The organism is Motilibacter peucedani (genome assembly GCF_003634695.1).
In the GTDB taxonomy this organism is placed as follows: Bacteria; Actinomycetota; Actinomycetes; order Motilibacterales; family Motilibacteraceae; genus Motilibacter; species Motilibacter peucedani.
The window spans coordinates 57,389-114,498 of record NZ_RBWV01000001.1 but is presented as its reverse complement, the minus strand read 5'-3'; the positions used below and the strand labels follow the sequence as shown (position 1 = coordinate 114,498).

Here is a 57,110-nt window from a genome sequence, read left to right as displayed (position 1 = left end):
TGCGACGGAGGGACGAGGCGCGCGCGCCCCGCGGTACCACCCTCCTTGGCCGGCCCTGGCGTGCAGCCGCCCCACTCTCGCGGCGAGTCCGGCCGGGTCTAGTGAGCCCGCTGGCGCGGGCCGTTCTTCCGGCGGCTCGGGGGTGATGGCCCCGTCAGCGCCTGCTCGTTCGCCGCTCGGGAGTCTAGTCGGTGGCGCGGCGGCTCCGCCGGGTACGGCCGCGCCCGGCACCGCGTATCCTCCTCCCTACCCGTTGTCGACCCTCGTCGTGAAGAAGGCCCGAGTGAGCAAGGCTGCCGCTGCCGAGTCCGCAAGCGCCCTGCCCGTGCGCCCGGGCGAGGACCCGTGGACCCCCGACGAGGTCGCCGCGCTGCGCGCCGAGCTCGACGCCGACGCCACGCGCCTGCGCCGCGAGCTGACCGAGACCGAGCACGAGATCGCCGACCTGCTGCGCGACTCCGGCGAGGGCGCCGGCGACGACCAGGCCGACGCCGGCACCAAGACCTTCGAGCGCGAGCACGAGCTCTCGCTGGCGAACAACTCCCGCGACATGCTCGAGCAGACCGAGCGGGCGCTCGCCCGCATCGACGCCGGCACCTACGGCCTGTGCGAGAGCTGCGGCGAGCCCATCGGCAAGGCGCGCCTCCAGGCCTTCCCGCGCGCGACCCTCGACGTCGCGTGCAAGCAGCGCGAGGAGCGACGCTGAGCGAGTCGCTGGAGCCGTCGACCGACGCCGCGCACGCCCCTGCGACGACGGCCGGCAACCGCACCCACGTCGGGCTCCTGCTCGGCGTGGCGGTCACCCTCTACGTCGTCGACCAGGTCACCAAGCACCTGGCGAACGAGCACCTCGGCCCGACGCCCACGCACCTGGTCGGTTCCCTGCTCAAGCTGGACCTCGTCCACAACCCGGGCGCCGCGTTCGGCATCGCCGGCGGTGCGACCGTGCTGTTCAGCGTCATCGCGGTCGTCGTGGTCGTGGTCATCGCGCGCACGGCCCGCACCCTGCGCAGCACCCCGTGGGCGGTGGCGCTCGGCCTGCTGGTCGGCGGTGCAATCGGCAACCTGACCGACCGCGTCTTCCGCGAGCCGGGCATCTTCCGGGGCCGGGTCGTCGACTTCCTCGAGCTGCCGCACTGGCCGGTCTTCAACGTGGCCGACATGGGCATCACCTGCGCCGCGGTGCTGATGGCGCTGCTGGCCTTCCGCGGCGTCCACCCGGACGGCGCACCGCGTGAGTGACGTGCGCTCGCTCGAGGTGCCCGAGGGCCTCGAGGGCGAGCGGCTCGACGCCGGCCTGGCGCGGCTGTTCGGCCTCTCGCGCACCCGGGCCGCCGAGCTGGTGGCCGAGGGTGCGGTGCAGGTCGACGGCGCCGAGGCGTTCAAGTCGATGCGGCTGACGGCGGGCGCGACGCTCGTCGTGGAGCTGCCTGAGCCGCCGGCGCCGCTCGAGGTCGTGCCGCTCGCGGTCGAGGGCATGGGCATCGTGTGGTCCGACGACGACGTCGTGGTCGTCGACAAGCCGGTGGGCGTCGCGGCCCACCCGTCACCGGGGTGGAGCGGGCCCACGGTCATCGGCGGGCTCGCGGGTGCCGGCTTCCGCATCTCGACCAGCGGTGCCGCCGAGCGGCAGGGCGTCGTCCACCGGCTCGACGTCGGCACCACCGGGCTGATGGTGGTCGCCAAGTCGGAGCACGCCTACACCGTGCTCAAGGACGCGTTCCGCCACCGCACGGTCGAGAAGCGCTACGCCGCGGTCGTGCAGGGCCACCCCGACCCCTCGACCGGCACGGTCGACGCGCCCATCGGCCGGCACCCCCGGGACGACTGGCGCTGGGCCGTGGTCGCCGGGGGGCGCGAGAGCGTCACGCACTACTCGACGATCGAGGCGTTCCGCGCCGCGACGCTGCTCGACATCGAGCTCGAGACCGGCCGGACGCACCAGATCCGGGTCCACATGAGCGCCCTGAAGCACCCGTGCGTCGGTGACCTGACCTACGGCGCCGACCCGACGCTGGCCGCGCGGCTGGGGCTGACCCGCCAGTGGCTGCACGCCGCCCGGCTCTCGTTCGACCACCCCGCGACCGGGGAGCGGGTGCACTTCGAGTCGCCGCCGCCGCCGGACCTCGCCCACGCGCTGGACGTGCTCCGGGCCGACGGCTCCTGACGGCTTCCCGGCTCGAAGGGGCCACCGGGCAGCAGCACTGGCCCGGCCGCGTCGTCCGCGGCCGAGCCAGTGGCCACCCCCTCCGGTGCTGAGCTGTTCGCTCAGGTCATCTGCTCGAACGCCCCCTGACCGACCTTCACCACCTGGCCCGCGTCGGGGATGCCGAGGAAGATCCCCACCGACCAGGCCGACGCGTACAGCGCGCCGTCGTGCCACACCAGGCCCGAGGGCATGGTCACCTGGGCGACGCCCATGGGCGTGCCGTCGGCGGCGAACTTGAGGATCCGGCCGACCTTCGAGGGGTCGAAGTCGGGCGGCGGCGGGCCGTCGCCCTCCGGTGCGCCGAACAGCAGGTCGGACACGTAGACCGAGCCGGCGCCGTCCACCGCGACACCGGTCGGTGCCGTGAGCCCGTCGATCATCCCGATGATGTGCCCGGCCGCGTCGACGTGGTAGATCCGCCCTGCTCCGGGCGCCTCGGCACCCAGCGTCGACACCCAGTAGGTGCCGTCGCCCGCCTTCGCGATGCCGGTGGGCACCGGGTCGCAGCCGGTGGTGCCCGGGTTGTTCTCGGCACCGGCGCAGGCGCCCGTCGTCACGACAGGCGGCAAGAACCACACAGAGGTGCGGCCGGTGCGCCGGTCGATCTTGAGCACGTCGTTGGCGCCGGCGTCGGCCACGAGGACCTTCGAGGTGTCGGCGAGCACGTAGTAGGGGTTCGACAGCGCGTCGACCGGCTGGCCGTCGACGAACTGCACCTGCCCGTCGGGGTTGTTGGCGAGCTCGTAGGCCATCAGGTCCTTGACCTGGCGGTCGTGCCCGCCCTTGACCATGACCAGGTCGGTGCCGCCGCCGCCGGGCACCGGCTCGCCGCCGGGACCGGAGGCCTCGCCCTCGGCGACGTAGAGGGCGCTGCCGCGGCTGTCGACGCCCTGCGGCGCCACCAGCCCTGTGGCGAGGACCTTCTTCTTGCCGGAGCGGCTGTCGACCGCGGTGATCTGGCCGTTGTCCGACTCGGCGACGACGAGCTTGCGCCCGCTGACGAACTGCAGCTCTCGAGGGCCGTTGAGGCCCGAGGCGATGACGGTGACGTCGGAGTCGGCTGCCTGGGCCGGGGCGGCGACGACGCCCGAGAGGCCGAGGGCCGCTGCCCCGATGACGGTGAGGAGCGATGTGGTCCTTCGCATCCGGTTGTTCCTTCCCTGGACCGGAAGTGCGCCGTCCGTGCGACGGCTGGCCGGAACGTAGCGCGGAACTCCGGTGCTGTGAAGGGACCCGAGGGCACCTTGCGTCCGAGCAACCGTCACCGCTTCGAGACTCCTACGACATATCCGCGCAATGGTGACGGTGCCTACTGGTGCGGTGAAGACAGCAGCACCGTCGCTCGACCTCCAGCCCTCGCTCTGGCGCCTGCGGGTGGAGGTCGACGACTCGCGCGGCCGGCTGGCGGCGCTCGCCATGACGCTCTCCCGGGCGCGGGCGAACATCCTCACGGTGGCGGTCCACCCGCTGCCCGCGGGCGGCGCCGTCGACGAGCTGCTGCTCGCTCTGCCCGTCGGCGCCGACCCTGCCCTGCTGCTGCGCGCCGCCGAGCTCGCGGGTGGGCGCGGTGCGTCGGTGTGGCCGGGCGACCTGCACGACTACGTCGACGAGCCGACGCGCGTGCTCCGGCTGGCCGGCCGGCTGGCCCGCGACCCCGGCTCGCTCCCGGCCGTGCTCGCCGAGCTGCTCCGCGCGCACGTGGCGACCCCGCTGGACGAGCCGGCGAGCGACGACGCCGACGGCGTCCTCGTCGACACCATGCTGGTCCGCTCCGCAGGGGCGGGGCCCCTGCTGCTGCAGCGGCCGGGTGAGCCGTTCACCCCCGCCGAGCGGTCGAGGGCGGTCGCGCTCGCCGCGCTCGCGGACGTCGAGGAGCCGGGTACGCAGGGGTGCGGTCCAGCGGTCAGCTCCCGTCCCTGAGGTCGGCGAGCCGCTCCTGCCGGAACGAGACCTGCTCGAAGCGCACGGCGCAGCCCTCGCCGGTGGGCGACTGCACCTCGAAGCCGACCCGGTGGCCCGGCGAGCCGTCGCCGAGGCGGAAGACGCGGACGAGCTGCCAGGTGGAGCCGTCGGTCGCGGCGTGGAACGCGTAGACGCGGCCGGTGCGGGAGATGCGCAGCCCGACCGTGCGCCCGGGCACGACGAAGGCGTTCGCGTCGTCGGAGACGCCCTGGGTGACGACGCTGACGACCATCGGGTCACCGGCGGGCGAGAACTCGAAGCAGAGCTTCGCCCACTCGGTCTCGTGGCCCCACACCATGAGGACGCCCGCGTCGTACTGCGAGCGGAAATCGACGGTGACGCGCGCGCTGAGCTGGAAGTCACCCTCCGGCGGCGTGCCGAGCAGAGTGGCCGCGTTGCCCATCGACGCGGCGTCGCCGGCGTCGTCGCCGCCCGGGTTGACGTAGAAGTCCGAGTGCGGCAGCGCCTGCCCGGTCAGCGACTGTGTGCCCGCATCGCGGCTCCACACCTCCGGGTGCGACGCGGTGGTCGCGAAGGGCAGCTCGGGAAGCTGGAAGGCATCGGTCACGTGCGTCACCGTAGCCCTGAGCTGCCCTCCCGCCGCCTCAGGCCCGGACGGGTGCCGCGGAGTCGAGCAGCCCGCCCATGAGCGGGTCGGTGATGCTGTCACGCCCGTTCTCCAGGTGCCCGGCGTAGACGCGCACGAAGCCGTCGTCCTGAGCAGCGATGACGGTCAACTCGTACCATCCCCCGCTGTCGTGCAGCGACCAGGAACGCGAGCGGGTCACCCGCGGCTGCACCGACAGGGTCGTCGTCTCGCCGCTGTAGCGCTCGTGCACCGTCACGTCGACCTTGGCGTCCCCGTTGTTGGTCAGCGCGAGCTGGATCCTCTGGTGGTGGTACGTCGTGGTCACGCCGACGTCGACGCACCCGGCGCTCGTGCCTCCGCGCAGGCCGCGGAAGAACCCGTTGGGACCGTGGATCTCGTAGTCGTAGACCGGCCCCGCCACGGCGATGGTGTCAGCCAGCTCATGACCTGCACCGACGGTGTAGGTGCGGGGGGCCGCGCCGGGGTCGGCGCTCCGCAGCTGGAGGACGGCCGCCGCCTCCCCGGTGTTGGCGAACGCCAGGTGCAGCCTGCTGGCCAGGACCGAGCCGTCGGCGTGCAGCTCGTAGGGCAGAGCACGGGCCGGTCGAACGCCTCGCTCCTGAGCCGGCACGTCCGCAGCGGCGGGCGCCACGAGCACCTCGTCCGGCTGCCGCGTGAGGTCCCGAGGCTTGAACGAGGCGGTGCCCGGCAACTCCGGCACAGACGACCGGTTGGGCGAGCGGAAGTCGAAGGCGCTGGTCAGATCGCCGGTGACCGCCCGCCGCCACGGCGTGATGTTGCTCTCGCGCAGCGTACCGCCGCGGCCGAACCGCCTCTCGAGGAACTGGATCAGCGACGTGTGGTCGAAGAGTTCCGAGTTCACCCAGCCGCCACGCGTCCACGGCGACACGACGATCATCGGGACGCGCATGCCGAGGCCGTAGGGACCAGCCGGGTGGTCGGTGCTACCACCGAAGACCTCGTTCGTGGTCGCCACGGTGGACAGCCCATCAGCAGCCGACGTCGGCGGAGTGGGTGGCACCATGTGGTCGAAGAAGCCGCCCTCTTCGTCGTAGGTGATGAAGAGCGCCATCTTGCTCCACACCTCGGGGTTCGAGGCCAGGATGTCGATGACCTGCGAGACGTACCACGCGCCGAAGTCGGGCGCCCAGTTCGGGTGCTCCGAGTAGGCCTCCGGCGGCACGAGCCAGGAGACCTGCGGGAGGCGCCCGGCGCGTACGTCAGCTCGGAACTGGTCGAGCAGGCGCTCGGGGTCGCGTCCCTGCGCCTTGACCTCGGTCCCCGTCTTCGCCCGGTCGGCCAACGGCGAGCCGGGTGCGGCGTCCTGGTACTGGTGGAAGTAGAGCAGCGAGTTGTCGCCGTAGTTGCCGATGAAGGGGTCGCTGGTCCAGCCCCAGAACCCGGCGGAGTCGAGCCCGTCGCCGACGTCCTGGTAGACCTTCCACGAGACGCCCGCCTGCTGCAGCCTCTCGGGATAGGTCGACCAGTCGTAGCCCGCCTCGGCGTTGGTGATGACGGGTCCGCCGCCGCTGCCGTCGTTGCCGACCCAGCCGGTCCACATGTGGTAGCGGTTCGGGTCGGTCGGGCCGAGGAGCGAGCAGCGGTAGTTGTCGCACACCGTGAACGCGTCAGCGAGCGCGTACTGCCAGGGCAGGTCCTCGCGCGTGTGGTACGTCATGGACGACACGCCCTTGTTGGGGACGAACGCGTCGTGCCGCCCGCCGTTCCAGGCGGCGTGGGTGTCGTTCCAGCCGTGCGGCGGGTCGGGCAGGAAGGTCGTGCCCAGGTCCTGCACGGGCGGACGGAACGGCAGCAGCTCGCCAGCACCGTCCGGCTGGTGCCACGCCGACCTTCCCGAAGGCAGACGAACGACCCGCGGGTCGGCGAACCCCCGCACTCCACGCAGCGTGCCGAAGTAGTGGTCGAAGGACCGGTTCTCCTGCATGAGGAAGACGACGTGCTCGACGTCCTCGATGCTGCGGGTGCGGTCGTGGGCCTTGATGGACAAGGCCTTCGACAGGTCGACGGGCAGTGCGGCCGAGAGGGCCGGCACTCCCAGCATCTTGAGGAAGGTACGGCGGTCCGTCGTGGACATGGCAGCCCTTTCGGCCTAGGCGCAGTCGATGCCGCGACGCTAGCCAGCCGGCGGATCGTCGGGGCGAACGCGAGGTGAACGTCGTGGGGACTCGGAGCAGCCCTTCCGGCGTGCCCGGGAGTCAGCCGGCGGCGACGACCTTGAGGTCGGCCAGCGTCGCGGCGATGCAGTCGGCGAGCGGGCGTGAGGTGTCGGTGACCCACTGGGCGAAGCCGAGTCGGAAGGCCAGCACGCCGGCCTCGGCCGCGAGCGTGGCGGCGGGCTCGGGCACGCCGCGCTCCCGCAGCGCCCCGGCAGAGGCCTCCACCAGCGCAGTCATCTTGAGCAGCTCGCGCTCGAGGAGGCCCGGGTTGCCGGCGATGACCGCTGAGCGCTGGCCCGCGAACTCGCGTCGCCGCTCGAGGAAGGGCGCTGTTGCTCGGAAGGCGCCGGCCACGACGTCCACGGCGGACAGGTCCGGGGCCGCCGACGCGATGGCAGCGAGGACCTCGTCCTGCAGGGCCGCGGATCCGTCGAACAGCACTTCGCGCTTGTCGGCGAAGTGGCGGAAGAAGGTGCGCTCGGTCACGCCGGCACGGTCGGCCAGCTGGGCCACGGTCGTGCTCTCGAAGCCGCCGTCGGCGAACAGCTCGAGCGCTGCCCCCACGAGGCGGCCCTTGGCGTCGGGCTCCCATCTGACCACGCCGCCATCCTAGTGATGACAGAGGCTGACATCCGGTGCTAGCGTCTCATGACAGCGACTGACATCACCGTCGGGCGCACGTCTTCAGGAGGTCTGCATGCGCGTCTTCGTCACCGGTGCGTCGGGATGGATCGGCTCTGCCGTCTCGGCCGAGCTGCAGGCCGCCGGCCACTCCGTGCTGGGCCTCGCCCGATCGGAGCAGGCGGCGCAGACGCTCCAGGACCGGGGTCTCGAGGCCCACCGCGGCAGCCTGGACGACGTCGAGAGCCTGCGTGCAGGCGCCGCCGCGGCCGACGCGGTCGTCCACCTGGGCTTCAAGCACGACTTCTCCGACATGGCCGGCGCGGCGCGTACCGAGCGGGCCGCGGTCGAGGCCTTCGGAGACGTGCTGGAGGGCACGGGGCGCCCGCTCCTGCTCGCGGCAGGCGTCGCCCTCCTGTGCCCGGGCGGCGTCGTGACCGAGGAGGACGCGTCGCCCTTCTCCGGCCCGCAGGCGCCGCGCGGCGGCGCCGAGGCGCTCGCCCTGTCGTACGCCGAGCGCGGCATCCGCCCGGTGGCCGTGCGCTTCGCCCCGACGGTGCACGGTGCCGGCGACCACGGCTTCGTCGCGCGGCTGGTCGCGGTCGCCCGGGAGCAGGGAACCTCGGCCTATGTCGGCGACGGCTCGAACCGCTGGCCGGCCGTGCACCGCGATGACGCGGCCCGGCTCGTACGCCTGGCGCTCGAGGACCCGTCGGCCCCCTCCGTCGTCCACGCCGTCGCCGAGGAGGGCGTGACCGCACGCACCATCGCCGAGGCCATCGGCCGTGGGCTCGGTCTGCCGGTCGAGAGCGTCGCCCCCGAGGCGGCCGCCGACCACTTCGGGTGGATCGGCGCCTTCTTCGCCGGCGACATGGCGGCCTCGAGCGTCCTCACCCAGCAGCGGCTCGGGTGGACGCCCTCCGGGCCGACCCTGCTCGAGGACCTCCATGCGGGCAGCTACTTCGCGACCGCAGCCGTCTGAGGTCAGGTCAGGAGATCCGGCGACTCCCGGCCAACCGGAGGCTGCGTGTCGCCATCGCTGCGGCGGCGCACACGAGGAGGGCCGCGAGGTGCAGCAGATGGACGTCCGGTCCGGTGCCCACGGTGACAAAGGCGTACAGCGGCACCACGACCATCAGCGTCAGCACACCCAGCACAGCCCACCCCGTGGTCGCCTGGCGCTGCTGGGGTGTGCGCCGCCGGCGCGCGGACGTGGGCACTGGGAGCAGGGCTGCGAGGAGCAGCACGAGGGCGGTGGGGCTGCCGAGCGCAAGCCAGGAGAGCCACGACACCGGCCCTCTGTCCAGGCGTCCGGTCCGGTCGGTCCACGACGGCCGAAGGCAGCAGCTCACCGGCCAGCTGGATCGAGCCTGCGGCGGCCGGTGCGGCAGCGAGCGTTGAGGAGTGGCCGGTGTCCGTGTCGAGGGCAGCGAGCACCGGCCGGCCCCCTTGCCACGTCCGCGTCACCAGGCTGGAGGGACTGCGCCAGGCGACGGCTTCACCGCCGTGCAGCGGTGTCACCGCTCCGGACCGCACGTCCAGCACGGCGGCGACGCCGGTGCGATCGGACTGCGGGCGGGTGAGAACGAGCCGTCGCCCGCCCGGCGACCAGCCCGACCTGGCGAGCGCCAGCCCGGGCGGGACGGGCAAGCGGTGCACCAGCGCGCCACCGCGGTAGAGGTCGACCTCCGCGCCGACCTGCACGGCCAAGTCGGACGAGCGCGAGAGCGCGGCTGTCTCGCCCGCGATGAGCGGACCGAGGGAGTCGTGGGCCATGTCGACCACACGGAGACCTCCTCCCGCGAAGACCACGAGGCGCGTCTCGTCGCCGCTCCAGTCGAGCACGTCGGCGGAACTCGAGAGCTGTGCCGCGCTGATCGTGCGGGTCTTGCCCGTGACCAGGTCGAGCACGTGCAGGAGCACCGGCCCTACGTAGGGCACGCCGTGGTCCGGCGGCTCGACGTACGCGAGGTAGCGACCGTGCGGTGAGAGCAGGCCTGGCTTCGATCTCCGAAGCGTCCTGCCGTAGGCCGAGACCAGCACCTCGTAGTCCTCCCACTCGTCGCCCGATGCGTAGGCGGCGATCGCCGGGCCGCTGGGGTGTCCGCTCACAGGTGCCGGCACGGGGAGGTGGTGGGGGAGCTCGACCGGCAGGAGCGGAATGGATGATCCTGCCGCTCCGGACCAGAGCTGGCCGCGCAGGACCAGCGCCTGCCCCGCGAGGGCGACGGCGACCATGCCGAGCAGGCACGCCAGGGCGACTCCGGCAAGCGCCCGTGGTCGCGCTGCACTCGTCGGGCGCGGAGGCCCAGTCCGCAGCGTACGAGCGCCGCGGCTTCGGCGAGATCAGGACGTCCCTGGCCGGGCCGTGCCGCGGCGAGCAGGACGCTGAGGTCCTCCTCCTCGCCGCCGTCGCGCAGGCTGGCAGGCGGGAAGCTGAGCAGCAGCAGGCGGTAGGCCCTCTCCAGGCTCATGCCGTGCCGCCGGCCGTGCGCAGCCGGCGCAGTGCCGCGCGAGCCTGCGTCTGAGCTCGGGAGGCTTCGGCGTGGAGGCGCCTCACGCCGCTGGGGGTGAGCCGGTAGTAGCGGCGTAGCCGCGAGTCGACGACCTCCTCGCGGTCCACCACGACGAGACCTTCGCCGGCGAGACGGTCCAGGGCGCCGTAGAGCGTCCCGACGCGAAGCACGACCGCCCCGCCGGACAGGTCCTCCACGTCCTTGAGGACGCCGTAGCCGTGCTGCGGGCCGGCAGCGAGCGCCGTGAGGATGAGGAACGACGGCTCCTGCAGCCTCTGCGATCCCATGTCGCGAACATACTCCGCTGGGCGGAGCATGAACAGGTCTGCGCGGGCGACTACTGGACGTAGCCCTCGACCGTCGAGGTCGACCGGGCCGCCGTCGACGCCGGGTCCTCGCCGAACTCCGTGCGCGCCCGGCGCTGCCGGAGCAGGTCCCAGCACTGGTCGAGCTCCTCCTCGACGACCCGCAGCTGCGCCTGCTCCTCCTCGCTGGTCAGCGAGCCGGCGGCGACGGCGCTGCGCAGCCGGTGCTCCTGCTCGACGAGGGTGTGCACCTGCGCGAGGATCTGCTTGTCGTCCATGGCTACACCTTCGCAGAGGTCTCGTCCGAGCGCAGCGAGATCCGGTGCCGCGCGACGGCGGCGTGCGGGAACTCCCGAAGCCGCAGGGGTAGCCGCGGCCAGACCACTCGCGCGACGCTGCCCAGCAGCCGCACCGCGAGCCGGCGACGGGGCGTCAGGTCGACGGCGTACGCAGTGGCGAGCGACGGGGGGAGCAGCGCCGCCGTGACGGCGCGCACCACCGGCCCGGCACCAGGGACCGGCGGCCAGAGCCGTGGCTGCAGCATGTCGTCGCGCACGGAGCGCGCAGGGTCGGTGACCACCAGACCGGCGACGGTGCCCTCCACGTACCTCGTGAAGTCCTCGAAGCTGCCGGGCAGCAGGTCGTCGCCGACGCCGAAGAGCCGGGCGAACGGCTTGGACTGCTGCCAGTAGTCCTCGAGCTCGTCCGTCGGCAGCGGGTGTCCCAGCACCTCGTGCACCCGCAGGGCTGTCCAGACGAGGGTCGCGTAGACCCAGAGCGCCAGCTCGGGGTCGGTGGCGTCGTACGCGGTGCCGCGCGGCAGCGGCCCCGCCGGCTCGTCGAGGGTGCCGTTGATGCTCGTGTGCCGCCGCGCGACGCGAGCCACGGCGGCGCGCGCCTGCGAGGTGTCGCCGAAGGTGACGGCGAGGGTCAGCTCGAGCGTCGCGAGCAGCCGGTGGCCCGGGCGCTCCCGGTAGTCCGAGTGCGTCACCCCGGCAGCGACGAGCGGGTGGGCGACCTGCATGAGGATCGCCGCCGGCCCACCCGTGAGCAGCAGGCGGTCGGCCCATCGACGCTGGAGCACGCCGCCCGGCTCCACGACCCCTGCGTCACCGGCGCGGCCGAGGTCCTGCGGTGGCGGGAAGCACGCGCGCAACGGGAGGCGGGCCGACATGCCGTCCAGTCTGCGGTGCCGGCAGCGTCAGGTCGCGGCAGCCCCCGCGCGGGCGACGCGGGCACCCCACGCCGCCGCCTCGTCGCGCAGCTCCTCGGGCGCCTCGATGCGGAACTCGGCCTGCAGCGAGCCGAGCGCCATCAACGGCCACTCCGCCGCATCGGCGTGCATCGTGATGCGGCAGTGCTCCCCCTCGTCGGAGGTCACCGTCGCCCACCGCCCGATCTTCGCCACCACCTCGGCAGCGGACGCGTGCACGGTGGCGACCACGGCGTACCCCGCCTGCTCTCCGCGGACGCCCGAGCGCACGAAGTCGACGGCGTCGTCCGCGGGCAGCCTGCGTGGCGCGAAGCGCTCACCCGTCACGCGGGCGCCCGAGATGCGGTCGGCGCGGAAGCTGCGCCAGGCCGAGCGGTCGTCGTCATAGGCCACGACGTACCACCGGCGACCAAGTGGGACCAGGCGGTGCGGCTCGACGTGGCGGTGCGAGCGCTGCCCGTCGGCTGCCGTGTAGTCCATCTCGACCCGCTCGGCGTCGCGGCAGGCCTGGGCGAGCGTCGTCAGGGTCGCTGGGTCGACCGCCGGGCCGACGCCCTGCCACGAGGACGTCTCGGTCGCCGCAGTCAGCGCCTCGACGCGTCGCCGCAGCCGCCGGGGCATCACCCCGACGACCTTCGCGAGAGCCCGCACCGACGACTCGGCCATGCCCTCGACGGCCGACTGGGCAGCGGCCTGGAGACCGAGGGCGAGGGCGACGGCCTCCTCGTCGTCGAGCACCAGCGGCGGGAGCGACGCCCCGGGGGCCAGCTGGTAGCCCCCGTCGACCCCGCGGCGGGCCTCGACGGGGTAGCCGAGCTCGCGCAGGCGCTCGACGTCGCGGCGCAGGGTACGGGGCGACACCTCCAGCCGGGAGGCGAGCTCGGCGCCCGCCCAGTAGCGCGAGCTCTGCAGCAGCGACATCAGCTGCAGCATCCGTGTGCCGGTAGCGCCCATGTCGGCAAGTCTGCCGCGATTGCGGTCAGAAGGTGGCCGTTGGGGTTCCTAGCGTGGTGAGTGCAGGGCGACGGTCGCCCGGCAACCACGAGGAGGCACCGCCATGAGCACCACGACCACCCAGCAGGTCAGCGTCGCCGCAGCAGCGCTCCCGCAGGAGCGGGCCGACCTGCTGGAGCTGCTGCGCACGGCGCGCGGGTTCCTCCGCTACACCGTGCGCGGGCTCGACGAGACCCAGGTGCGGCTGCGCCCCACGGCGAGCGAGCTGTGCCCCGGCGGGGTGGTCAAGCACGTGACGGCGGTGGAGCGCCAGTGGGTCGCGTTCCTCGAGGGCGGGGCCGGCGCGCTGACGACGGCGGGGGAGGACGAGTGGGCCCGCGGCTTCGCGCTGACCGAGGACGACACGATGGAGGCGCTGCTCGCCGACTACGACGCCGTCGCGGCACACACCGACGACCTCGTCGCCACGCTGCCCGACCTGGACGCCTCGCACCCGCTGCCCGAGGCGCCGTGGTTCGCGCCGGGCGCCCGCTGGTCGGCCCGGCGGGCACTGCTCCACATCGCCGCCGAGACCGCGCAGCACGCCGGTCACGCCGACATCCTGCGCGAGACGATCGACGGGCAGAAGACCATGGGGTGAGCGGGACGCCGTCGGCGCGTCGGCGAGGATGGTGCGCATGCAGGCGGCAGGCGTACGCATCGAGCAGGTCCACGGCGACGACGGGTTCGCGCTCGCGTGGGGCATCCGGTTCGAGGTGTTCGTCGAGGAGCAGCAGGTGCCCGTCGAGCTCGAGCGCGACGACCTCGACGCGGTCGCGACCCACTGGGTGGCCTTCCTCGGCGACGAGCCGATGGGCACCGTGCGCCTGGTCGCCGAGGACGGTGGCGTCGCGCACCTGGGCCGGCTGGCCGTGCGCAAGCCGGCGCGCGGCACCGGCCTGGGCCGCCAGCTCGTCGCCGTGGTCGAGGACCAGGGGCGCCGGCTCGGGCTCGAGCGCTGCGTGCTCGGCGCGCAGGTGCAGGCCATGCCGTTCTACGAGCGGCTGGGCTACGCCGCGTTCGGCGACGAGTTCGACGACGCCGGCATCCCGCACCGCTGGATGGCCAAGCCGCTGCGCTAGGTCCGCGCCCCGGACACCCGCACCGTCCGGGAGTCGTAGCCCGTGGCGCCGTCCGGGGCCGGAGCCGCGCGGCGCGCGGTCTGCACCGCACCCGTACCGTCCGTGGCGCGCACCTCCAGCTCGTGCTCGCCCTCGGTCGCGTCCCACTCCCAGCGCCACTGGCGCCAGGTGTCGGCGCTCGGCACGGGGAGCAGCTCGGCCTGCGCCCAGTCGCCGCCGTCGACGCGGACCTCGACCTTCGAGACGCCCCGGTGCTGGGCCCACGCGACGCCGCCGACCTGCACCCGGCCGGCGCTCGCCCGGCTGCGCGGGACGTCGATGCGGGACGCCGTCTTGACCGGCGCCTGCTCCGACCAGCCGCGGCTCGACCAGTAGGCGGTGGCGTCGGAGAAGCGGGTCACCTCCAGCTCGACGACCCACTTGGTCGCCGACACGTATCCGTAGAGCCCCGGCACGACCATGCGCACAGGGAACCCGCGCTCCAGCGGCAGCGGCGCGCCGTCCATGCCGACGGCCAGCAGGGCGTCGCGCCCGTCGAGCAGGGCGGCGAGCGGCGTCCCGATCGTCATGCCGTCCTTCGAGCGGCTCAGCACCATGTCGGCGCCGTCCAGCGGGCCGGCCTCCCGCAGCAGGTCGGCGAGCGGCGCCCCGAGCCAGCGGGCGGTGCCGGCGAGGTCGCCGCCCACCTCGTTCGAGACGCAGGTCAGGGTCACCCACCGCTCGACCATCGGCCGGGCGAGCAGCTGGTCGAACGTGAGGGTCAGCGGGCGCGCGACCTCGCCGGTGATGCGCAGGGTCCAGTCCTCGGCGCGCACGCGCGGCACGACCAGCGCCGTGTCGACGCGGTAGAAGTCCGACAGCGGCGTGACGAAGGGCGTCGCGCCGGGCGCGGCGGCGGCCACCGGGGCGGCAGGAGCGGGGGAGAGCGGTGTCGGCAGGCGCACCGCGGCGCGGGAGGCCGCCACGTCGACCCGCTGCGAGCCGAAGGCGCGGCCGAGACCGCCGACGACCAGGGCGCCGGCGAGGCCGGCGCCGGTGTGCCGGAGGAACGCGCGCCGGTCGTTCCCCGCTGCCTCGTCGGCGCGGGCCGCGTCGCGGGAGGGCAGCTCGCGGGCTCGGCGGGCCAGCGTGACGAGCGTCCAGCCGCCCACCGCGAGCGCGGCAACGGCGGGGAGCAGCACCCACGGCCCGGCGCCCGGGCGGTTGACCGCGGCCAGGCAGGCGGCGGCGCACAGGACGACGACGAGGGGCACCCCGCCGCGCGGACGCCGCACCTCCTGCACCCCCGCGACGGCGGCCAGCAGCAGCACGACCATGGCGACGACGCCGAGCAGCACGCTCTTGTCGGAGCTGCCGAGGTTGCGCACCGCCCAGTCCTTGAGCCAGGGCGGGGTGGCGTCGACGACGGTGGCGCCGACCGCGACGAGCGGCGAGGCGTTGTCGCCGACGAACGCCGCGACGACCTCCGCGGCGGCCAGGCCGGCGCAGCCGGCGACGACGCCGACCCACGCGGCGCGCAGCGGGCGGGCGACGGGCGTACGGTGCGGCACCCCTCCAGTTGTACGTGGCGGCGGGCTCCCGCGCCCCTCGCGGCGGGGTTACGGAGTCCTTACGCGCGGCCGGGCGGCAGCTCTCCGCGTGGTTGGCGGACTGTGTCGGTGGCGGCACCTAGGCTGTCCCCGTGCCGCCGAAGACCGAGGGTTTCGTCCACCTCCACGTCCACACCGAGTACTCCATGCTCGACGGAGCGGCCCGCCTCGACGACCTGTTCGCCGAGGCGGCGCGGATGGAGATGCCGGCCCTGGCGATGACCGACCACGGCAACGTGTTCGGCGCCTACGACTTCTACAAGAAGGCGAAGGCCGCCGGCGTCAAGCCGATCATCGGCACCGAGGCCTACCTCGCGCCGGGCACGACCTCGCGCAAGGACAAGGTCAAGGTCCGGTGGGGCAGCGGCGGCGAGGACGACGTCTCGGGCGGCGGCGCCTTCACCCACATGACGATGCTCGCGGCCACCACCGAGGGCATGCACAACCTGTTCCGGCTCTCGTCGCTGGCCAGCCTCGAGGGGCAGTACTACAAGCCGCGCATGGACCGCGAGCTGCTCAGCCGCTACGGCAAGGGCATCATCGCGACGACCGGCTGCCCGTCGGGCGAGATCCAGACCCGGCTGCGCCTGGGGCAGTACGACCTGGCCCGCCAGGCGGCGGGCGAGCTGCGCGACATCTTCGGCGCCGAGAACTTCTTCTGCGAGCTGATGGACCACGGCATCGGCATCGAGCGCCGGGCCCAGGCCGAGCTGATCCGCCTGGCCAAGGACCTCGGGCTGCCGTTCGTGGCCACCAACGACCTGCACTACACCAAGCGCGAGGACGCCACCGCCCACGAGGTGCTGCTCTGCGTCCAGTCCGGCTCGACGCTGGCCGACCCCAACCGCTTCAAGTTCGACGCCCAGGACTTCTACCTCAAGCCCGCGTCCGAGATGCGCGCGCAGTGGTCGGAGTTCCCCGAGGCCTGCGACAACACGCTGCTGATCGCCGAGCGCTGCGAGGTGGAGTTCACCGAGGGCGCCAACCTGATGCCGCGCTTCCCGGTGCCCGAGGGCGAGTCCGAGCACACCTGGTTCGTCAAGGAGGTCGAGCGCGGGCTCGCCCGCCGCTACCCCGGCGGCATCCCCGACGACGTGCGCCGCCAGGCCGACTACGAGGTCGGCGTCATCCTGCAGATGGGCTTCCCGGGCTACTTCCTCGTGGTCGCCGACTTCATCGGGTGGGCCAAGCGGCAGGGCATCCGCGTCGGCCCGGGCCGCGGCTCGGCGGCGGGCTCTCTCGCCGCCTACGCCATGGGCATCACCGACCTCGACCCGCTGCGCCACGGCCTGCTGTTCGAGCGGTTCCTCAACCCCGAGCGCGTGTCCATGCCCGACGTCGACATCGACTTCGACGAGCGCCGGCGCGGCGAGGTCATCACCTACGTCACCGAGAAGTACGGCGACGACCGCGTCTCGCAGGTCGTCACCTACGGCACGATCAAGGCCAAGCAGGCGGTCAAGGACTCCGCGCGCGTGCTCGGCCACCCGTTCTCGATGGGCGACCGCATCACCAAGGCGATGCCGCCCGCGGTCATGGGCAAGGACATCCCGCTCAAGAGCATCTTCGACAGCTCGCACAAGCGCTACAGCGAGGCGGGGGAGTTCCGCTCGCTCTACTCCACCGACGCCGAGGTGGCCAAGGTCGTCGACACCGCGATGGGGCTCGAGGGCCTCAAGCGCCAGTGGGGCGTCCACGCCTGCGCGGTGATCATGTCCAGCGAGCCGCTCATGGACCACATCCCGATCATGCGCCGGGAGCAGGACGGCGCGATCATCACGCAGTTCGACTACCCGACCTGCGAGACGCTCGGCCTGCTGAAGATGGACTTCCTCGGCCTGCGCAACCTCACGATCATCGACGACTGCCTGGCCAACATCGTCGCCAACGGCAAGGACCCCGTCGACCTCGACGCGCTCGAGCTCGACGACCCGGTGACCTACGAGCTGCTCGGTCGCGGCGACACCCTCGGCGTCTTCCAGTTCGACGGCGGGCCGATGCGCGCGCTGCTGCGATCGATGCGGCCCGACAACTTCGAGGACATCTCCGCCGTCGGCGCCCTCTACCGTCCCGGCCCGATGGGCGCCAACGCCCACAACGACTACGCCGACCGCAAGAACCGGCGCAAGCCGGTCGAGCCGATCCACCCCGACCTGGCCGAGGCGCTCGCGCCGATCCTGGGCGACACCTACGGGCTGATCGTCTACCAGGAGCAGGTCATGGCGATCGCGCAGCAGCTGGCGGGCTACTCGCTCGGCCGCGCAGACCTGCTGCGTCGCGCGATGGGCAAGAAGAAGCGCGAGGTCCTCGACAAGGAGTACGTCGGGTTCTCCAGCGGCATGAAGGAGCGCGGTTTCTCCGACGCGGCCATCAAGACCCTGTGGGACATCCTCGTCCCGTTCTCCGACTACGCGTTCAACAAGGCGCACTCCGCGGCCTACGGCCTCGTGTCCTACTGGACCGCCTACCTCAAGGCGAACTACCCGGCTGAGTACATGGCCGCCCTGCTCACCAGCGTGCGCGACGACAAGGACAAGTCGGCTCTCTACCTCAACGAGTGCCGGCGCATGGGCATCAAGGTGCTGCCGCCCGACGTCAACGAGTCCGACTCCAACTTCACCCCGCGCGGTTCGGACATCCGCTTCGGGCTCACCGCGATCCGCAACGTCGGCTCCAACGTCGTCGACGGCATCACGTCGGCCCGGGTCGAGAAGGGCCTCTACACCTCGCTCGAGGACTTCTTCTCGAAGGTCCCGCTGGTCGTCTGCAACAAGCGGGTCATCGAGTCGCTGGCCAAGGCCGGCGCCTTCGACTCGCTCGGCGTCAGCCGGCGCGGCCTGCTCGACGTGCACGAGGAGTACGTCGACCTGCACGTCGACGTGAAGCGCAACGAGGCGATCGGCCAGGACTCCCTTTTCGGCGGCGGGGGCGACGACGAGCCGGCCGCCATCAGCGGGCCGCCCGTGCCGGTCGGCGAGTGGGACAAGGCGGTGCTGCTCGCCTACGAGCGCGAGATGCTCGGGCTCTACGTCTCCGACCACCCGCTGCTGGGCGTCGAGCACGTGCTGGCCGCCAACGCCGACGTGACCATCGCCAACCTCATGAGCGACGACGACCGGCCGGACGGCGCGGTGGTGACGATCGGCGGGCTCGTCTCGGGCCTGCAGCGCAAGCTCACCAAGCAGGGCAACCCGTGGGCCATCGCGACGATCGAGGACCTCGACGGGGCGATCGAGTGCCTGTTCTTCCCGGCGACCTACCAGCTCGTGGCCACCTCGCTGGCCGAGGACGCGGTGGTGGTCGTCAAGGGCCGGCTCGACAAGCGCGAGGACGTCGCCAAGCTCATCGCGATGGACCTCACCGTGCCCGACCTCAGCGACGCGTCGAGCCGCGGGCCGGTCAAGATCAGCCTGCCGACACCGCGGTGCACCCCACCGGTGGTCGAGCGGCTCAAGGAGGTCCTGGTGGCGCACCCCGGGGTCACCGAGGTGCAGCTGGCGCTCCAGAGCGCCGGGCGCACGACCGTGCTGCGCATCGACGACGGGCTGCGCGTGACGCCGTCGCCCGCGCTGTTCGGCGACCTGAAGGCGCTGCTCGGGCCGGCCTGCCTGGGCTGAGCCCAGAGCGTCGGCCGGGCTGCGCTCAGCTGCTCGGCCGGCTGCGCTCAGTCGGCCGGTGCGCCGAAGGGGTCGGCGACGGGCGAGCCGCCGGGCGCAGGCGTACCCGTCGTGGGCACCACGAGCACCGGACGCGGCTGTTGGTGGATCAGGCGCGCAGAGACCGAGCCGTGCACCAGCCGGCGCAGCGCGCAGCGCGGGCCGCTGCCCTGGGTGCCCACCACGATCACCGCGGCGTCGTGCTCCTCGGCGAGCGAGCGCAGCCTCGCACAGGCGTCGCCCGCCGTGACGGCCAGCGACCAGCGCACCGCGCACGCGTCGAGCAGGGCGCTCAGCCGCACCACCAGGTCGAGCTCGACGTCGGTGGCCAGCCGCGCCAGCGCCTCCGCCCCGGCGGCGGGGCCGCTGGGGACTTGGACGACGTGCGCGACGAGCAGCGGCAGGTAGAGCCGGCGAGAGAGCCCGACCGCCGCGCGCAGCACGACCGGGTCCGAGTCGTCGCCCCGGATGCCCGCGAGGACGCTGCCGGCCACGGCGTGCTCCCTCAGACGCCCGCGGTCTGCGGCTGCTGGGCGCCGGCCTCGGCCAGCTCGGTGCCCGTCTGCGTGCGCAGGGGCACCTCGCGGATCGCCAGGACGCACAGCAGGGCGAGCAGCACCAGCGGGGTCGAGACCAGGAAGACCTCACCCACGGCGTCGCCGTAGGCGTGCTCGACGATCGAGGCGACCGGCTTCGGCAGCGTGCTGACGTCGGGGATCGCGCCGTCCGAGCTGCCCATGGCCGAGGCCGGGACGCCCAGGTGGGCGAGGCCCGAGGCGATGGAGTCGGCGACCCGGGTGCCGAGCACCGCGCCGAGCACCGAGACGCCGATCGCGCCGCCGAGCGAGCGGAAGAACGACACCGTGGCGGTGGCCGCACCGAGCTGGCTGCCCGCGACCGAGTTCTGCACCGAGAGCACCAGGTTCTGCATCACCATGCCGAGCCCGATGCCGACCAGGGCCATGTAGACCGCGACCAGGACGAAGCTGGTCTCCGCCGACAGCGTGGCCAGCAGCGCGAAGCCGACGGTGGCGATCGCCGAGCCGGCGACCAGGTAGCGCTTCCACCGCCCGGTGCCCGAGACCAGGCGGCCGACGACGAGCGAGGAGACGGCCAGTCCGAGGATCATCGGCATCGTGCGCAGGCCGCTCGCGGTCGGGCTCTCGCCGCGGGAGATCTGGAAGTACTGCGACAGGAAGATCGTGGCGCCGTACATCGCGACCCCGACGAACAGGCCGGCCGAGGTGGCGAGCGCGACGGTCCGCTCGCGGAAGATCGCCAGCGGGATGATCGGCTCGGTCGCGCGCAGCTCGACGACGACGGCCAGGGCGAGGAGTGCGAGCCCGCCCGCGACGAGCGCTGCCGTCGTGGCCGACAGCCAGTCGAACTGCTGGCCCGCGAGCGAGACCCACACCAGCAGGACGCTGACGCCACCGGTGATGAGCGCGGCGCCGAGGTAGTCGACCGAGACCTCACGGCGCACCGTCACCAGGTGCAGCGTGCGCTGCAGGGTGACGAGCGCGGCGAGAGCGAACGGCACGCCGACGTAGAAGCACCAGCGCCAGCCGAGCCAGGACGTGTCGACGATCACGCCGCCGATCAGCGGGCCGGCGATCGTCGCGACGGCGAAGGTCGCGCCGAGGTAGCCGCTGTAGCGCCCGCGCTCGCGGGGCGACACCATCGCGGCCATGATGACCTGCGTCATCGCGAGGATGCCGCCGGCGCCGATGCCCTGCACCGCGCGGCAGGTGATGAGCATGCCCACCGACTCGGAGAGCCCGGCGACGATCGAGCCGGCCGCGTAGACGACGATCGCGACCTGCATGAGCAGCTTCTTGCTCACCAGGTCGGCCATCTTGCCCCAGATCGGGGTCGACGCCGTCGTCGTCAGGAGCGTCGCTGTGACGACCCAGGTGTAGGCCGACTGGCCGCCGTGCAGCTCGTGCAGGATGCGCGGCAGCGCGTTGCTCACCACCGTCGAGCTCAGCATCGCGACGAACATGCTGAGCATCAGCCCGGTCATGGCCTCGAGGATCTGGCGGTGGGTCATGCCTGACGAGCCGACGCGCTGCGCCGGCCCGGTCGTCGCGGTCGTGCTCACAGGTGGTCCTTCCAGAGGCGGCGTCTCACCGTACGGTCTACTGGTTGCTCATAGCAACCACCGCGGTGGGCTCTATTCCCCGTCCGACCCTCACTCCAACAGCGCGTTGAACCGCTCGAGCAGCGCGGCGAAGCGCTCGACGTCACGGTGCGGCCAGGCACCCAGCCCGGCGCGTACGTCTGCGGCCCGGTCCGCGCGCAGCTCCTCCCACCGCGCCCGGCACTCGGGCGTCGCCACCAGCACCTGCGCCCGCCCGTCGTCCGGGTCGGCGACGCGCGTGATGAGCCCCAGCCGCTCGAGCCCGGCGACCTGTCGGCTCACCGGGCCCTTGTTGAGGCTGAAGTGCTCGGCGACGTCGGCCGCCCGGACCCGCTCGCGGGTCAGCACGAGCAGCAGCGTGGAGTAGGCGGAGGCCTCCAGGTCGGGGTGCAGCTCGGCCGCCAGCGAGGCGAGGTAGGCGCGCGCCCGTCGCAGCAGCACCGAGAGCTCCTGCTCCACGTGCAGCGTGGCGGCGTCCGGAGCGGGGTGCCGTCCCGGCGACGCGTCGGAGCCGCTCAGCGTGCCGTGGCGAGGTAGGTGCTGGTCGAGCGCCCGCCGGCGTAGACCCAGCGGCTGCCGTCGACAGGACCCGCCACCCCGGAGAGCCGGCCGGCCGGCAGCGGGGGCAGCGAGCTCCAGCGCCGGGTCACCGGGTCGTAGGCCGAGACCTCCGCCGTCGGCACCAGCTCGTGCACGTCGGCGCGCTCGCCGCCCGCCACGACGAGCCGGCCGTCCATGACGAAGGTGGCCGAGACGATGTGCGAGCGCGGCGTCGGCAGCGGCGTGCTGCCGCGCACCTCCCAGCTGTCGGTGGCCGGGTCGTAGACCTGCAGCGTCCCCATGACGTGCGCCGTGTCGTCGAAGCCGGTCTGGCCGCCGACCGCGTAGATGCGTCCGCCGATCACGCCGTAGCCGAAGTGGTTGACCGCCTGCGGCATGGGAGCGCGCGGCTGCCAGCCGGCCGCCGGGTCCGACAGGTCGAGCGCCCAGTGGGCAGCCGTGTCGACGCGCTGCTGGTAGGTGTGGCCGCCGAAGTAGTGCAGCACGCCGCCGACGTAGGCGAGCTGGCCCGCCGCGACCTTCGTCGGCAGGCGCCACGACGGCTCCGACCAGGTGCCCGTCACGGTGTCGTACTGCCAGACGCGGTCGGTGCCGAACACCTGCCCGGTGCCGGCGCTGTCGCTGGTGTAGCCGCCGGCCAGCCAGATCCGCCGGCCGTCGGTGGCCACGCCCGCGTGGGTGACGCCGCCCCGCAGCGTCCCGGTCGGCGTTCCCATGTCGGGCATGGGCGCGAGCGCCCGCCACGTGCCGCTCGACACCGAGTAGCGGTAGGTGCGCGGCGAGGGGACGCAGCAGGTCTTCCGGGAGTCGAAGCTCCCGAAGACGTAGACGGAGTCGCCGAGGGCGACGCCCTGCGCCTCGGTCACGCGCTCGGGCACCGGGGTCGCCGTGCGCCACGACCACGCGTCGGACGGGGTCGGGCCGGAGACGGTGAAGCTCGTGCTCGTGACGACGGTGCCGGCGCCGCCGGTCACCTCCGCGGTCAGCGTGTGGACGCCCTGCCCCAGGGCGGCCGTGTCGACGGGCTCGGCGAAGCGGGTGTCGGTGCTCGTGCCGCCGAGGTCCCACGGTGCGGAACCCTCGACGCGCGCCGGGGTGCGGCCGCGGTGGGGGTCGTCGACGAAGAACCGCACGCGCCGCACCGACTGGCCCGGCGCGGCGGCGAGGAACGCGTAGAGCGGGCCGCGCACGACGTCGTCGGCCACCGCCACCGCGCCCGCCCGGTCGCGGCCCGCGCTGTGCACCAGCGAGACGACCGGCCCGCGGCCGACGCTGAACCGGGCGACGAGGACGCTGAGCTGTCCCGTGCCCAGCCGCACGTCGGCGGTCAGCACGTGCACGCCCGTGCCGAGCGAGGCGGCGTCGAGCGGGCGCGCCGGCTCGCCGGCGCCGGACGTGCTGCCCACGAGGTCGAACGGCGCGGCGGAGTCGGTGCGCAGCGGCGTACGCGTGCGTCCCGTGTCGTCGACGCGGAACGCCACCTGCGCCGGACCGGCGACGCCGGAGACGGTGACGTAGACCAGTCCCCACAGCGACGCACCGGCGAGGGGCAGTGCGCCGCTGCGCGTCGGGCTCGTGCTCACCTCGAGGCGCGGCTCGGCGGTGACGGCGCCGCTGTGCTGCGGCACCACGAGCACGCCCGCCGCAGCCAGGGCGAGGGCGGCGGTCGCGAGCGCGGTGCGGCGGGCGCTCGACCGCGGGAGAGTGCTCGAAGGCGTCCTCGTGGTCGTCGTCGCAGGGGTCGTCATGGTCGGCCTCGTCTTCGTCAGCGTCCGGACCGCGGGGGCGCGGGCGTCCGGCGACACGCTAGCCGCGGGGTCCGACGAGGTGCCAGGGTCCGCGCCCGGCACGGGGTGGCAGGGCCGGACGGGCGAGTCGCTCCCGAGCCGCTCGCCAAGCCGGTCGGCGCGCCGTAGGGTGACGGCTCGTGGCTGACGCAACGGCGACGTACGCGCACCGGCAGCCGCGTCCACGCGTCGCTCTGCTGCTCGACGCCGTGCGCCGCGGCGGCACCGGTGGTCGCGGGTCCTCCGTGCCCACCGCCCTCGGCGCCGCTGCGGGCAGCGCGCTCGTAGGAGTGGCCGCCGCCTTCGCCTGGAACCAGCTCGCGCCCCACCTCGAGGGCACGGTCGCGGGCCCGCGCGCCGTCAACGGCACGTTCGAGTCGACCGGCGCCTACTTCGGCGCCGAGGCGTGGTTCATGGGCATCACGGTGGTGAGCGGCGTGCTCTGCGCCCTCGTCACCTTCGCCGTGGCGGGCACCCGCCGCGCCGGCGGGCTCGACGGGCTGGCCGGTCTCGTGGTGGGCGGGCTGCTCGGCTCCCTCGTCGCGTGGCGGGTCGGCTACCTGCTCGGGCCCCACCGCTTCAGCGCCGACGACGTCGGCCACCACGTGCGCGTCGGCCTCGACGTCCACTCCCACGGCGCGCTGCTGCTCTGGGCGATCGCCGCGACCGTGGTCCAGGTCGCCCTCACCGTCGGCCTCGGCGTCGACGACCACGAGTCCCCGCCTCCGGACGCGCCCTAGGGCCGGCCGACGGGCGCGGTGGTCGCGCCCGTCAGGCGCACCAGGTCGGCGGGGGAGAGCTCGACGTCGAGACCGCGCCGGCCGCCCGAGACGAGCACGGTGTCGTGCTCCAGCGCGCTGGCGTCGACGACGGTGCGCAGCCGCTTGCGCTGGCCCAGCGGGCTGATGCCGCCGACGACGTAGCCCGTCGTGCGCTCCGCGAGGGCGGGATCGGCCATCGCGGCCCGCTTGCCGCCGACCGCCGAGGCGAGTGCCTTGAGGTCGAGCGTGCCGCTGACCGGCACCACGGCCACGACCAGCGCGCCGTCGACGTCGGCGACCAGCGTCTTGAGCACCCGCTCAGGCGCGACGCCCAGCGCGGTGGCGGCCTCCGTGCCGAACGACTCGGCGGCGGGGTCGTGGGTGTAGGGGTGGGCGGTCCAGTCGACGCCGGCTGCGCTGAGCGCCACGGTCGCGGGCGTGCCGGCGGAGGGGGTCGCGCGCTTGGCCACGGGCGGGAGGCTACCGAGCGCCGACACGGCGGCGCCCCTCAGTTCACCGACAGCGGCTCGCCGGCGAGGTCGGCCCGCGACACGGGCAGGCTCGGCAGCCCGCCGGTGAGCAGCGCGTGCTCGCGGCGCAGCAGTCGCCGGGCGAGGCGCAGGCGCGCCGCGGCGTCGGGCGCCTCGAGCAGGGCCTGCCGCTCGTGGACGGCGAGGACGACGGCGCGCGCCACCGCGTACGACACCCCCACGGCGTCGAGCGCGACGCCCGCCTCCGGCAGGTCGAGCCCGCCGGCGATGCTTCCCGGCAGCGCGGCGACGTAGCGGGCGAGCAGCTGGGCGACCGGCACGGCGAGCTCGTCGGCGTCGTCGCCCGGCTCGTCGGCCAGCCAGCGCACGCTGCCCTGCGCCCAGCGGGCGCCGCTGCGCGGGCCGCGTGGCTCGCCCTCGCCCGGCTCGATGGCGTGGAGGACGAAGCGGCGGGTCGCCAGGGCGGAGAGCTCGAAGCGCCCGTCGGGCAGCGCCACGGCCTCCTGCAGGTGGGCCGCGCAGCCGACGACGTGCACCGCGCCGAGGTCGTCGGCGACGTCGTCGCCCACCTCGCCGCCGCCGCGCAGCGCGACCACCCCGAAGTCGCGGCGCGGCTCCGGCGCCGCGAGCAGGTGCTCGACGAAGCGGCGGTAGCGCGGCTCGAAGACGTGCAGCTCGAGCGAGCTGCCCGGCACCAGCGGCGTGCCGAGCGGGAAGAGCGGGAGCCGCTCGTGCGCCTGGTCGTCCACAGGCCGCAGCCTACGGCCCGGTCGCAGTCCTGCTCCTCCGTAGACTGTGCCCGTGACAGCGACCGAGCCCGAGGACCGCCTGCTCGCCCGCGTCGACCTGCGCGGCCGCGCAGGCGACCCGCGCGCGGTCGACGAGGTGCTCCCGCGCGCCGCCCTCGACGTCGGCGCGGCGGTCGAGCTGGTCCGGCCCATGGTCGACGACGTCCGCGCCCGCGGCCTCCCGGCGGTGCTCGAGGCCACTGCCCGGCTCGACGGCGTCGAGCTGACCTCGACCCGCGTGCCGGCCGCCGAGCTGGCGCGCGCGCTCGACGAGCTCGAGCCGGCCGTGCGCGCGGCGCTCGAGGAGTCGGTGCGCCGGGCCCGCCTGGTCCACCAGGCCCAGCTGCGTCCCGACGAGACGGTCGAGCTCGCGCCGGGCGGCACGGTCACCGAGCGGTGGGTCGCGGTCCGGCGCGTGGGCCTCTACGCGCCGGGCGGCCTGGTCGCCTACCCCTCCTCGGTCGTCATGAACGTCGTCCCGGCGCAGGTCGCCGGCGTCCGCGAGCTGGCGGTCGCCAGCCCGCCCCAGCGCGACAACGGCGGCCTGCCGCACCCCAGCGTGCTCGCCGCCTGCGCGCTGCTCGGCGTGGAGGAGGTGCACGCGGTCGGCGGCGCCCAGGCGGTCGCGATGTTCGCCTACGGCACCAGCGAGTGCGCGCCGGTCGACCTGGTGACCGGTCCGGGCAACGTCTACGTCGCCGCGGCCAAGCGGCTGGTCCGCGGGCGCGTCGGCATCGACTCCGAGGCCGGGCCCACCGAGATCGGCGTGCTCGCCGACGACAGCGCCGACCCCGCCTTCGTCGCCGCCGACCTGATCTCGCAGGCCGAGCACGACCCCAACGCGTCCTGCCTGCTGGTCAGCCCGAGCGAGGCGCTGCTCGACGCGGTGGACGAGGAGCTGGTGCGCCAGTTCGCGCTGACCAAGCACGTCGACCGCGTCGGCCCGGCGCTGCGCGGGCAGTCGGCGGCGATCCTGGTCGACGACCTCGACGCCGGGCTCGCCGTCGTCGACGCCTGGGCGGCCGAGCACCTCGAGGTCATCACCCGCGACGCCGCAGCCGTGGCCGCGCGCGTCACCAACGCCGGAGCGGTGTTCGTCGGCGCCTGGTCGCCGGTGAGCCTGGGCGACTACCTCGCCGGCTCGAACCACGTCCTCCCGACAGGGGGCACCGCCCGCTTCAACCCCGGCCTGTCGGTCCAGACCTTCCTGCGCGGCATCCACGTCGTCGACTACTCCCGCGAGGCCCTCGCCGAGGTCGCCGACCACATCGATGCCCTCGGCGGCGCGGAGGACCTCGTGGCCCACGTCGCCGCCGTGCGCGTGCGCGTGCCCAAGGAGCAGCCGTGAGCGGCGGGCTCGACGAGCTGCTGCGCGCCGACCTGCGCGGCCGAAGCCCCTACGGCGCGCCCCAGGCCGACGTGCCCGTGCGCCTGAACACCAACGAGAACCCCCACCCGCCGAGCGCGGCGCTGGTCGACGACCTGGCCCGTTCGGTCGCTGCCGCGGCAGCGTCCATGAACCGCTACCCGGACCGCGACGCGGAGGCGCTGCGCGACGACCTCGCGGCCTACCTCGGGCGGGCCACCGGCGTGGCGCTGACCCGGGCGCAGGTCTGGGCGGCCAACGGCTCCAACGAGGTGCTCCAGCAGCTGCTGCAGGCGTTCGGCGGCCCGGGCCGCACGGCGCTCGGCTTCGGCCCCACCTACTCGATGTACCCCCTGCTCTGCGTAGGCACGGGCACCACGTGGCTCGACGCGCGCGTGCGCGACGAGCGGTTCGGGCTCGACCTCGACCGCGCCGAGGCCGCCGTGCGCGAGGCCGACCCGGCCCTGGTGCTGCTGTGCTCGCCCAACAACCCGACCGGGACCGCCGTCCCGCCCGACGCGGTGGCCCGCCTCTACGACGCGACCCGCGGCCTGCTCGTGGTCGACGAGGCCTACGCCGAGTTCGGGCGCGCCCGCTCGGCGGTCGGCCTGCTCGAGGGCCGGCCCCGGCTGGTCGTCTCGCGCACCATGTCGAAGGCGTTCGCGTTCGCCGGGGGGCGGCTCGGCTACCTCGCCGCGGCGCCGGAGGTGGTCGACGCGCTCCAGCTCGTACGCCTGCCCTACCACCTCTCGGTCGTGGGCCAGGAGGCCGCGCGAGCGGCGCTGCGCCACGCCGACGACACGCTCGCCTCGGTCGACGACGTGCGCCGCCAGCGCGAGCGCATCGTCGCCACCCTGCGCGAGCGCGGGCTCGACGTCGTCGACTCCGACTCCAACTTCGTGCTGTTCGGACGCTTCGCCGACTCGGCCAAGGTCTGGCAGGCCGTGCTCGAGCGCGGCGTGCTGGTGCGCGACGTCGGCCTGCCGGGCTGGCTGCGCGTGACGGCCGGGACCGCGGAGGAGACCACCGCCTTCCTCGACGCGCTCGAGGCGGCACTCGACCTGCTGGGAGACAGCGCGTGACCACAGCACCCCGCCCGAGCGGCGCCCCCCGCGTGGGCCGCGTCGAGCGCACCACCAAGGAGTCCTCGGTGCTCGTCGAGGTCGACCTCGACGGCAGCGGCACCGTCGACGTCTCCACCGGCGTGGGCTTCTACGACCACATGCTCGGCCAGCTGGGCAAGCACGGACTGCTCGACCTCACGGTCAAGACCACCGGCGACACCCACATCGACGCCCACCACACCGTCGAGGACACCGCGATCGCGCTCGGCGAGGCGCTGCGCCTGGCCCTGGGCGACAAGTCGGGCATCCGCCGCTTCGGCGACGCGCTCGTGCCGCTCGACGAGACCCTCGTGCAGGTCGCCGTCGACCTCGCCGGCCGGCCCTACTGCGTCCACACCGGCGAGCCGGAGGGCCAGGCCTACGTCGTCATCGGCGGCGACTACGTCGGCTCGCTGACCCGCCACGCCATCGAGTCGCTCGCCTCCAACGCGGCGATCGCGCTGCACGTCCGGGTCCTCGCCGGGCGCGACCCCCACCACATCGTCGAGGCGCAGTTCAAGGCGCTGGGCCGGGCGCTGCGCGACGCCGTCGCGCTCGACCCGCGCGTCGTCGGCGTGCCCTCGACCAAGGGCGCGCTCTAGGTGCCCCGCGTCGCCGTCCTCGACTACGGCTCGGGCAACCTGCGCTCCGCGGTGCGCGCGCTCGAGCGCACGGGCGCCGAGGTCGTCCTCACCTCCGAGCGCGCCGTCGCCGAGGAGGCCGACGGGCTCGTCGTCCCCGGCGTCGGCGCCTTCGCCGCCTGCATGGAGGGGCTGCGCGCGGTCCGGGGGCCCGAGGTGATCGGCCGCCGGCTGGCCGGCGGCCGCCCGGTGCTCGGCATCTGCGTGGGCATGCAGGTGATGTTCGAGAAGGGCGTCGAGCACGGCGTCGAGGCCGCCGGCTGCGGCGAGTGGCCCGGCGTGGTCGACCGGCTCGACGCCCCGGTGCTGCCGCACATGGGCTGGAACACCGTCACGGTGCCCGAGGGCTCGGTGCTCTTCGACGGCATCGCCGACGAGCGGTTCTACTTCGTGCACTCGTACGGCGTGCGCAGCTTCGACCTGCCGCCCTCCGAGCGGCTGCGCGCGCCGCTGGTGACGTGGGCCGAGCACGGGCACCCGTTCGTCGCGGCCGTCGAGAACGGCGCGCTCTCGGCCACCCAGTTCCACCCCGAGAAGTCCGGCGACGCCGGTGCCGCCCTGCTTCAGAACTGGGTGCGCACGCTGTCGTGAGCGCCAAGGGCCAACGGGCGCAGCGGCGGGCCGAGCTCGAGCGCCGGCGGGCTGCCGCGCGCGCCGGCCACGAGCGGCGAGCGGCGCGCGCGTCGGCCCGGCGCCGCCGGCTGGGCGCGCTGCGGCCCCGGCCGACCCGCGTGGGGCGCCCCGGGGGAGTGCTGGCCCGGCGGCGGCGGCTGCGCGCCGGGGCCGTCGTGCTCGTCGAGCTGGTCGCGCTCGCCGCGGTCGTGGCCCTCACCGACGACGCCGGGCTGCGCGTCGCCGCGGTCGTCGTCGCCCTCGTCGCCCTCCCCGTCCTGCTGACCGCCGTCTCCGACCGAAGGATCTGACTGCCGTGACCGCGCCCCGCGCCGAGGCCCCGCTCGTCCTGCTGCCCGCCGTCGACGTCGCCGACGGGCAGGCCGTCCGGCTCGTCCAGGGCGCCGCCGGCTCCGAGACCTCCTACGGCGACCCGCTCGAGGCGGCGCTCGCCTGGCAGTCCGCCGGTGCGCAGTGGATCCACCTGGTCGACCTCGACGCCGCCTTCGGCCGTGGGAGCAACCGCGAGCTGCTCGCCGAGGTCACGGGACGGCTCGACGTGTCGGTCGAGCTGTCGGGCGGCATCCGCGACGACGAGTCGCTGCGGGCCGCGCTGGCCACCGGCTGCGCCCGGGTCAACCTCGGCACGGCGGCGCTCGAGTCGCCCGACTGGGTGCGACGGGCGATCGCCGAGCACGGCGACCGGATCGCGGTCGGGCTCGACGTGCGCGGCACCACGCTCGCGGCGCGCGGCTGGGTGCAGGAGGGCGGCGAGCTGTTCGAGGTCCTGGCCCGGCTCGACGCCGACGGCTGCGCCCGCTACGTCGTCACCGACGTGGCCCGCGACGGCACCCTGACCGGCCCGAACCTCGAGCTGCTGCGCTCGGTCTGCGCGGCGACCGAGCGGCCCGTCGTCGCCTCCGGCGGCATCTCCTCGCTGGCCGACCTGACCGCCCTGCGCGGCCTCACGGGCGAGGGCGTCGAGGGCGCGATCGTCGGCAAGGCGCTCTACGCGGGGGCCTTCACCCTCGAGGACGCGCTGCGAGCGGCGAGCTCCTGACGTGGACCGACGTGTCCTGCACCACCTGGTTCGGGCGTTCCGCTCTGCTCGCCCCGTGTCGTCCGGTCCGTCTACTGTGACGCCCGTGCTCCTGCTCCCGTCCGGCGCCGCGCGCCGGCGTACCGTCCGCCCCGCGCTCGCCGTCCTGCTCGCCGTCGTCGCGCTGCTCGTGCCGGCCGCGCCCGCGCTGGCCGCCGCCTCGCCGGCGGTCCCGGCGCCCGCGGCGGTCCCGGCGCCCGCGGCGGTCCCGGTGCCCGCAGGGGCGGTGCACGACCTGCCGGCCGTGCGGCTGCCCGACCGTCCGGTGGTGCGCGACGTCGTCCACGGCACGGTGGTGCGCACGCCGAGCCGCACCCTGCCCTGGGTCCTGCCCATGATCTTCGTGCCGACGGACCCCCGGGGCGAGGTCGGCCTGTGCACCGTGTCGGCGGTGTCCTCCCGGCTGCTGCTGACGGCGGCCCACTGCGCGGTGGGCCGCGGCGCCTTCTACCTGCTGCTCGACGGCAACGCCTACGACTTCGGCAAGCCGTTCTCCCGCGGTCGGGTCGTGCCGGTCGAGGCGGTGCGCTACGACGAGGCCTACACCAAGCTGCTCATCAACGACGACATCGCCGTCATGCGCTCGGCCGTGCCGCTCGGGCTGAGCTCCTACGCGAAGGTCGGCACGCCGTCGCTGGCGTCGGCCCTGCGCCGCGGGCGCACGCTGCCGCTCTCGCTCTACGGGTGGGGCCGCTGGTCCGACCGCGTGAAGTACCCCGACGGCCACCTGCGCACGGCCAGCCTGCGCCAGCTCAACAGCGTGGCGCGGGCGACCTTCTACTCCTTCGACGACCGCCGCCAGCTCGGCGCCGGCCGGAGCCTGGGCGACGGCACCTACGCCTCGTCGTGCGAGGGCGACAGCGGCGGTCCGCTGGTCGCGCGGGTGCGTGGCGTCCCCTACGTCGTCGGCGTCACCAGCTACGGCTCGGAGAGGGGCTGCCAGACGACCCCGACCGTCTTCACCAGCGTCGGTGCCTACGCCAGGTGGCTCCGGCAGGCCAGCGCCTCGCTGCCGGCGCTCGCGGCGGCGCGCAGCCGCGCCGTACCCCTCACGCTCGTCGGTCCCAGCATCCGCACCCGCGGCAGGGCACCGGTCGCCGCGCTCGGGGCGCAGGTCACCTGCACCCCCGGGCGCTACACCGAGGGCGTCACGCTCTCCTACACCTGGGCCCGCAACGGGGACCCCACCCCGCTCGCCGCGACGGTGACCGCCGCCGGCTCCACCCACGTGGTGGAGGCGGCTGACGCCGGCCGCACGCTCACGTGCACCGTGGCCGCGAGCTACCCCCGCTCGCACGTCCGGTCGCTCGTACGCCTGCGGTTCCCGGCCGCGCCGCGTGCCGCGGGCCCGACGACGGTGACCGCACCAGCGGTCACGACGGCCTACGGCGCCGGTGCGCTCACCTGCACCCCGCCCGTCCTCAGCGGTGCCGGCGTGGTGAGCGGCTACGCGTGGGCGAGCGCCACCGCTCCCGCCGTGGTCCTCGGCACGGCCTCGACGCTGCCGCTGACACCGGCGCTGCTGGCACAGGTGGGTCCGTCGGCGACGCTGGTCTGCACGGTGACCGCCTCGAACTCGATGGGCAGCGTGCAGGTGGCCGCAGGGCTGATGCTGCCGACCCCCTCTGCGGGCGTGGCCCCGACCGGCGCGGTGCCGGCGGGGGCGGGGACCCTGCCGGTCGGCACGGTGCTGACCTGCTCGGTCACCTCCGGGACGCCCGGCACCGCTACCACCTACCGGTGGGCCCGGCTGGCCTCGCCGCTGTCGGCGGTCGGCTCCGGGTTCCCCGCCGGCACCGCGGTGGTCGCCGGCTCGACCGCGTCGACCTACACGACCAGCCGGGCCGACTCCGGCCACTACCCCGCCTGCGAGGCCGTCACGTCGTCGTGGGCGGGCGCGACGGCGTCGTTCGGGGCGACCTCGCTGAAGGGCGCGGCCTCGTGACGCTGTCGGTGCGCGTCGTGGCCTGCCTCGACGTCGACCGCGGCCGCGTCGTCAAGGGCGTCAACTTCACCGAGATCCGCGACGCCGGCGACCCGGTCGAGATGGCGCGCGTCTACGACGCCGAGGGCGTCGACGAGCTGGTCTTCCTCGACATCACCGCCAGCAGCGGCGGGCGCGAGACCACCTACGACGTGGTCCGACGGACCGCCGAGCAGGTGTTCATCCCGCTCACCGTCGGCGGCGGGGTGCGCACGGTCGACGACGTCGACCGGCTGCTGCGGGCGGGCGCCGACAAGGTCGGCGTCAACACCGCAGCCGTACGCCGTCCCGAGCTGGTGCGCGAGGTCGCCCACCGCTTCGGCTCGCAGGTGCTGGTGCTCTCGGTCGACGCGCGCCGGTGCCGGCCCGACGGTGCCCGCACGCCCAGCGGCTTCGAGGTGACCACGCACGGCGGTCGCGAGGGCACCGGCCTCGACGCCGTCGAGTGGGCCGCGCGAGCGGCCGAGCTCGGCGCCGGCGAGGTGCTGCTCAACAGCATCGACGCCGACGGCACGCGCGACGGCTACGACCTCGAGATGATCGCCGCGGTCCGAGCGGCCGTCACCGTGCCGGTCATCGCCAGTGGTGGCGCCGGCGCGGTCGGCGACTTCGCGCCGGCGGTGCAGGCAGGTGCCGACGCGGTGCTGGCCGCCAGCGTCTTCCACTTCGGCGACCTGCGCATCGGCGAGGTCAAGGACGCCCTGCGCGCGGCCGAGCTGCCCGTGCGCTGAGCCGGCCCGACCGCCGCGCTCACACCCCGAGCGCGTCCTCGGCCGCCCCGACGGTGTCCGCGTCGCCGGACACCTCGACCCTGGCCGCCGCCACCCGCCCGAAGACCCACAGCACCAGCTCGGGCACGAGCCCGCGGACCGTCGTGGTCCTCCCGCGGCGCGCGTGGAGGCGGACCTCGTCGTGCCCCGGGGTACGGCTCAGCACGAGCGCGGTGGGCGTGCTGCGGGTCAGCACGGGAGCGGCGCGGCGCAGCTGCACCCACAGCGCCTGCTCCATGCCGGCCGGCAGCTCGCGGGGGCTCCAGCCGGCTCCGCCGCGGCGCACGTCCTCGTGGTGCACGAACAGCTCGAGCAGGTTGACCTGCTCGTGCACCGGGCCCCACCCGAGCGGCGACCACCGAGGGGGGCCGCAGCGCACGCGGGCCACCAGCTCGTCCCAGTCGCCGTGGGCCAGCTCGGCCTGCGCCCGCTCCGTGCGCCCGGCAAGCGCGGCGACGAACACGCCCGCAGCGAGGTCGGGCCGGCCCTCGCGCAGCACGACGTGCGCGGCCAGGTCGCGCGCGGCCCAGCCCTCGTCGAGCGTCGGGGCGGCCGGTCCCACGTCGAGCAGGGTGCTGGCCAGGGCGGCGCGCTCGTCGCGCGCGTAGGTGGTCATGGCGCCCCCCCTTCCCCGCGCACCGCTGCGTACGCGGCTGAGGCGCACCGCTGCGTACGCGGCTGGCAGGATGGCGACGTGCCCAGCCGCGTCCCCGCCACCGCCTCCGCCCTCGCCCCTGACGTCGCCGCGCTGCTCAAGCGCGACGCCGACGGCCTCGTGGCCGCCGTCGTGCAGCAGTGGGACTCCGGCGAGGTGCTCATGGTCGGGTGGATGGACGACGAGGCGCTGCACCGCACGCTGACGACCGGTCGGGCGACCTACTGGAGCCGCAGCCGCCAGGAGTACTGGGTGAAGGGCGACACCTCCGGCCACGTGCAGCACGTGCACGGCGTCCGGCTCGACTGCGACGGGGACGCGCTCCTCGTGAGCGTCGACCAGACCGGCGCCGCCTGCCACACGGGCGACCGCACGTGCTTCGACGCGCGCGTGCTGCTCGACGCGGCAGCCTCGTGAGCACGCCGGGCTACGGCGCCGTGGAGCCCTCGCTCGAGGAGTTCCGGGCGCTCGCGAAGGGCCGCCGCGTGATCCCGGTCGTCCGCCGGCTGTTGGCCGACGGCGAGACCCCGGTGGGTCTCTACCGCAAGCTGGCGGGGGAGCGGCCGGGCACGTTCCTGCTGGAGTCGGCCGAGCACGGCGGCGTCTGGTCGCGCTACTCGATCGTCGGCGCGCAGAGCGCCGCCACGCTCACCGAGGTCGACGGCGAAGCCACCTGGCTGGGGACCCCGCCCGTCGGGATGCCCAGCGGCGGCAGCCCGCTCGACGCGGTGCGCGAGACGCTGCGGGCCCTGCACACACAGGCCCCTGACCCGGCCCGCGCGCTGCCTCCGCTCACCGGTGGGCTGGTCGGCTACATCGGCTACGACGCCGTGCGCCGGCTCGAGCGGCTGCCCAGCGTCGCCGAGGACGACCTCCACCTGCCCGAGCTCAGCCTCATGCTCGCCACCGACCTCGCGGTGCTCGACCACGCCGACGGCACGGTTGTGCTCATCGCCAACGCGGTCAACTGGGACGACAGCGACGACCGGGTCGACGAGGCGTGGTCCGGCGCGGTCGAGCGGCTCGACCGGATGACCGCCGAGCTGGCGCAACCGGCCGCCGCCACCGCCGCGGTGCTCGACCGCGCCGCGGAGCCGGACTTCCGCCGGCGCACGAGCTCCGCCGACTACCGCGCCGCCGTCGACACGGCACGCGAGGCGATCCGCGCCGGCGAGGCGTTCCAGATCGTCGTCGGGCAGCGCTTCGAGGCGCCCACCGCGGCCAGCGCCCTCGACGTCTACCGCGTCCTGCGGGTCACGAACCCGAGCCCCTACATGTACCTCCTGCGCCTGCCGCAGGGCTTCGACATCGTCGGCTCGAGCCCCGAGGCCCTGGTCAAGGTCACCGGCGGACGCGCCATGCTGCACCCGATCGCCGGCACCCGGCCGCGCGGCGCGACGCCCGAGCAGGACACGGCTCTGGCGACCGAGCTGCTCGCCGACCCGAAGGAGCGTGCCGAGCACCTGATGCTCGTCGACCTCGGGCGCAACGACCTCGGCCGGGTGAGCGCGCCGGGCAGCGTCGAGGTCGTCGACTTCATGTCGGTCGAGCGCTTCAGCCACGTGATGCACATCGTGTCGACCGTCGTCGGCCGGCTGGCCGAGGGCCGCACGGCGTTCGACGCGCTCACGGCCTGCTTCCCGGCCGGCACGCTGTCCGGCGCGCCCAAGCCGCGCGCGATGGAGATCATCGAGTCGCTGGAGCCGACCCGCCGCGGCCTCTACGGCGGCATCGTGGGCTACCTCGACTTCGCCGGCGACGCCGACACCGCCATCGCGATCCGCACGGCGGTGCTGCGCGACGGCACCGCCTACGTCGCCGCCGGCGCCGGCATCGTCGCCGACTCGGACCCGGCCACCGAGGACGAGGAGTGCTCCCACAAGGCGGCGGCGGTGCTGCGGGCGGTCGCCGCGGCCGGCACGCTGCGTCCCGCGCGCGCCTGATGGCCGCCGGCAGCCCGCGCAGCAGCGCGGTCGCCGCGACGCTGGCCGGGGGAGCGCTGCTGCTGCTCGCGGCAGGGCGCACGTGGTCCACGGTGCGCGTACGCGGTGGCGTGCCGCTCCCGCCGGTGCACCTCACGGGCCGCACCCTGGCCGCCGGCGTCCCCGCCCTCGGGCTGGTGGCCCTCGCGGGAGCAGGCGGCCTGCTCGCCGCCCGGGGAGCCGCGCGGCGCCTGGTCGGCGCGCTGCTGGTCGCGGCCGGCGCCGGTGCCGCGGCGCTGACCCTCGCCCGCGGCGTGCTGCCCGGCGCCCGCGAGCACGCCTGGGAGGAGGCGCGGCGCTCGCTCGCCGGCTCCAGCGGGTGGACCGCGACGGCCACCGGCTGGCCCGTCCTCGCGCTGGTCGGGGCGCTGCTCGTCGTCGGCGGTGGTGCCGTCGCGCTGGCGGCCCGCCGCTGGAGCGCCCTGGGCGCGCGCTACGACGCCCCGACGGCGCGGCCGGCCGGCGCCCGGTCGGCGTGGGAGGCCCTCGACCGCGGCGAGGACCCCACGTCCGGCGTGTGAGGCCCGGTTCCGCTCCGCGGCACGGTCGGCCGGCACTAGGCTGCGCGCTCGTCATCGCCCCCGTCGGTCGAGGAAGGCCACCCCATGAGCAGCGAACTCCCCCCGCCCCCGGACAGCTCCGGGAGCGCGCCGGAGCCCGAGCCCCCGGCCTACGGCAGCTCCACCGGCCCGTCGTTCGAGAAGCCGGCCGCTGAGCCTCCCGCGCCGAGCGCCCCCTCCTACGGCCAGCCGCAGTACGGCGCCCCCCAGGGCGAGCAGCCGCAGTTCGGCGCGCCCGCCTACGGCCAGCCGCAGGGCGAGCAGCAGCCGTACGGCCAGCCGCAGTACGGTGCGCCCGCCTACGGCCAGCCGCAGTACGGCCAGCAGCAGTACGGCGCACCCGCGTACGGCCAGCCGGCCTACGGCCAGCAGTACGGCCAGCCCGCCGGCTACGGCACGCCGCCGTACGCCAACTGGGGCCAGCGCGCCGGGGCGTTCGTCGTCGACTTCCTGGTCGGCTTCGTGCCGTTCGTCGTGCTCGTGGCGGTCGGCACGGCCATCGGCCACGGCGTCGGCGGCCTGCTGGTCTTCGTCGCGTGGCTGGGCTACGTCGCCTACGGGATCTGGAACTTCGTGTTCCAGCAGGGCACCACGGGCCAGACCGTGGGCAAGCGCATGCTCGGCATCAAGCTGGTGCGCGAGCAGGACGGCGCCGTCGTCGGCCCGCTCATGTCGTTCGTGCGCCAGATCGCCCACTTCGTCGACAGCGTCATCTGCTACATCGGCTTCCTCTTCCCGCTGTGGGACTCCAAGCGCCAGACGCTGGCCGACAAGATCATGCAGACGCTGGTCATCACGGTCTGAGGCCGTGAGCGCGACGACGGCGCCGCCCGCGCCGGCCGAGGGGTGGGGCGTACGCCTGCGCGCCCCCCTCGGCGCGGCCGGCGCCGCGCTCGCCGGAGTCCTCGCGCTGGTCGCGCGCGACCCGCACGAGCAGGGCTCGTGGGGCCTGTGCCCGCTGCACGCGGCTACCGGGCTGGACTGCCCGCTCTGCGGCGGGCTCCGCGCCGTCGAGGACCTCGCCACGGGCTCGCCCGGGGCTGCCGTCGCGAGCAACGCCCTGGTGGTCCTGCTGGTCCTGCCCGCGGTGGCGGCCACGTGGGCGGCCTGGCTGGTCCGCTCGGCGGGCGGCGCGACCCGCCGCCCGCTGGTCGTGCCGGCGGTGCTGAGGGGGCGTGCGGCCCTGGGCCTCGTGGTGGCCTTCGCGGTGCTGCGCAACCTGCCCGCGCTCGCCGCGCTCCGGGCGTAGCGCTCTCCTGCCGCGACCCGGTCGCGCCGGCCCGTCACCCGTCCGGAGCACCCCGGAAGGACGTCGTCGGTCCCTCGGTCTAGTCTGGCTGCGGCGTCGGGGCCCTGCCGCACTGCGGGCCCAGCAGGTCACGTGCAGGTCACGAGCAGCATCGTTCTAGGGAGCCGCCCGAGGTGACAGTCCTCGACGAGATCCTCGCGGGGGTCCGCGCTGACCTGGCCGAGCGCCAGGCGCAGGTCCCGCTCGACGAGCTGAAGGCCCGGTGCGCCCGCGTCCCCGACGGCAAGCCGGTGGTCCCGAGCTTCCGCAACAGCGGCGTCCGGGTGATCGCCGAGGTCAAGCGGCGCAGCCCCAGCAAGGGCGCGCTCGCCGACATCCCCGACCCCGCCGTCCTCGCGGCCGACTACGAAGCGGGCGGTGCGTTCGCCATCAGCGTGCTCACCGAGCAGCGCCGCTTCGGTGGCACGCTGGCCGACCTCGACGCGGTCCGGCAGGCGGTCGACGTGCCCGTGCTGCGCAAGGACTTCGTGGTGAGCAGCTACCAGCTCTGGGAGGCCCGGGCCCACGGCGCCGACCTCGTGCTGCTCATCGTGGCCGCGCTGGAGCAGAACGCGCTGGTCTCGCTGATCGAGCGGGCCGAGTCGATCGGGCTGACCCCCCTGGTGGAGGCGCACGAGGCCGACGAGGTGCGCCGCGCGGTCGACGCCGGCGCCACGGTGATCGGCGTCAACGCCCGCAACCTCAAGACCCTCGACGTCGACCCGGGGGCCTTCCCGCGCCTGGCCGGCCTGATCCCCGACGGCTGCGTCAAGATCGCCGAGTCCGGCATCCGCAGCCCGCACGACGTCATCGAGCTGGCCCGCGAGGGCGCCGACGCCGTGCTCGTCGGCGAGTCCCTGGTCACCGGCAAGGACCCGCGCACGGCGGTCGCCGACCTGGTCGCCGCCGGCGCGCACCCCGCCCTGAAGCAGCCGCGCTCGTGACCGCCGCACCCGAGCGGCCGTCGCTGGCCGAGCTGCCCGACGCCGAGGGCCACTTCGGCCGCTTCGGCGGCCGGTTCGTGCCCGAGGCGCTGGTCGCGGCGCTCGACCAGGTGGCGGCCGAGTACGCCGCGGCGCGCAACGACCCGGCCTTCGTCGCCGAGCTGGACGGACTGCTGCGCGACTACACCGGCCGACCCAGCCCGGTCACCGAGGTGCCGAAGTTCGCGGCCTCGGCCGGCGGTGCCCGCGTCCTGCTCAAGCGCGAGGACCTCAACCACACCGGCTCCCACAAGATCAACAACGTGCTGGGGCAAGCGCTGCTGACGCGGCGCATGGGCAAGACGCGCGTCATCGCCGAGACCGGCGCGGGGCAGCACGGCGTGGCCACGGCCACCGCCGCGGCGCTGTTCGGCCTCGAGTGCGTCGTCTACATGGGCGAGGAGGACACCCGCCGCCAGGCGCTCAACGTCGCGCGCATGCGCCTGCTGGGCGCCGAGGTCGTCCCCGTCACCACGGGCAGCCGCACCCTCAAGGACGCGATCAACGAGGCGTTCCGCGACTGGGTCACCAACGTCGAGTCCACCCACTACCTCTTCGGCACCGTCGCGGGCCCGCACCCGTTCCCGCAGCTGGTCCGCGACTTCCAGCGGGTCATCGGCGACGAGGCGCGCGCCCAGGTGCTCGAGCTGACCGGGGCGCTGCCCGACGCCGTGTGCGCCTGCGTGGGCGGCGGCAGCAACGCCATCGGCATCTTCACCGCGTTCCTCGACGACCCCGGGGTGCAGCTGGTCGGCTTCGAGGCCGGTGGCGACGGCGTCGACACCGGTCGGCACGCGGCCACGATCACCGGCGGCAGCCCGGGCGTGCTGCACGGCTCGCGCTCCTACGTCCTGCAGGACGAGTGGGGCCAGACCGTCGAGAGCCACTCCATCAGCGCCGGGCTCGACTACCCCGGCGTCGGGCCGGAGCACTCCTACCTGCACGACGTCGGGCGCGTCGACTACGAGCCGGTCACCGACAGCGAGGCCATGGAGGCGTTCCGCCTGCTGTGCCGCACCGAGGGCATCATTCCGGCGATCGAGAGCGCCCACGCCCTGGCGGGCGCGCTGCGCGTCGGCCGGCGGCTCGGCGAGCGCGGCACCGTGCTGGTCAACCTGTCCGGCCGCGGCGACAAGGACGTCGACACCGCCGCCCGCTGGTTCGGCGTGCTGGGCGACGACGAGATCGTCGAGGCGGCCGAGGCGACCGTCGAGCGGGCGCCTCAGGACTCGGCGGGCGAGGGCTGGTGAGCGTCCTCTCCGAGCGCCTCGCCGCCGTGCGGGGCGCGGGCCGCGCCGCGCTCGTCGGCTACCTGCCGGCGGGCTTCCCCTCGCGGGCCGACAGCGCGGCCGCCCTGCAGGCCATGGTCGAGGGCGGCGTCGACGTCGTCGAGATCGGCCTGCCCTACTCCGACCCGGTCCTCGACGGCCCGGTCATCCAGGAGGCGGTCGACCGCGCGCTGTCCGACGGCACGACCCCGCTCGACGTCTTCGCCGACGTCGCTGCGGTCGCGGCGACCGGCACGCCCGCGCTCGTGATGACCTACTGGAACCCGATCGAGCGCATCGGCCCCCAGCGCTTCGCCGAGATGCTGGTCGAAGCGGGCGGAGCAGGCGTGATCCTGCCCGACCTCCCGCCCGAGGAGGCCTCGGCCTGGACGTCGGTGGCCGCGTCGGCGGGTCTCGACAGCGTCTTCCTCGTCGCGCCGTCCTCGAGCGAGGACCGCATCGCCAAGGTCGCCGCCGCGAGCTCCGGCTTCGTCTACGCCGCCTCCCTCATGGGGGTGACCGGTGTGCGCTCCTCGCTCAGCGGCACCGCTGCCGCTCTGGTCGAGCGGGTGCGCGCCCGCACCGAGCTCCCCGTCTGCGTGGGGCTGGGGGTCTCGACGCCCGAGCAGGCGCGCGAGGTGGCCGGCTACGCCGACGGCGTCATCGTCGGCAGCGCGTTCGTCCGCCGGTTCCTCGACGCGCCCGACGCCGAGGCCGGTCGCACGGCCGCGCGCGAGCTGGCCGGCGCCCTGCGCGAGGGCATCGCGTCGGCGTCCGCGGGAACCCGCTGACCTCCTGAGCGGTTCCCCTAGCGGGAGCCGCCCGCCCGACAGAGGAGACACCACCGCATGCCCGCCGCGCGCAAGACCCCGACCGACCGGCGCGCCGCCGCACGCGCCAAGGCCGAGCAGCTCCGGCTCCAGCAGGCCAGGAGCGAGCGCCGCCGCAGGGTCCTGCTCGCCGGCAGCTCGGTCGCGGTCGTCGTCGCCCTCGTCGTCGCCCTGGTCGCCATCCGGCTGGCCAGCGGCGGCTCGTCCGACGAGTCGGGTGCGGCCTCGCAGCCTGCCGACCCCGCCGTGGTCGCGGCGGTGACCGGGGTCCCGGCCACCGCGTACGCCGCTGTGGGCACCGGCACGGTGACCGCCCAGCCGACGCCGCTGTCGGGCCAGCCGGCCCTGACCGCGGACGGCAAGCCCCGCGTCCTCTACCTCGGCGCCGAGTACTGCCCCTTCTGCGCCGCCGAGCGGTGGGGCGTCGTGGCGGCGCTCTCCAGGTTCGGCACGTTCAGCGGGCTCGCCCAGACGCACTCCTCGCCCAGCGACGTCTTCCCGAGCACGCCGACGCTCTCGTTCCACGGTGCGACCTACACCAGTGACTACATCTCGTTCACCGGCCAGGAGCTCGAGAGCAACGAGCGCGAGGGCAACGGCTACGCGCCGCTCGACACGGCGGCGCCCGCCGACCTCGCCCTGCTGCGCTCGGTCGGCAAGGGCGCCTACCCCTTCCTCGACATCGGCGGGCGCTACGCCGTCTCGGGAGCGAGCTACGACGCGCAGGTGCTGCAGGGCAAGACCCACGCCCAGGTGGCGCAGGCGCTCTCCGACCCGACGAGCGAGATCGCCAAGGGCGTGCTCGGCACCGCCAACAGCATCACCGCCGCGGTCTGCACGCTGACGGGGCAGCAGCCGGCGGCGGTGTGCTCGGCCGCCGGGGTGACCAAGGCCGCCGCCGCGCTCAGTCCGCAGAACGGCTGAGGCGGTGCCGCGTCCCGCCGCGCCGGGCTGGATGGTGACCACCTCGCTGGTGCTGTGCGCCGCCGGCCTCGCGGTCTCCGGCTACCTCACCGTCGAGCACTTCTCGCACGGCACGTCGTTCGCCTGCCCGGAGTCGTCGACGATCAACTGCGTCAAGGTCACGACGAGCAGCTACTCGAAGGTCCTGGGCGTCCCCGTGGCGGTGCTGGGCCTGGTGTTCTTCGCGGTCATGGGCGCGCTCTCGCTGCCGCCGGCGTGGCGGCCGGCCCTGCGCGCACCCCGGCTCGCCGGCGCCGCCGTCGGCGTCGTCTCGGTGCTGTGGCTGGTGTGGGCCGAGCTCTTCCGCATCGACGCCATCTGCCTGTGGTGCACGGTCGTGCACCTGCTCACGCTCGCGCTGTTCGCCGTCCTGGTGATGGGGGAGGCGCTCTCCGCCCCGCTGCCCGACGACCGCACTAGGCTCTCGGCACGATGAACTCCTACGCCTTCCTGCCCAGCCCCGGACGCGGCGTCTGGCACCTCGGCCCGCTGCCGCTGCGCGCCTACGCGCTCTGCATCATCGCGGGCGTCATCCTCTCGGTCTGGGTCGGTGAGCGGCGCTGGCAGGCCCGCGGCGGCCGTGAGGGCACGGTCAGCGACGTCGCGGTGTGGGCGGTGCCCTTCGGCGTCGTCGGCGGCCGCCTCTACCACGTGATCACCACGCCGGAGCCCTACTTCGGCAAGGGCGGCCACCCCCTCGACGCGGTCAAGGTGTGGCAGGGCGGCCTAGGCATCTGGGGCGCCATCTCGCTGGGCGCTGTCGGTGCGTGGATCGGCTGCCGGCGCCGCGGCATCGCGCTGCCGCCGTTCGCCGACGCGCTGGCTCCGGGCATCGTGCTCGCGCAGGCGCTGGGCCGGTGGGGCAACTACTTCAACCAGGAGCTCTACGGCTCGCCGACCACGCGCTGGTGGGGGTTGGAGATCGACCCGGCCCACCGGCCGGAGGACACGCCGCAGCTCGGCACCTACCACCCCACCTTCTTGTACGAGTGCATCTGGGACCTCGGCGTCGCGGGCCTGGTCGTGTGGGCCGACCGCAAGTGGCGGCTGGGGCACGGGCGCGCCTTCGCGCTCTACGTCGCCGCCTACTGCGTGGGCCGCTCGTGGATCGAGGCCATGCGCGTCGACACCGCCGAGCACTTCCTCGGCCTGCGCCTCAACCAGTTCACCGCGGCGGTGCTGTTCCTGCTGGCGACGGCCTACATCGTCGTCTCGGCGCGGCTGCGCCCCGGGCGCGAGGTCGACGTCGAGCCGGGTGCCGCGGCGCCGAGCGCGGACGTCGACGACGATGCGACGCCGGCCCACGACCCGGTGGTCGACCACCCGGCTGACGGAGACGACCCCGTGGACGTGCGCGCCGCCCACGGCGGGAGCCACCGCCTGCCGCCCAGCGACCAGACCCCGGCCTGAGCGTGCCGGTCGAGGGAGCGGAGGAGCGGGTGGCCCGCACCGGCCCGGAGGTGCACCACACCCACCGCGACGTGAGCGGCGGCTGGCTGCGGCCGGCCGTGTTCGGCGCCATGGACGGGCTGGTGTCCAACGCTGCGCTGGTGGCCGGCGTGGCGGGTGGCAGCTCCGCCCGGCACGCGGTGCTCCTAGCGGGGCTCGCCGGCCTGTGCGCCGGCGCGTTCTCCATGGCGGCGGGGGAGTACATCTCGGTCGCCTCGCAGTCCGAGCTCGCGCAGGCCGAGATCGAGGTCGAGCGCGCCGAGCTGGCGGCCAACCCGCGCGGCGAGCGGCTCGAGCTGGTCGAGGTCTACGTCGCGCGCGGAGTCGACCGCGAGCTGGCCCGCCAGGTGGTCGACCAGCTCAGCCGCGACCCCGAGCAGGCGCTGGCCGTGCACGTGCGCGAGGAGCTCGGCCTCGACGCCGACGCGCTGCCCTCGCCACTGCTGGCCGCGGGCTCCTCGTTCGTCTCCTTCGCGCTCGGCGCGGTGCTGCCGGTGCTGCCCTACCTGCTCGGCGCAGGCCTGGCGGCCTCGGTGCTCACGACCCTCGTGGCGCTGTTCGCCGGCGGTGCGGTCGTCGCCCAGGTCACGGCGCGGCCGTGGTGGTTCAGCGGCTCGCGCCAGCTGGTGCTCGGCGGCGCGGCCCTGGCGCTGACCTACGCCGTCGGCCAGGCCGTGGGCGGCGTCGCCGGCTGAGGCGCGCCCGCGGAGAGCCCGACCACGGCCCGCGCCGCCGGCTGTCGTGCGCGCGGCCGCGGAGGCCGTACGCTTGGACTGCGCAGCCCGGCACAGCGCTGCGCGCAGGACGTCCGAGGACCGTGACCCGGTCGGTGTCCGCCACTTCCGAGTCGTTGCCGAACTGCAAGCGAACAGCGCGTACACCCCCGGCAACATTGCTGTAACCTCGCGACCGCTACGGGCCAACGTCGTCCCCCAGTCCCCCCTAACAGTGGAGGAGACGACCATGGCCACCGTGCCGTCGGCTCTGCCTGCCGTGCAGCGCCCCAGCCCCTCGCCCATGCTCAGCACGCACTCCGCGCTGCCCGCCGCCCAGGGTCTCTACGACCCGAGCGCCGAGCACGACGCGTGCGGCGTCGCCATGGTCGCCACCCTGCGCGGCACCGCCGGCCACGACATCGTCGAGCTGGCGCTCACCGCGCTGCGCAACCTCGACCACCGCGGCGCCTCGGGCGCCGAGCCCGACAGCGGTGACGGCGCGGGCATCCTGACCCAGGTGCCCGACGCCTTCCTGCGCGGCGTCCTGCCCTTCGAGCTGCCCGCCAAGGGCGCTTACGCCGTGGGCACCGGCTTCCTGCCCCACGGCGACGACGGCGCCAAGGCCGTCGCCGGCATCGAGCGCATCGCCGCCGAGGAGGGCCTGGTCGTCCTCGGCTGGCGCGACGTGCCGACGACGCCCGACATCCTCGGGCGCACCGCGCGCAGCGTCATGCCGGAGTTCCGCCAGCTGGTCGTGGCCGCCGCCGACGGCGAGGCCCGCGGCATCGCGCTCGACCGGCTCGCCTTCTGCCTGCGCAAGCGCGCCGAGCGCGAGCTCGACGTCTACTTCCCGTCGCTGTCCGCGCGCACCCTCGTCTACAAGGGCATGCTCACGACGACGCAGCTCGAGCAGTTCTTCCCCGACCTGTCCGACGAGCGCTTCGCCACCGAGCTCGCGCTGGTCCACTCGCGCTTCTCGACCAACACGTTCCCGTCGTGGCCGCTGGCGCACCCCTACCGCCTCATCGCCCACAACGGCGAGATCAACACCGTGCGCGGCAACCGCAACTGGATGGCCGCGCGCGAGAGCCTGCTCGAGTCCGACCTCGTCCCCGGCGACCTCTCGCGGCTGAGCCCGATCTGCACCCCGGGTGCGAGCGACTCCGCCAGCTTCGACGAGGTGCTCGAGCTGCTGCACCTGGGCGGGCGCTCGCTGCCGCACGCGGTGCTCATGATGATCCCCGAGGCGTGGGAGGGCGACGCCGACATGGCCCCGGCCCGCCGGGCCTTCTACGAGTACCACTCCTTCTCCATGGAGCCCTGGGACGGCCCCGCCGCCGTCTGCTTCACCGACGGCACGCTGGTCGGCGCGGTCCTCGACCGCAACGGCCTGCGCCCGGGCCGCTACTGGGTGACCGAGGACGGCCTGGTCGTGCTCGGATCCGAGGCCGGCGTGCTCGAGCTCGACCCGTCGACGGTCGTGCGCAAGGGCCGGCTGCAGCCGGGCCGGATGTTCCTGGTCGACACCGAGCGCGGGCGCATCGTCGAGGACGACGAGGTCAAGGGCGACCTGGCCGCCGCGGCGCCCTACGCCGAGTGGATCGAGCAGGGCACGGTCGACCTGCGCGAGCTGCCCGAGCGCGAGCACGTCGTGCACACCCACGCCTCGGTGACCCGGCGCCAGCGCGCGTTCGGCTACACCGAGGAGGAGCTGCGCATCCTGCTCGCCCCCATGGGCCGCAGCGGCGCCGAGCCGATCGGCTCGATGGGCACCGACACCCCGATCGCGGTCCTCTCCGAGCGTCCGCGCCTGCTGTTCGACTACTTCACCCAGCTGTTCGCGCAGGTGACCAACCCGCCGCTCGACGCCATCCGCGAGGAGCTCGTCACCTCGCTGGCCGCCAGCATCGGGCCCGAGCTCAACGCGCTCGCCGCCACGCCCGAGCACTGCCGCCAGGTCGTCGTGCCGTTCCCGGTCATCGACAACGACGAGCTCGCCAAGATCGTGCACATCAACCTGCCGGGCGTGCAGCCCGGCTACGCGACGCACGTGATCCGCGGCCTCTACGACGTCGACGGCGGCGCCGAGGCGCTGGCCCGCCGGCTGGAGGAGGTCTGCGACGAGGCCTCGCGCGCCATCGACGCCGGCGCTCAGTTCCTCGTGCTCTCCGACCGCGACTCCGACTCCACCCGCGCGGCGATCCCGTCGCTGCTGCTGACCTCCGCGGTCCACCACCACCTGATCCGGGCCAAGACCCGGCTCAAGGCCGGGCTGGTCGTCGAGGCCGGCGACGTGCGCGAGGTGCACCACGTCGCGCTGCTCATCGGCTACGGCGCGGCCGCGGTCAACCCCTACCTGGCCATGGAGACCGTCGAGGACCTCGTCCGCCAGGGCGTCGTCACCGGCGTCGAGCCCGAGCAGGCGGTCCGCAACCTGGTCAAGGCGCTCGGCAAGGGCGTCCTCAAGGTCATGAGCAAGATGGGCATCTCGACGGTCGCGTCCTACCGCGGCGCGCAGGTGTTCGAGGCCCTCGGCCTGTCGCACGAGCTGGTCGACACCTACTTCACCGGCACCCACAGCAAGCTCGGCGGCGTCGGCCTCGACGTCATCGCCGAGGAGGTGCACCGCCGGCACCGGCAGGCGTACCCCGCCTCCGGCGCGTTCCAGACGCACCGCCGGCTGGAGGTCGGCGGCGAGTACCAGTGGCGCCGCGAGGGCGAGCCGCACCTGTTCGACCCGGAGACGGTCTTCCGCCTCCAGCACTCGACCCGGGCGCGCCGCTTCGACGTCTTCCAGCAGTACACCGAGCGGGTCAACGACCAGGCCAAGCGGCTGATGACGCTGCGCGGGCTGTTCGAGCTCAAGACCGAGGGCCGCACGCCGGTGCCGCTCGACGAGGTCGAGCCGGTCTCCGAGATCGTCAAGCGCTTCGGCACCGGCGCGATGAGCTACGGCTCCATCAGCCAGGAGGCGCACGAGACCCTCGCCGTCGCGATGAACCGCCTCGGCGGCAAGTCGAACACCGGTGAGGGCGGCGAGGACGCCGACCGCCTGCACGACCCCGTGCGCCGCAGCGCCGTCAAGCAGGTCGCCAGCGGTCGGTTCGGGGTGACCAGCGACTACCTGGTCAACGCCGACGACATCCAGATCAAGATGGCGCAGGGCGCCAAGCCCGGCGAGGGCGGCCAGCTGCCCGGCCACAAGGTCTACCCGTGGGTGGCGCGCACCCGGCACTCCACGCCGGGCGTCGGGCTCATCTCCCCGCCGCCGCACCACGACATCTACTCGATCGAGGACCTCGCCCAGCTCATCCACGACCTGAAGAACGCCAACCGCGAGGCGCGGGTCCACGTCAAGCTGGTCTCCGAGGTCGGGGTCGGCACCATCGCGGCCGGCGTCAGCAAGGCGCACGCCGACGTGGTGCTCATCTCCGGGCACGACGGCGGCACCGGCGCCTCGCCGCTGACGAGCCTCAAGCACGCCGGCGCGCCGTGGGAGCTGGGCCTCGCCGAGACCCAGCAGACCCTGCTGCTCAACGGCCTGCGCGACCGCATCGTCGTGCAGACCGACGGCCAGCTGAAGACCGGGCGCGACGTCGTCATCGCCGCGCTGCTGGGCGCCGAGGAGTTCGGCTTCGCCACCGCTCCGCTGGTGGTCTCGGGCTGCATCATGATGCGCGTCTGCCACCTCGACACCTGTCCGGTCGGCGTCGCCACGCAGAACCCCGAGCTGCGCAAGCGGTTCAACGGCTCGCCCGACTTCGTGGTCACCTTCTTCGAGTACATCGCCGAGGAGGTGCGGGCCCTGCTCGCGCAGCTCGGCTTCCGCTCGGTGCTCGAGGCGGTCGGCCACGCCGAGCTGCTCGACACCACGGCCGCGGTCGACCACTGGAAGGCCTCCGGGCTCGACCTGTCGCCGCTGCTGCACGTGCCCGACCTGCCCGAGGGGACGCCGCTGCACAACACGACCGGCCAGGACCACGGCCTCGACAAGGCGCTCGACCACCAGCTGATCGCGCTGGCCTCCGACGCGCTCGAGTCGGGCAGCCCGGTGCGCATCGAGCTCCCGGTGCGCAACGTCAACCGCACGGTCGGCACGATGCTCGGCTACGAGGTGACCAAGCGCTACGGCGGTGCGGGCCTGCCCGACGAGACCATCGCGGTCACGCTCACCGGGTCCGCCGGCCAGTCGCTCGGCGCGTTCCTGCCCAAGGGCGTGTCGATCCGGCTGCACGGCGACGCCAACGACTACCTCGGCAAGGGGCTGTCCGGCGGTCGCCTGGTGGTCCGGCCCGACGCGTCGGCGCCCTTCGTCGCCGAGCGCAACACCATCGCGGGCAACGTCGCGCTCTACGGCGCGACGGCGGGCGAGGTCTTCCTCTCCGGTCTCGTGGGGGAGCGGTTCTGCGTGCGCAACTCCGGCGCCACCGCGGTCGTCGAGGGCGTGGGCGACCACGCCTGCGAGTACATGACCGGCGGCATCGCGGTGATCCTCGGCCCGACCGGCCGCAACGTCGCCGCCGGCATGTCCGGCGGCGTGGCCTACGTGCTCGACATGCGCCGCGAGCGGCTCAACGGCGACATGGCCGACATCGAGGAGCTCGACGGCGAGGACGCCGACCTGCTCCGCCTGCTCGTCACGCGCCACCGCGAGGAGACGGGGTCGGCCGTCGCGCTGCGCCTGCTCTCCGACTGGGACGCGGCACTGGCGCGGTTCACCAAGGTGATGCCGCGCGACTACAAGCGCGTCCTCGAGGCGCGCGCCAAGGCCCTGGCCGAGGGCTACGACAGCGAGCGCGTCGACGAGATGGTGATGGAGTCCGCACGTGGCTAACCCCCGAGGTTTCCTGGAGAAGGGGCGCGAGCTCCCCAAGCGGCGTCCCGTGGACGTGCGCATCCGCGACTGGCGCGAGGTCTACGAGGAGATGAGCTCCGACGACCTGCGCGCGCAGGCCGGCCGGTGCATGGACTGCGGCATCCCGTTCTGCCACAACGGCTGCCCGCTCGGGAACCTCATCCCCGAGTGGAACGACCTGACCTGGCGCGACGACTGGCGCGAGGCGATCGAGCGGCTGCACGCGACCAACAACTTCCCGGAGTTCACCGGGCGGCTGTGCCCCGCGCCGTGCGAGAGCGCGTGCGTGCTCGGCATCGGCGACGACCCGGTGACGATCAAGCAGGTCGAGGTCTCGATCATCGACCGGGCGTGGGACGAGGGCTGGGTCCAGCCCAAGGCCCCCGGCCGGCTCACCGGCAAGACCGTCGCCGTGGTCGGCTCGGGTCCCGCGGGGCTCGCCGCCGCCCAGCAGCTGACCCGCGCCGGGCACACGGTCGCGGTCTACGAGCGCGCCGACGAGCCGGGCGGCCTGCTGCGCTACGGCATCCCCGAGTTCAAGATGGAGAAGCGCCACGTCGAGCGCCGCATCGCGCAGATGAAGGCCGAGGGCACCCGGTTCCGCACCGGCATCGCCATCGGCACCGACATCAGCGCCGACGAGCTCTACGCCCGCTACGACGCCGTCGTGCTGGCCGTGGGCGCGACGGCGTGGCGCGACCTGCCGGTCCCCGGCCGCGAGAGCACCGGGATCCTGCAGGCGATGGAGTACCTCCCGCACGCCAACCGCCACGCCCGCGACGCGAACTACTCGGTGCCCGTCACGGCCGAGGGCAAGGACGTCGTGATCATCGGCGGCGGCGACACCGGAGCCGACTGCCTCGGCACCGCCATCCGCCAGGGCGCGCGCTCCATCACCCAGCTCGAGATCATGCCCCGCCCCTCGGACAGCCGCCCCGGCAGCCAGCCGTGGCCGACGATGCCGATGACCTACAAGGTCACCTCCGCCCACGAGGAGGGCGGCGAGCGCATGTACGCGGTCAACACCCAGGCGTTCCTCGCCGACGACGAGGGCGGGGTGCGCGCGCTGCAGCTGGTCGAGGTCGAGATGGTCGAGGGTCGCTTCCAGCCGGTCGAGGGCACCGAGCGCGAGATCCCCGCGCAGCTGGTTCTGCTGGCGATGGGCTTCGTGGGCCCGGAGAAGGGCTCGCTGCTCGAGCAGCTGGGCGTCGCGCTCGACGCGCGCGGCAACGTCGTGCGCGACGACTCCTACGCGTCGAGCGTCCCGGGCGTCTTCGTGGCCGGCGACGCCGGCCGCGGGCAGTCGCTCATCGTCTGGGCGATCGCGGAGGGCCGGGCGTGCGCGAACGGCGTCGACGCGTACCTCCGCGGCGGTCCCTCGGAACTGCCGCGACCGATCCCGCCGACGGCGCGTCCGCTGCTCGTCTGACCCTCGTCCCGCAGACCACGACGGGACCCCGTGCGCCGCGTGCGCCGGGGTCCCGTCAGCGTCTGCGGCGAGTCGCGCGGCCCGGGGCCTTCCCACTGTCGGCCCCGCGGGCTAGTGTCCGGGCTTCCGCTCCGTCGCTAGCAGGGAGACCCCGTGCATCGACTGTCCCGGAGGCGCACCGCAGCCTCCGCCCTCTCCGCCGTGGCGCTCGGCGCCGCCGCGCTGGCCGTCGCGCCGAGCGCGACCGCCTCGACCAGCTCGTCGTCGGCGAGGACCGCCACCATCTCCTACGTGGTGCTCGCCAAGGACGGCGTCGCGGCGTCCAAGGTCGCCAAGGCCGTGAAGGCGGCCGGCGGCACCGTGAAGTCGTCCAACACGGCCGTCGGGCTGCTCACCGTGTCGTCGGACCGCGCCGCCTTCGCCCGGTCGCTCCAGCGCACCGGGCTCGTCGACGGCGTCGCGCACGACATCACCATCGGCCACGCGCCGAGTTCCAAGCTCGTCGCGCCGTCGGCGTCGGTCGAGAAGGCCGCGCGCGCGGCGCTCGCGAAGGCGGCCACCACCCGCCGCGCCTCCAAGGAGCCCTCGAAGCTCGGCAAGGCCGTCGTCCGTCAGAACGTGCGCCCGCGCCCGGGCGCCAAGACCACCTCGACGCCGGACCCGCTCGACGCGAAGTCCTACGGCCTGTCGATGATCCACGCGGCGCAGGCGCACCAGGTCCAGGCCGGCGACGCCCGCGTGCTCGTCGGTGACATCGACACCGGCATGGACGCCAAGCAGCCGGACATCGCGCCGAACTTCAACGCCGCCCTGTCGCGCAACTTCACGACCGACATCCCCAACGTCATCGGGCCGGACGGCAAGCCGGTGCTCGACGACAAGGGCGAGCCGGTCGTCCTGGACGGCCCCTGCGAGTACGCCGGGTGCAAGGACCCGGCGAACGTCGACGGTGCCGAGCACGGCACCCACACCGCGGGCACGATCGCCGCGGCGGCCAACGGGCTCGGCGTCTCCGGCGTCGCCCCTGGCGTCTCGCTGGTCAACCTGCGCGCCGGCCAGGACAGCGGCTACTTCTTCCTGCAGCCGACCGTCGACGCGCTCACCTACGCGGCCGACAACGGCATCGACGTGGTCAACATGTCGTTCTACGTCGACCCGTGGCTCTTCAACTGCGAGAAGAACCCGGCCGACAGCCCGGCCGAGCAGGCCGAGCAGCACGTCATCATCAAGGCGATGAACCGCGCGCTCAAGTACGCCTACCACCACGACGTGACCATGGTCTCGGCCGCGGGCAACGACTACACCGACCTGGCCTCGCCCTCGGTCGACACGTCCAGCCCCGACTACGGCGCCGCACCGCACGCGCGGCAGATCGACCCGGCGACCTGCGTCTCGATGCCGACCCAGGGCCCGAACGTCATCGCGGTGTCCGACATCGCGAAGTCCGGCCGCAAGTCCTACTTCTCCAACTGGGGCCTCGGCCAGATCGACGTAGCGGCCCCGGGCGGCGACTTCTACGACGGCTACGGCACGCCCGCCTACCGCACCAACGAGAACCTCGTGCTCTCGACCTACCCCGTCGAGGTCATGCAGGCCGAGGGCGACGTCGACTCCGCGGGCAACATCACGCCCGCCGGCGTGGTCGACGGGGTCATCGAGCAGTGCCCGGCCGGGGTCACCGACTACCACCTCTGCGGCTGGTACGGCTGGCTCCAGGGCACGTCGATGGCCTCGCCGCACGCGGCCGGAGTGGCGGCGCTGATCGTCAGCCAGTACGGCAAGGGCAGCACGCAGGCCGACTTCACCATGCGGCCCAAGGAGGTCGCCCGGGTCCTGCTGGGCACCGCGACCGACACCCCGTGCCCCACGCCGGCGCTGCAGACCTACGCACCGCTCTCGACCGTCTACAACGCCACCTGCACCGGTGACGCGCACTACAACAGCTTCTTCGGCTACGGCGTCGTCGACGCCGCCGCCGCGGTGGGCCTCGACGCGGCGCACGTGCGCCCGTGACCCAGCTCGTCACTCGCTGACACCCGCTGACGACGGCGCCCGGTGCCCCTGCAGGGGGTACCGGGCGTCGTCGTCCCGCGCGGGTTCACTACTCTTGGCCCCATGCGCCGTGCGAAGATCGTCTGTACGCTCGGCCCGTCCGTCGACGGGTACGAGCGCATCAAGGCCCTCATCCAGGCGGGCATGAACGTCGCCCGCTTCAACCTCAGCCACGCCGACCACGCCGAGCACGAGGCCCGCTACAAGTGGGTCCGCGACGCCTCGGCCGAGCTCGACATGCCTGTCGCCGTCCTCGTCGACCTCCAGGGCCCGAAGATCCGCACCGGCTACTTCGCCGAGGGTCCGGTGATGCTCGCCGCGGGGGACACCTTCACGATCACGACCGAGGACGTCGACGGCGACTCCTCCATCGTGTCGACGACCTACAAGGGCCTGGCCGGAGACGTCGCCCCCGGTGACCCGATCCTCATCGACGACGGCCGCGTCTCGCTCGAGGTCGTCGAGGTCGACGGCCCGCGTGTCGTCACCCGCGTCGTCGAGGGCGGGGTCGTCTCGAACTCCAAGGGCATCAACCTGCCGGGCGTCGGGGTCAGCGTCCCCGCGCTGTCGGAGAAGGACATCGCCGACCTGCGCTGGGCGCTGCACCTGCGCGCCGACGTGATCGCGCTCTCGTTCGTGCGCGACGCCAAGGACATCGAGGACGTCCACCGGATCATGGACGAGGAGGGTGTCCGCCTCCCCGTCATCGCCAAGATCGAGAAGCCGCAGGCCGTCGACGCGCTCGAGGGCATCGTCGACGCGTTCGACGGCATCATGGTGGCCCGCGGCGACCTCGGCGTCGAGCTCCCGCTCGAGCAGGTGCCGCTGGTGCAGAAGCGCTGCGTCGACATCGCGCGCCGCTACGCCAAGCCGGTCATCGTCGCGACGCAGATGCTCGAGTCGATGATCTCGGCCTCGCGCCCGACGCGCGCCGAGACGAGCGACGTCGCCAACGCCGTCCTCGACGGCGCCGACGCGGTCATGCTCAGCGGCGAGACGAGCGTCGGCAAGTACGCGCTCGAGACCGTCGCCACGATGGCGCGGATCGTCGAGACCGTCGAGGTCAACGGCCTGGGCGAGATCCGCCCGCTCACCAGCCGGCCGCACTCGAAGTCGGGCGCCATCACGCGCGCCGCGGCCGAGGTCGCCGAGGCGCTCGGTGCGACCTACCTGGTCACGTTCACGCAGAGCGGCGACTCGGCCCGCCGGGTCTCCCGCCTGCGCCACGAGACCCCGCTGCTCGCGTTCACGCCCGACTCGGCGACCCGTCGCCAGCTCGCGCTCTCCTGGGGCATCACCACCTTCGAGGTGCCGATGGTCCAGCACACCGACCAGATGGTGCTCCACGTCGACAAGACGCTGCTCGAGCTCGGGCTCTCGCAGGAGGGCGACCTCGTGGTGATCGTCGCCGGTGCCCCGCCCGGCATCCCGGGCTCGATCAACTCGATGCGCGTGCACAAGATCGGTGACGCGGTCAACAAGGTCGCGCCCGCCTACGGCGACCTGGCCCCGGCCCAGTAGCCGACCCCGGCACGCACGACAGCGCCGCCCCGCGGGACTCCCGCCGGGCGGCGCTGTCGCTGGTGCCGAGGGCGGGACTCGAACCCGCACGCCCTTGCGGGCAGAGGTTTTTGAGACCTCCGTGTCTGCCGTTCCACCACCCCGGCGGGCGGACGCCCAGCGTAGTGCAGCGCTGCTCGGACGCTGCCGGGCGCCGGTGCCCGCTCGCACCAGTACGCTGTCCGACACGCTGCTGCTGCGCCGCAGGAGCGACGAGCTGCCCGACCCGGAGGAGTCCCATGCCGAGCCCCAGCACCCAGCGACGTGTCGTGATCGCCGAGGACGAGGCGCTCATCCGCCTGGACCTGCGCGAGATGCTCGAGGAGGAGGGCTGGACGGTCGTCGGCGAGGCCGGCGACGGCGAGGAGGCCGTCCGGCTGGCCGAGGAGCTGCGCCCCGACCTGGTCGTCTGCGACATCAAGATGCCCAAGCTCGACGGCATCAGCGCGGCGACCCGCATCGGCGAGGCGCGGCTGGCGCCGGTCGTCATGCTCACCGCCTTCAGCCAGCGCGAGCTGGTCGAGCGCGCCCGCGACGCCGGCGCGATGGCCTACGTCGTGAAGCCGTTCGGGCGCTCCGACCTGGTCCCCGCCATCGAGCTCGCCGTCGCCCGCTACCAGGAGACCAAGGCGCTCGAGGCCGAGGTCGCCGACCTGCAGGAGCGGTTCGAGACCCGCAAGCTCGTCGACCGGGCCAAGGGCCTGCTCCAGGTGTCGCTCGGCCTGTCCGAGCCCGAGGCGTTCCGCTGGCTGCAGAAGACCGCCATGGACCGCCGCGCCCCCATGCGCGAGATCGCCGCGTCGGTCATCGAGGCCGGTGGCGCCCCCGCCGTCGAGGCCGAGGCCAACTAGCAGCCGGCACGCCCGCCGCCCGCCCTGCCCGGGTCTGCGGCGGTCTGCACGGGACCGGGGGACCGCCGCGTCGGCCGCCCGTGTTTCCCGCGTGTCACAACCTTGTTGCAATGGTGCGCGGCGTGCCGTGAGGGGCGCCGGGGGCTGGTACTACTTGCATCCCGGAGCGCGGCACGCCCTCCAGGGGGCTCCGCGTGCCGGTTGCGATGTTCAGGAACGGTCCAGGGAGTGTCCCGGACCGCAGGAAGGAGACACAGTGCGCAACGTCCAGCGAGGGGCATCCGTCTTCGCGGTGCTCGCGGCCCTCAGCCTCGGCGTTACCGCCTGTGGCGGCAGCAGCGCCAGCGACGACTCGGGCAGCGCGCCCGCCGGTTCCAGCGCCGCCAGCGGCGGCACGGGCGGCGGCGGCTCGTCGGTCAACATCGGCTTCATGGGCGCGCTGACCGGCCCCAACGCCCAGCTCGGCATCAACATCAAGCAGGGCGCCGAGGTGGCGATCAACGCCTACAACGCCTCGAACCCCGCGGTGAAGATCACGCTCAAGGACTACGACACGGCGGGCGACCCCGCCCAGGCCACGTCGCTGGCGCCCAAGGTCGCCTCCGACAAGGTCGTCGGCGTCATCGGCCCGGCCTTCTCCGGCGAGTCGAAGACCGCCGTCCCGACGCTCGAGGAGGCGGGGATCCCCAACATCTCCGCCTCGGCCACCAACGCCACGCTCTCGGCCAACGGCTGGAAGTTCTGGCACCGCGTCCTCGCGAACGACGACGTGCAGGGCCCCGGCGTCGCGGGCTTCATCACCGGCCCGCTCGGCGCCAAGAAGGTCGCCGTCATCGACGACCAGAGCGAGTACGGCAAGGGCCTCGCCGACGTCGTCGCCAAGACGATCGGCTCGGCGGCCAGCCCCCGCGACTCGATCGACCCGAAGGCCGACGACTACTCCTCGACCGTCAGCAAGATCAAGTCCGCCAACCCGGACGCGATCTTCTACGGCGGCTACTACGCCGAGGCGGCGAAGTTCGTCAAGCAGCTCCGCGACGGCGGCGTGACCGCGAAGTTCGTCTCGGGCGACGGAACGCTCGACCAGAAGTTCATCGACGGCGGCAAGGACGCGGCCGAGGGCGCGTTCCTGTCCTGCACCTGCGTGCTGGCCACCGCGTCCGACGACCCGGCCGTGCAGAAGTTCATCGACGACTACACCAAGGCCTACGGCACCGGCCCGGCCACCTACTCGGCCGAGGGCTTCGACGCGGCCACCGCGTTCATCAAGGCGCTGCAGGCCGGCAAGACCTCGCCCGCCGACATCAACACCTTCCTCAGCACCGAGGACTTCAAGGGCATCTCCAAGCCCATCAAGTGGGACGACAAGGGCGAGCTGACCTCCGGCTCGGTCTACATGCACGAGGTCAAGGACGGCAAGATCATCGCGCTGGGCGACTACAAGACGGCCAAGCCGCAGTAGTCCCCTCGCGGTCGTCCGCAAGGCCCTGACCCCATGACCCGGCGCACCGCCACGGTGGTGCGCCGGGTCCCTGGTTCCGGACCCGGCCCGCAGCCGGGGTCCACGGAGGAACTCTTGTGAGCGGTTTCGTCGACCAGTTCTGGTCGTCAACCATCGACGGGCTGACCATCGGCTCGATCTACGCCCTCGTGGCGCTCGGCTACACCCTCGTCTACGGCGTGCTGCGCCTGATCAACTTCGCGCACTCCGAGATCTTCATGATCGGCACGTTCGCCGCGCTCGGCACCGTGTCGATGTTCGGGCTCGACGCCCCCGCCACGGGGTTCCTGCTCGTGGCGGTGCTGCTCTGCGCCACCGCCGCCGGCATGCTGGCGGCCGGCGCGAGCGCGGTCGTCCTCGAGCGGGTGGCCTACCGGCCGCTGCGCAACCGGGGGAGCAACCGGCTCGCCGCCCTGATCTCCGCGATCGGCGCCAGCCTGTTCCTCCAGGAGCTCTTCGCGGCCCGCATCCACAACGGCGCGATCCACCTCACCGGTCGCGACTACATCAACACCGACCGCGTGCTGAAGAAGTCCACGCTGTTCCACATCGGCGACGGCATCGTCCGTGCCGACAAGCTGCTGGTCTTCGTCGCCGCGATCCTCATGATGCTGGTCCTCGACCGCTTCGTGAACAAGACGCGCCTCGGGCGCGGCATCCGCGCGACCGCGCAGGACAGCGAGAGCGCCGTCCTCATGGGCGTCAACATCGACCGCGTGATCGTGCTGACGTTCCTCATCGGCGGCGCGATGGCCGGCCTCGCCGGCGCCCTCTACGTCGTCTACTTCGAGCAGACCAAGAACCTCATCGGCTTCGTGCTCGGCATCAAGGCGTTCACCGCCGCGGTGCTCGGCGGCATCGGCAACCTGCGCGGAGCCCTGCTCGGCGGGCTGTCGATCGGGCTGATGGAGAACTACGGCGCGAGCATCTTCGGCGCCGAGTGGAAGGACGTCATCACGTTCTCCATCCTGGTCCTGGTCCTGCTGTTCCGGCCCACTGGTCTGCTGGGCGAGTCCATGGGGAGGTCGAAGGCATGAGCACCCTCGTCAGCGGGTCCACGACGCGGGGCGGCCGTCGGCCGTCCCTGCCGAGCTGGGACCGCGTGCCCGCGGCGGTGCGGTGGGCCGCGTAC

At 74.0% G+C, this 57,110-nt stretch carries 54 protein-coding genes and 1 tRNA gene (1 of these 55 cut by a window edge); 37 read left to right on the top strand and 18 right to left on the bottom strand.

The annotated features are described in order from the left end of the window. Positions 1-283: 283 nt before the first annotated feature. The 3 genes from CLV35_RS00540 to CLV35_RS00530 are packed head-to-tail and all read left to right on the top strand — an operon-like array spanning position 284 to position 2,167. On the top strand, positions 284-706 hold the full coding sequence (locus CLV35_RS00540; RefSeq protein ID WP_231121244.1) for a TraR/DksA family transcriptional regulator: 423 nt from the start codon (positions 284-286) through the stop codon (positions 704-706). Further along, positions 679-1,242 carry a signal peptidase II gene (locus CLV35_RS00535; protein ID WP_231121243.1) on the top strand — a complete coding sequence of 188 codons (564 nt, stop codon included), beginning with the start codon at positions 679-681 and terminating at the stop codon, positions 1,240-1,242. The genes CLV35_RS00540 and CLV35_RS00535 overlap by 28 nt, the downstream gene beginning before the upstream one ends. After that, positions 1,235-2,167, top strand: a complete 933-nt coding sequence (locus tag CLV35_RS00530; RefSeq protein WP_121191459.1) for an RluA family pseudouridine synthase — start codon at positions 1,235-1,237, stop codon at positions 2,165-2,167. The genes CLV35_RS00535 and CLV35_RS00530 overlap by 8 nt, the downstream gene beginning before the upstream one ends. Before the next feature lie 101 nt (positions 2,168-2,268). Here the strand turns inward: CLV35_RS00530 and CLV35_RS00525 are convergent, their stop codons facing one another. Then, complete coding sequence (locus tag CLV35_RS00525) at positions 2,269-3,354, bottom strand: ScyD/ScyE family protein (protein WP_183061541.1); 1,086 nt, start codon at positions 3,352-3,354, stop codon at positions 2,269-2,271. A 175-nt stretch (positions 3,355-3,529) separates the two neighbouring features. On the opposite strand from CLV35_RS00525, the gene CLV35_RS00520 reads away from it, so the two are divergent. Continuing rightward, a complete protein-coding gene (locus tag CLV35_RS00520; protein WP_183061540.1) occupies positions 3,530-4,129 on the top strand; it encodes an ACT domain-containing protein in 600 nt (199 codons plus the stop codon). On the opposite strand, the gene CLV35_RS00515 is transcribed toward CLV35_RS00520, so the two are convergent. The 3 genes from CLV35_RS00515 to CLV35_RS00505 form a co-directional block, all read right to left on the bottom strand. Beyond that, positions 4,113-4,739 carry a DUF1349 domain-containing protein gene (locus CLV35_RS00515; protein WP_121191456.1) on the bottom strand — a complete coding sequence of 209 codons (627 nt, stop codon included), beginning with the start codon at positions 4,737-4,739 and terminating at the stop codon, positions 4,113-4,115. The two genes, CLV35_RS00520 and CLV35_RS00515, sit on opposite strands and share 17 nt — an antisense overlap. A 37-nt stretch (positions 4,740-4,776) precedes the next feature. Further along, positions 4,777-6,876 (bottom strand): phosphocholine-specific phospholipase C, encoded by a 2,100-nt coding sequence (locus CLV35_RS00510; protein ID WP_121191455.1) that lies wholly within the window; start codon positions 6,874-6,876, stop codon positions 4,777-4,779. Between the two features lie 121 nt (positions 6,877-6,997). Beyond that, positions 6,998-7,558 carry a TetR/AcrR family transcriptional regulator gene (locus CLV35_RS00505; RefSeq protein WP_121191454.1) on the bottom strand — a complete coding sequence of 187 codons (561 nt, stop codon included), beginning with the start codon at positions 7,556-7,558 and terminating at the stop codon, positions 6,998-7,000. Between the two features lie 97 nt (positions 7,559-7,655). Here CLV35_RS00505 and CLV35_RS00500 point away from each other — a divergent pair, with 97 nt between their 5' ends. Then, on the top strand, positions 7,656-8,561 hold the full coding sequence (locus CLV35_RS00500; RefSeq protein WP_121191453.1) for an SDR family oxidoreductase: 906 nt from the start codon (positions 7,656-7,658) through the stop codon (positions 8,559-8,561). Between the two features lie 7 nt (positions 8,562-8,568). On the opposite strand, the gene CLV35_RS19775 is transcribed toward CLV35_RS00500, so the two are convergent. From CLV35_RS19775 to CLV35_RS00465, 5 genes are all read right to left on the bottom strand, one after another. Further along, on the bottom strand, positions 8,569-8,736 hold the full coding sequence (locus tag CLV35_RS19775; protein ID WP_183061538.1) for a hypothetical protein: 168 nt from the start codon (positions 8,734-8,736) through the stop codon (positions 8,569-8,571). Positions 8,737-10,049: 1,313 nt separating this feature from the next. After that, the gene (locus CLV35_RS00480) at positions 10,050-10,367 is read right to left on the bottom strand and encodes a PadR family transcriptional regulator (protein ID WP_121191509.1); all 318 of its coding nucleotides are present in this window, start codon (positions 10,365-10,367) and stop codon (positions 10,050-10,052) included. Between the two features lie 65 nt (positions 10,368-10,432). Further along, the gene (locus CLV35_RS00475) at positions 10,433-10,678 is read right to left on the bottom strand and encodes a DUF2630 family protein (protein ID WP_121191449.1); all 246 of its coding nucleotides are present in this window, start codon (positions 10,676-10,678) and stop codon (positions 10,433-10,435) included. Between the two features lie 2 nt (positions 10,679-10,680). Next, on the bottom strand, positions 10,681-11,574 hold the full coding sequence (locus tag CLV35_RS00470; RefSeq protein WP_121191448.1) for an oxygenase MpaB family protein: 894 nt from the start codon (positions 11,572-11,574) through the stop codon (positions 10,681-10,683). A gap of 27 nt (positions 11,575-11,601) precedes the next feature. Then, complete coding sequence (locus CLV35_RS00465) at positions 11,602-12,567, bottom strand: helix-turn-helix transcriptional regulator (protein ID WP_121191447.1); 966 nt, start codon at positions 12,565-12,567, stop codon at positions 11,602-11,604. A 103-nt stretch (positions 12,568-12,670) separates the two neighbouring features. Between CLV35_RS00465 and CLV35_RS00460 the strand changes: the two genes are divergently transcribed. Together CLV35_RS00460 and CLV35_RS00455 are read left to right on the top strand one after the other, a co-directional pair. Next, a complete protein-coding gene (locus tag CLV35_RS00460) occupies positions 12,671-13,207 on the top strand; it encodes a DinB family protein (RefSeq protein ID WP_121191446.1) in 537 nt (178 codons plus the stop codon). A gap of 37 nt (positions 13,208-13,244) precedes the next feature. Continuing rightward, positions 13,245-13,688, top strand: coding sequence for a GNAT family N-acetyltransferase (locus CLV35_RS00455; protein ID WP_121191445.1), 444 nt, complete (start codon positions 13,245-13,247; stop codon positions 13,686-13,688). Here CLV35_RS00455 and CLV35_RS00450 read toward each other — a convergent pair. After that, on the bottom strand, positions 13,685-15,238 hold the full coding sequence (locus tag CLV35_RS00450) for a molybdopterin-dependent oxidoreductase (RefSeq protein WP_121191444.1): 1,554 nt from the start codon (positions 15,236-15,238) through the stop codon (positions 13,685-13,687). The genes CLV35_RS00455 and CLV35_RS00450 overlap by 4 nt on opposite strands. 131 nt (positions 15,239-15,369) lie before the next feature. Here CLV35_RS00450 and dnaE point away from each other — a divergent pair, with 131 nt between their 5' ends. After that, positions 15,370-18,894, top strand: coding sequence for a DNA polymerase III subunit alpha (gene dnaE, locus CLV35_RS00445; protein ID WP_231121241.1), 3,525 nt, complete (start codon positions 15,370-15,372; stop codon positions 18,892-18,894). Positions 18,895-18,941: 47 nt separating this feature from the next. Here dnaE and CLV35_RS00440 read toward each other — a convergent pair whose 3' ends face one another. The 4 genes from CLV35_RS00440 to CLV35_RS00425 all read right to left on the bottom strand — a co-directional run bounded on the left by CLV35_RS00440 (position 18,942) and on the right by CLV35_RS00425 (position 23,382). After that, positions 18,942-19,427 (bottom strand): universal stress protein, encoded by a 486-nt coding sequence (locus tag CLV35_RS00440; RefSeq protein ID WP_183061536.1) that lies wholly within the window; start codon positions 19,425-19,427, stop codon positions 18,942-18,944. Positions 19,428-19,438: 11 nt separating this feature from the next. Beyond that, positions 19,439-20,983, bottom strand: a complete 1,545-nt coding sequence (locus CLV35_RS00435; RefSeq protein ID WP_121191507.1) for an MDR family MFS transporter — start codon at positions 20,981-20,983, stop codon at positions 19,439-19,441. Positions 20,984-21,124: 141 nt separating this feature from the next. After that, positions 21,125-21,532: a MarR family winged helix-turn-helix transcriptional regulator gene (locus CLV35_RS00430; RefSeq protein WP_183061534.1), complete on the bottom strand. Its 408-nt coding sequence runs from the start codon at positions 21,530-21,532 to the stop codon at positions 21,125-21,127. Between the two features lie 56 nt (positions 21,533-21,588). Further along, the gene (locus tag CLV35_RS00425; RefSeq protein WP_121191442.1) at positions 21,589-23,382 is read right to left on the bottom strand and encodes a Kelch repeat-containing protein; all 1,794 of its coding nucleotides are present in this window, start codon (positions 23,380-23,382) and stop codon (positions 21,589-21,591) included. Between the two features lie 179 nt (positions 23,383-23,561). Between CLV35_RS00425 and CLV35_RS00415 the strand changes: the two genes are divergently transcribed. Continuing rightward, the gene (locus CLV35_RS00415) at positions 23,562-24,161 is read left to right on the top strand and encodes a DUF2567 domain-containing protein (protein WP_121191440.1); all 600 of its coding nucleotides are present in this window, start codon (positions 23,562-23,564) and stop codon (positions 24,159-24,161) included. Here the strand turns inward: CLV35_RS00415 and ybaK are convergent. Then, the gene (ybaK, locus tag CLV35_RS00410) at positions 24,158-24,652 is read right to left on the bottom strand and encodes a Cys-tRNA(Pro) deacylase (RefSeq protein WP_121191505.1); all 495 of its coding nucleotides are present in this window, start codon (positions 24,650-24,652) and stop codon (positions 24,158-24,160) included. The two genes, CLV35_RS00415 and ybaK, sit on opposite strands and share 4 nt — an antisense overlap. A 38-nt stretch (positions 24,653-24,690) precedes the next feature. Next, positions 24,691-25,422, bottom strand: coding sequence for an LON peptidase substrate-binding domain-containing protein (locus CLV35_RS00405; protein WP_183061531.1), 732 nt, complete (start codon positions 25,420-25,422; stop codon positions 24,691-24,693). A gap of 79 nt (positions 25,423-25,501) precedes the next feature. Between CLV35_RS00405 and hisD the strand changes: the two genes are divergently transcribed. The 8 genes from hisD to hisF all read left to right on the top strand — a co-directional run bounded on the left by hisD (position 25,502) and on the right by hisF (position 32,997). Then, on the top strand, positions 25,502-26,809 hold the full coding sequence (gene hisD / locus CLV35_RS00400) for a histidinol dehydrogenase (protein WP_121191504.1): 1,308 nt from the start codon (positions 25,502-25,504) through the stop codon (positions 26,807-26,809). Beyond that, on the top strand, positions 26,806-27,909 hold the full coding sequence (locus CLV35_RS00395; protein WP_121191438.1) for a histidinol-phosphate transaminase: 1,104 nt from the start codon (positions 26,806-26,808) through the stop codon (positions 27,907-27,909). Before hisD ends, CLV35_RS00395 begins: the two co-directional genes overlap by 4 nt. Further along, the gene (hisB, locus tag CLV35_RS00390; RefSeq protein ID WP_121191437.1) at positions 27,906-28,532 is read left to right on the top strand and encodes an imidazoleglycerol-phosphate dehydratase HisB; all 627 of its coding nucleotides are present in this window, start codon (positions 27,906-27,908) and stop codon (positions 28,530-28,532) included. Before CLV35_RS00395 ends, hisB begins: the two co-directional genes overlap by 4 nt. After that, positions 28,533-29,162: an imidazole glycerol phosphate synthase subunit HisH gene (hisH, locus tag CLV35_RS00385; RefSeq protein WP_121191436.1), complete on the top strand. Its 630-nt coding sequence runs from the start codon at positions 28,533-28,535 to the stop codon at positions 29,160-29,162. Further along, entirely contained in the window at positions 29,159-29,494 is a 336-nt protein-coding gene (locus CLV35_RS00380) for a hypothetical protein (RefSeq protein ID WP_121191435.1), read from the top strand. Before hisH ends, CLV35_RS00380 begins: the two co-directional genes overlap by 4 nt. Before the next feature lie 5 nt (positions 29,495-29,499). Further along, positions 29,500-30,243, top strand: coding sequence for a bifunctional 1-(5-phosphoribosyl)-5-((5-phosphoribosylamino)methylideneamino)imidazole-4-carboxamide isomerase/phosphoribosylanthranilate isomerase PriA (gene priA, locus CLV35_RS00375; RefSeq protein ID WP_231121238.1), 744 nt, complete (start codon positions 29,500-29,502; stop codon positions 30,241-30,243). An 85-nt stretch (positions 30,244-30,328) separates the two neighbouring features. After that, positions 30,329-32,227 (top strand): trypsin-like serine protease, encoded by a 1,899-nt coding sequence (locus CLV35_RS00370; protein ID WP_147431819.1) that lies wholly within the window; start codon positions 30,329-30,331, stop codon positions 32,225-32,227. Further along, entirely contained in the window at positions 32,224-32,997 is a 774-nt protein-coding gene (hisF, locus tag CLV35_RS00365) for an imidazole glycerol phosphate synthase subunit HisF (protein WP_121191502.1), read from the top strand. The genes CLV35_RS00370 and hisF overlap by 4 nt, the downstream gene beginning before the upstream one ends. A gap of 19 nt (positions 32,998-33,016) precedes the next feature. On the opposite strand, the gene CLV35_RS00360 is transcribed toward hisF, so the two are convergent. Continuing rightward, a complete protein-coding gene (locus CLV35_RS00360) occupies positions 33,017-33,652 on the bottom strand; it encodes a TIGR03085 family metal-binding protein (protein ID WP_121191433.1) in 636 nt (211 codons plus the stop codon). Between the two features lie 78 nt (positions 33,653-33,730). On the opposite strand from CLV35_RS00360, the gene hisI reads away from it, so the two are divergent. From hisI to pyk, 16 genes are all read left to right on the top strand, one after another. After that, the gene (gene hisI / locus CLV35_RS19770; RefSeq protein ID WP_183061529.1) at positions 33,731-34,108 is read left to right on the top strand and encodes a phosphoribosyl-AMP cyclohydrolase; all 378 of its coding nucleotides are present in this window, start codon (positions 33,731-33,733) and stop codon (positions 34,106-34,108) included. Further along, positions 34,105-35,634, top strand: coding sequence for an anthranilate synthase component I (locus tag CLV35_RS00355; protein ID WP_183061527.1), 1,530 nt, complete (start codon positions 34,105-34,107; stop codon positions 35,632-35,634). The genes hisI and CLV35_RS00355 overlap by 4 nt, the downstream gene beginning before the upstream one ends. After that, a complete protein-coding gene (locus CLV35_RS00350; protein WP_121191501.1) occupies positions 35,634-36,194 on the top strand; it encodes a Trp biosynthesis-associated membrane protein in 561 nt (186 codons plus the stop codon). The genes CLV35_RS00355 and CLV35_RS00350 overlap by 1 nt, the downstream gene beginning before the upstream one ends. A gap of 84 nt (positions 36,195-36,278) precedes the next feature. Next, positions 36,279-37,037 (top strand): RDD family protein, encoded by a 759-nt coding sequence (locus tag CLV35_RS00345; RefSeq protein ID WP_121191431.1) that lies wholly within the window; start codon positions 36,279-36,281, stop codon positions 37,035-37,037. A 4-nt stretch (positions 37,038-37,041) separates the two neighbouring features. Continuing rightward, positions 37,042-37,482, top strand: a complete 441-nt coding sequence (locus tag CLV35_RS00340) for a DUF2752 domain-containing protein (RefSeq protein WP_231121237.1) — start codon at positions 37,042-37,044, stop codon at positions 37,480-37,482. A gap of 173 nt (positions 37,483-37,655) precedes the next feature. Then, positions 37,656-38,465, top strand: a complete 810-nt coding sequence (gene trpC / locus CLV35_RS00335) for an indole-3-glycerol phosphate synthase TrpC (RefSeq protein WP_121191430.1) — start codon at positions 37,656-37,658, stop codon at positions 38,463-38,465. Further along, positions 38,462-39,754, top strand: coding sequence for a tryptophan synthase subunit beta (trpB, locus tag CLV35_RS00330; protein ID WP_121191429.1), 1,293 nt, complete (start codon positions 38,462-38,464; stop codon positions 39,752-39,754). The genes trpC and trpB overlap by 4 nt, the downstream gene beginning before the upstream one ends. Continuing rightward, positions 39,748-40,563: a tryptophan synthase subunit alpha gene (gene trpA, locus CLV35_RS00325; RefSeq protein WP_121191499.1), complete on the top strand. Its 816-nt coding sequence runs from the start codon at positions 39,748-39,750 to the stop codon at positions 40,561-40,563. Before trpB ends, trpA begins: the two co-directional genes overlap by 7 nt. A gap of 57 nt (positions 40,564-40,620) precedes the next feature. After that, entirely contained in the window at positions 40,621-41,526 is a 906-nt protein-coding gene (locus CLV35_RS00320) for a DUF929 family protein (protein WP_121191428.1), read from the top strand. 4 nt (positions 41,527-41,530) lie between these two features. Continuing rightward, positions 41,531-42,001: a vitamin K epoxide reductase family protein gene (locus CLV35_RS00315; RefSeq protein WP_231121236.1), complete on the top strand. Its 471-nt coding sequence runs from the start codon at positions 41,531-41,533 to the stop codon at positions 41,999-42,001. Then, positions 41,998-42,975, top strand: a complete 978-nt coding sequence (gene lgt, locus CLV35_RS00310) for a prolipoprotein diacylglyceryl transferase (protein WP_121191426.1) — start codon at positions 41,998-42,000, stop codon at positions 42,973-42,975. Before CLV35_RS00315 ends, lgt begins: the two co-directional genes overlap by 4 nt. A 29-nt stretch (positions 42,976-43,004) precedes the next feature. Beyond that, complete coding sequence (locus CLV35_RS00305; RefSeq protein ID WP_231121235.1) at positions 43,005-43,709, top strand: VIT1/CCC1 transporter family protein; 705 nt, start codon at positions 43,005-43,007, stop codon at positions 43,707-43,709. Positions 43,710-44,031: 322 nt separating this feature from the next. Then, positions 44,032-48,564 (top strand): glutamate synthase large subunit, encoded by a 4,533-nt coding sequence (gene gltB, locus CLV35_RS00300; RefSeq protein ID WP_121191497.1) that lies wholly within the window; start codon positions 44,032-44,034, stop codon positions 48,562-48,564. Then, positions 48,557-50,014: a glutamate synthase subunit beta gene (locus tag CLV35_RS00295; RefSeq protein WP_121191425.1), complete on the top strand. Its 1,458-nt coding sequence runs from the start codon at positions 48,557-48,559 to the stop codon at positions 50,012-50,014. The genes gltB and CLV35_RS00295 overlap by 8 nt, the downstream gene beginning before the upstream one ends. 153 nt (positions 50,015-50,167) lie before the next feature. Continuing rightward, a complete protein-coding gene (locus CLV35_RS00290; protein ID WP_231121233.1) occupies positions 50,168-52,027 on the top strand; it encodes a S8 family peptidase in 1,860 nt (619 codons plus the stop codon). Positions 52,028-52,129: 102 nt separating this feature from the next. Next, positions 52,130-53,587, top strand: a complete 1,458-nt coding sequence (pyk, locus tag CLV35_RS00285; protein ID WP_121191424.1) for a pyruvate kinase — start codon at positions 52,130-52,132, stop codon at positions 53,585-53,587. A gap of 60 nt (positions 53,588-53,647) precedes the next feature. Here the strand turns inward: pyk and CLV35_RS00280 are convergent. Further along, positions 53,648-53,733: transfer RNA gene (locus tag CLV35_RS00280), tRNA-Leu, on the bottom strand. Between the two features lie 132 nt (positions 53,734-53,865). Between CLV35_RS00280 and CLV35_RS00275 the strand changes: the two genes are divergently transcribed. From CLV35_RS00275 to CLV35_RS00260, 4 genes are all read left to right on the top strand, one after another. Continuing rightward, complete coding sequence (locus tag CLV35_RS00275) at positions 53,866-54,477, top strand: ANTAR domain-containing response regulator (protein ID WP_121191423.1); 612 nt, start codon at positions 53,866-53,868, stop codon at positions 54,475-54,477. Positions 54,478-54,733: 256 nt separating this feature from the next. Continuing rightward, positions 54,734-55,939 carry a branched-chain amino acid ABC transporter substrate-binding protein gene (locus CLV35_RS00270; protein ID WP_121191422.1) on the top strand — a complete coding sequence of 402 codons (1,206 nt, stop codon included), beginning with the start codon at positions 54,734-54,736 and terminating at the stop codon, positions 55,937-55,939. A gap of 116 nt (positions 55,940-56,055) precedes the next feature. Next, positions 56,056-57,015: a branched-chain amino acid ABC transporter permease gene (locus CLV35_RS00265; RefSeq protein ID WP_231121232.1), complete on the top strand. Its 960-nt coding sequence runs from the start codon at positions 56,056-56,058 to the stop codon at positions 57,013-57,015. Then, on the top strand, positions 57,012-57,110 hold the beginning of the coding sequence (locus CLV35_RS00260) for a branched-chain amino acid ABC transporter permease (protein WP_121191421.1). 1,014 nt of this gene lie beyond the right edge of the window; only the first 99 of its 1,113 coding nucleotides appear in the window; the start codon lies at positions 57,012-57,014; its stop codon lies beyond the right edge, outside the window. Before CLV35_RS00265 ends, CLV35_RS00260 begins: the two co-directional genes overlap by 4 nt.

Bases quoted from the DNA above. Each gene is read 5' to 3' on its own strand.
- CLV35_RS00350 (WP_121191501.1), top strand. From the start codon at position 35,634: ATGGCCGCCGGCAGCCCGCGCAGCAGCGCGGTCGCCGCGACGCTGGCC.
- lgt (WP_121191426.1), top strand. From the start codon at position 41,998: ATGAACTCCTACGCCTTCCTGCCCAGCCCCGGACGCGGCGTCTGGCAC.
- CLV35_RS00425 (WP_121191442.1), bottom strand. From the start codon at position 23,382: ATGACGACCCCTGCGACGACGACCACGAGGACGCCTTCGAGCACTCTC.
- CLV35_RS00525 (WP_183061541.1), bottom strand. From the start codon at position 3,354: ATGCGAAGGACCACATCGCTCCTCACCGTCATCGGGGCAGCGGCCCTC.
- CLV35_RS00500 (WP_121191453.1), top strand. From the start codon at position 7,656: ATGCGCGTCTTCGTCACCGGTGCGTCGGGATGGATCGGCTCTGCCGTC.
- CLV35_RS00470 (WP_121191448.1), bottom strand. From the start codon at position 11,574: ATGTCGGCCCGCCTCCCGTTGCGCGCGTGCTTCCCGCCACCGCAGGAC.
- gltB (WP_121191497.1), top strand. From the start codon at position 44,032: ATGCTCAGCACGCACTCCGCGCTGCCCGCCGCCCAGGGTCTCTACGAC.
- CLV35_RS00465 (WP_121191447.1), bottom strand. From the start codon at position 12,567: ATGGGCGCTACCGGCACACGGATGCTGCAGCTGATGTCGCTGCTGCAG.
- CLV35_RS00475 (WP_121191449.1), bottom strand. From the start codon at position 10,678: ATGGACGACAAGCAGATCCTCGCGCAGGTGCACACCCTCGTCGAGCAG.
- pyk (WP_121191424.1), top strand. From the start codon at position 52,130: ATGCGCCGTGCGAAGATCGTCTGTACGCTCGGCCCGTCCGTCGACGGG.
- CLV35_RS00435 (WP_121191507.1), bottom strand. From the start codon at position 20,983: ATGACCCACCGCCAGATCCTCGAGGCCATGACCGGGCTGATGCTCAGC.
- CLV35_RS00460 (WP_121191446.1), top strand. From the start codon at position 12,671: ATGAGCACCACGACCACCCAGCAGGTCAGCGTCGCCGCAGCAGCGCTC.
- CLV35_RS00345 (WP_121191431.1), top strand. From the start codon at position 36,279: ATGAGCAGCGAACTCCCCCCGCCCCCGGACAGCTCCGGGAGCGCGCCG.
- CLV35_RS00275 (WP_121191423.1), top strand. From the start codon at position 53,866: ATGCCGAGCCCCAGCACCCAGCGACGTGTCGTGATCGCCGAGGACGAG.
- CLV35_RS00455 (WP_121191445.1), top strand. From the start codon at position 13,245: ATGCAGGCGGCAGGCGTACGCATCGAGCAGGTCCACGGCGACGACGGG.
- CLV35_RS00360 (WP_121191433.1), bottom strand. From the start codon at position 33,652: ATGACCACCTACGCGCGCGACGAGCGCGCCGCCCTGGCCAGCACCCTG.
- CLV35_RS00510 (WP_121191455.1), bottom strand. From the start codon at position 6,876: ATGTCCACGACGGACCGCCGTACCTTCCTCAAGATGCTGGGAGTGCCG.
- CLV35_RS00320 (WP_121191428.1), top strand. From the start codon at position 40,621: ATGCCCGCCGCGCGCAAGACCCCGACCGACCGGCGCGCCGCCGCACGC.